This is a genomic window from Nocardia spongicola, assembly GCF_047200775.1.
Taxonomy (GTDB): Bacteria; Actinomycetota; Actinomycetes; order Mycobacteriales; family Mycobacteriaceae; genus Nocardia.
In genome coordinates this window covers 519,045-576,715 of the sequence record NZ_JBJZOO010000001.1, presented here as the reverse complement: position 1 = coordinate 576,715, position 57,671 = coordinate 519,045, and the positions used below count along the sequence as shown (strand labels likewise).

Here is a 57,671-nt window from a genome sequence, read left to right as displayed (position 1 = left end):
GCCTGTGCTTCTCCCGATAGTTGACCACCACGTGCATGCCCGGGCCGGCGAGCCGGATCGCGGTCTGCGCCCCGATCCCGCGGGAAGCCCCGGTCACCAGCACTACCTTCTTCGCCGTGTCGGCCGTATCGGGCATGACTGTCCCTTTCGTCGCAGACGCTTCTGATTCAGAAGCAACTATGGTACTTCGAAATGAGAAGCATAAACGGTGATCGAGCTGTGCCGACGGTGATCGAGTTGCTGGGACAGCGCTGGATGCTGCGGGTGCTCTGGGAACTCGAACCGGGGTCGCTGGGGTTTCTGGACCTGCGCCGCCGGATGGGTAACTGCTCGTCGAGTGTCCTGTCGGACCGGCTGCAGCAACTACAAGCCGCCGGGCTCGTCGAAAAACGCGGTCCGCGCGGCGCCTACGAACTCACTCCGGCAGGCATACATCTCAGTGAGGCCCTGCAACCGTTGTGGCACTTCTCGGCCCACACCTACCGTCGATAATTCAGGACAAGTGGCAGTCGTTTGCTGGATGGCGAAGCTGCGGTCCTCGGGAAGCTCCGGTCGGAGAACAGGGTGGAAGCCGATAGTCGGTAGTCGATCGCCGGGCGCTGTGCTCTAATCAACCCGTAATGAACATTTCTCAGCTCTGGTGGCCGTTGGTCTAGCGGCCGAAGACTGTCTTTGGGCCGCCTTACCCGCGGCCTGTGCTCGTTATTCGACGACAATTCAGCCCAGCCGTGCATGAGGTGGTCCTGGTGAAGAGGAAGGACCACGAATGGCGATTCATCAGGAGGAGCCGACACCGGCCGAGGGTTTCGGCCGGATACTGATCAGCTCCCGCTCGCTCGACGAATACCGGGCGATGTTCGAACTCACCGACGGTGATCTGCGTCGGCGTATCCTCGACTGTCCGAGCGGGGCAGCCGAATTCACCGCCGAGATATGCCGGCTCGGTGGTGACGCTATCGCTTGCGACAGCGCGTACTTCGATAACGGGATCGACAAGGTCGCCGCGACCGCAGTGGCCGAAGCCGAACGCGGCAATCGATATGTCCATGCCAACCGGCATCTCTACAGGTGGACCTTTTTCGCCGATCCCGACCAGCACCGGATTCAGCGACAACGCGCGGCGGAACGGTTCGTGGCACATACTCGGCAGAGTCGTGGTCGCTACGTTGCCGGGAGGCTGCCCGCACTTCCCTTTCCCGACAACGATTTCGATCTTGTTCTCAGTTCGCACCTACTGTTCAGCTATGCCGAGGAACTCGATTACGACTTCCATCTGCACGCGTTGCTCGAGTTGATGCGTGTCACGCGCGGTGAGCTGCGTGTGTTTCCACTTGTGTCGATCGGCACGACCGCGCGATATCCACACCTGAACGAACTGCTTGTCCAGTTGCGTCGCTATGGAATCGCTGGCCGGATCACCGAGGTCGACTATGAATTTCAGGTGGGCGGCAACGAGATGTTGGTCTGCCGCCGTCTGGAGGGCATGCCAACATACTGAGCCGTTAGACCGGTTCAGTGCGTTGGCGGCGTCGAGAACCAGAACTCGGGGACTGTCGCCATCGGCTCTCACTCCATCCCGCTGAACCGCGCACTCCTCTGTCGATATGCCAGGGTCGGCCAGCGCCGCGGCCGCACCCGACCCTTGCTGTGGTCTGGTCGGGCTGGGGCCGGGGTGCCGGATAAGTGGTTAGCCGTGGACTTTCCGGAACAAATAGACATCGGCGGGCAGTGTGTATCGGATACCGCGGCCGGTGTGGTTGAGTTGTTCGCGGGTGGGGTGCGGTGGCCGTGCGGGTTGCAGGTATCGGTCGAGATCGTCGGTGACGAGCCGGTATCGGCCGGATCGGTGATGGATCGCCGCGTCGAGTCGATATCGCGGGTCCAGGTGCGCGAGTCCGGCATCGGCGTGGCTGTTGTTGACCAGCAACCAGCCATCGGGGCGCAGGCACCGGGTGGCGTATTCGGAGGCGGGGCCGGTGTAGAGCGAGATCACGAGATCCCAAGCATCGCCAGGCAACTCAGCAAGATTCTGGGTGTAGTCGCCCGGTACGAATGTGATCAGGGGGTCGGCAGTGTATTGCCGGTGGTCTCGTGCCAGGGCGGTCGCCGCGTCGGGGTCGGCGAATGCCTTGCGGGCGCGTGCATCTGAATCCAGATAGGTGACATCGGACCATATGTAGGACGGTGCGAGGTCGAGGTAGCTACCGGGGTAGAGCACGCGCTGCGCGCCGGTCCGGTCGGCAACCGCCGCGTATAGGTCGGTGCGGTCGCCGATGCGCTCCATGTAGTCGATGAAGGCGGTGGTCGAGCGGTTCACGGGACTCCTGTCGAGGTCGGCAGCATGAGAGCGGGATGGGTGGAATTCGGAAGAACGTGGAAAAGCGGCTGGTTTGACGTCCTCCCGGCCCTGAAGGACCGGGCTTGCGCGCTACGTTCCTCGGTCAGCGGCCGTCGACGATCACGCCGCAGTGGGTGGTGGTGATGGCTGTACCTCCGGGAAATCGAGTTCACTACCAGTACTGATGTTGTTTTCCGTCGGTGTCGGCGAGGAAGACGACCGCATCGGTGCCGTCCAAGTCCGCCGGGTCGATCGGGATATGGCCGGGCACGATCGGTTCGCCCGCGCCGATCGATGGGGGAAGCGCGGCCCGCAGTGCTTGTGTCGGGAACAGGGCGCGGCGGGTGGTCGCCGCGGCCAACATGCCCTGGAAGGTGTTCGGATCACTGTCGGGGCCTGCGTCGGTCGCCAGGAACATATAGCGCGCACCGAGGGCTAGCCCGACGAGTGCGCCCGCGCTCCCCCAGCTCATTTCGTCGTCGCCTGCCCGCAGGCGGGACTGCGCACGCTGTAGGTGCACGTTGTGCGCGAATACCAGGCTCGGCCCGCGTCGCTGCTCTTGTGCGATGAGCGCGAGCAGGTTCTCGGCCATCATTTCGGCGCGCAGACCGAGCAGGGTCGCGAGGCGGTCGGGTGCGGGATCGGCCATGGCCGCGTGATAGCGCAGCAGACCCTCGGCAGTACGCGCGTGTGCGACGGCGTGGTCGTAACCGGTGGGATCGGAGGGACGCAGGTCGGGTGCCGCGCGGCGCAGTGTGCTGGTGAGGTCGTCGGCGATGCGGCGAAGGGCACGAGCACGGTCGGAGTCGCCGATGGATGCCGCCGGGTCGAACATGGCCGCCTGGTTCGTCCAGTCCGTGTCTTCGCCGAGCAGTGCGTCGAGGTCGTGGATCGATCCGGGCCGTATCGGCTCGGGCAGGTAGTCGATGACCGACGACAGTGCGCGGCGCGGGCTCGGTGCGGCGGAGTACTCCACCGGTGCGTCGAAGCCGTAGAAACGAACCCGGTCCTGTGGCGCGCGGTCGGCATTGTGCGTGCGGAGCCATTCGACGAGTTCGCGGTTGCCGGGCACAGCGCCGAACCCGTGGCTGAATCCGGTCGCGAGCACCGTATCGAGTTCCGCAGGCGCCCCGGCTATGTAGTCGTCGACGATGGCGGCGGCGAAGATATCGGTCTCCAGCGCGATCGACCGGTACCCACGCTCGATGAGGTGAACGAGGAGTTCGTTGCGCAGCAAAGGGAACGCCTCGATCCCGTGTGTCGGCTCACCGAGGGCGAGCAGGGCCGGTGGCTCGGTTCGTGTGGCGAGTAGTTCGTCGAGGGCACGGCCAAGGCTCGCCGGGTCGTCGAGTTGGCGGCCGATCCCGCGCAGTGCTGTGGCAGTGGACATGAACACTCCTTTTCAGCAGGTACAGCCCTCGACAGTATCGTTGAAGTTTCGAGTGAAACTTCTGCGATTTGTTCCTGTCGATAAGGGATGAAAGTCTCAAACGGAGGTGCGAGCTGCGGCCTATCGACCTCGCCCGAGAGCACGGGTTGTCCGCTCAGGCGGTCCGCAACTACGACGCCGCGGGAATCCTCCCGCCGAGCGAACGCAGCGCGACCGGTTACCGGTACTACACGCCTCTGCACGCGCAGGCCCTACGCACCTTTCTCGCGTTGCGCCGTGGCCACGGGCACCAGCGGGCAGCGGAGATCATGCGCGCGATCAACCGAGGCGATACCGACTCCGTCTATCGGCTCATCGACGCCGCGCACGTCGCACTGCTCGCCGAACGCGACACCCGCACCGAGGTCGCCGCCACTCTCGGTGCCTTGTCCGCTGCCGCACCCACCCAGGTCGGTGGTCGACCGTTGACTGTGGGCGAACTCGCGCGCCGGATCGGCGTGCATCCGGCAACGCTGCGCACCTGGGAGACCGAGGGCATCCTGCGCCCCCAACGTGACCGGGCAACGGGTTACCGCGAATACGGACCGGACTGCGTACGCGATGCCGAGATCGCACGACAACTGCGCCGAGGCGGATACCTGTTGCGTCAGGTCGCGCAGTTCCTCGAATCGCTGCGCGAGGCAGGCGGGACAGACGCGTTGAGCGCCTTCCTCAGCTCCTGGCAGGACCGGCTGGCCACGCGCAGTCGTGATCTGCTCGCAGGCGCGGCCCAGCTCGACGCCTACCTCACCCTGTTCGGTCACCCGTAACGGAGGTGGCCGGCGAGAACTACCGTCGGGATGCCGGACAGGTCGGACGCTTCGTGCCGCGGACCGGCCGCAGTTGACGACGCGAAAACTCGGATGCACAGATTTTCTGGATCGTGTTCACTGGGGACGTTTTTCCGAGCGGCGGTGCCGCGGAACTCCGGTGGAGGTATCGGCCATGCATGACGAAGCGATCGCCGCGAACAGGGCGAACTGGGATGAGCGGGCGGATGTGCATGTGCGGTCCCGGATGTATGACGCCACGGATTCCGCTGAACTTCGCTGTCGTGGCCCGGCGCGTGGACTGAATCGCTACGGCTGCCACACGCCGTCCCCGATCGGTGTCTTCGCTGATCAGCTCCTCGTGGGCTGGGTGATTCGGCGGATCGGCCGAACGCGGATGCCGGATTCCGGCCGCAGGTTCACCGAAGCCAGTGGCCGTACCGGGTGGGCTGGGTCGAGCTCGAGCCGGAACCGCTGCACCGTCATGGCCAAGATGAGCACCATCTCGGTCATCGACAGGTCTTTGCCCAGGCAGATGCGCGGGCCGCCGGAGAACGGGAAGAACGCGAACTTGTGTCGTTCGGCGACCTCCTGGTCGGCGAAGCGTTCCGGACGGAATTCCTCCGGGTCGTCCCACAGCCGCTTATCGCGGTGAATGTAGTACATACACAACGTGACTCTGGCACCAGCGGGCACATCGTATCCGCCGATCACGTCGTCGGCGATCGGGGTGCGTTCGACGATCCAGGCAGGCGGGTACAGTCGCATGGTTTCCTCGATCACCATGCGGCAGTAGCTCAAATGCGCCAGATCGGCGAAGCTCGGCACGCGCTCGCCGAGTACACCGCGCACCTTCTCGGCCAACCGCTCTTGGATCCGCGGATGCGTGGCCAGCAGATAGCATGCCCACGATAATGCGTTGGCCGGGGACTCGTGGCCTGCGACCAGGAGGGTTTTGATCTCGTTGAGCAGATCCTCTTCCCGCATACCCTGTCCGCCTTCGTCGCGGGCGCGTACCAGGGCGGTGAGCACATCGGCGGTGTCGCCGCCGCGGCGGCGTTCGTCGATGAGATGCCTTACCACGTCGTCGAGTTCGCCGACCTTGCGCGCGACCTGCCGTGCCTGTGGGGTCGGGAACGATTGCGGTAGTTTCACCGGCGCGTTCACTCGCTTCATGATGAACGCGAATGCCGCGCGCATCGCGTCGGTCACCTGCGTGGTGTCGGTGGACAGGTCGATGCTGAACAGGATGCGGCCGGTCACCGCGAGCAACAGCGTGACGTAGTCGTCGTAGATATCGCGGAACTCGCCTGCCGTCGCGTCCCAGCCGTCGAGCATGGCCGCAGTGCTTTCGGTGATGGAGTCGGCGAAACCCTTGACGTGGGAGTGCGAGAACGCCGGGTGGATGAGCTTACGCTGCTTACGCCAGTACTCCAGATTGTTCGTGGTCAACTGTCCTTCACCGAGCAGGATGCTGAACTCGTCGTAGATGGGGCTTTTGCGGTAGTTGGTGTAGTTGTCCTTGAGCACGTACTCGGTCATCGCCGGATCGGCGACGAGATAGACCAACATCGGACCCGCCTTGACCCGCACGACGTCGCCGTAACCGTCGAGCAGGGCGCCTACCGTCCCCAACGGGTCTTTCGCCAATTTCGGCAGTATTCGTCCGGTTTCCACCAGTCCTGGCCCGGGTGCTTCCATGATCCGGCCTTTCACTTCAACAGCTCGGCGTGTTTGCGCAGCTGATTCACGTAATCCTGTTTCTCGACCACCAGCGGGTACTGCTCCGCGTGATAGAGCCGCAACCCGGCATGCAGATCGGGTTGGCGGCCTCGGGTGGCGCGTTCGAAGCGGGCGACCCGCTGCGGATCGGCTGCCTTGGTGCGCAGGTATTCGGCGACCAAGTCGGCCTGTTTCTCGTAGACGTCCCAGTGTGAGCCGATCGGCCGCACCATCCCGACCACGAACAGGTCGCGGGTGTGCGGCGGAAAGATATTGAGATACAGGTCAGGTCGCAGACTGTTCTCTGCCCAGTTGAGATGGGCGCGGTCCACCACGGGATAGTTCGGCACGAACCCCGTGGCCAGCACTACGAGATCGACTTTCTCCTCGGTGCCGTCGGCGAAGGTGACTCGATCGTCGTCGACCGCGGCGATATCCGGTTTGGGCATGATGTCGCCGTGGGTGTAGTAGTGGTGCAGTTGATCGCCGAGCATCGGGATGACGATGCCCGCGTCGAAATCAGGGACCGGAAGTCCGAACGAACGCGAGCGGCTGCGCAGATGCCCGAACAATCGCTCGAAAGCCCGCCTGCGTAGCGGCCGCCACATCTGGCCCTGCAGCATGCTGTCGGTCGGGCGGCCGAACATGTACTTGGGCATGCAGTAGAACCCGCGCCTGCTGCTGTGCAGAGTCAGCGCCGCGTTGACCGCGCAGTCGGACAGAATGTCGGCCGCCGATTGCCCGGCGCCGACCACAAGCACCCGCTTACCGAGTACCTGCTCGGGATGGCGGTATTCGCTCGAATGCAGCACGGGGACGGTGCCGGCGCCAGGGATGTCCACCTGGCGCGGGGTGCGGTCGTGTCCGGTGGCGATGACGACTCCCGCATACGACCGCTGTGCACCGTCGCCCAGTGTCACCGTCCACCCGTCGGCCACGGGTTCGACGCGCCGCACCACGGTGTGTAAACGGATCCGCGGCCACAGATCGAAGGCATCGGCGTACGCGTGCAGATAGCGCAGTACGAGCTCGTGCCCGGGATAGTCGGGATAGTCGGCAGGCATGGGGAAACCGGAGAAGGCCTGGACCCCTTTGGATGCGATCACATGGGTGTTGTGGCTGACCGGCGAATCCGCCCGCCGCGCGTCCCAGATCCCGCCGATCCCGTCGCCCGCCTCGAGCACCTCGAAGTCGAGCCCGCGCGCGGCGAATCCCCGTGCGGTGGCCAATCCGGCTGCGCCTGCACCGATCACACAGTAGGTATTCATCGGGCACCCACCGTTTCGGTATCCGGCTTGTCGGCATGCGACGGCGGCGCCGGTTCGGTGCCCGCGCTCGCCCGCAGCGCCACCGCGAAACAGGCCACGTAGATGACCGTCTGCCCCAGCAGGGTGAAGTAGACGTTCTCGTTGTAGACCGCGATGACGAGCCAGACCGTGGTGAGCAACGCGACGCTGCGTACGCTGCCGCGCATCAGTCCGGCGTACACCGCGAGCATCCACACCGCGCCGACGGCGATATACACCCAGGGACCGAAGGGAGCGCGGAACGACGCCAACGTCAGCACCGCAAGCCAGATGGCCAGCTGTTCGGCGCGCACCCGCGGCCCCTGCGCACCCGCGCTCAGTCGCCGGTGGATCCGTATCGCGGTGACTGCCACCAGGATCAGCAGCAGCAGTGTGTAGATGGTGGTGATCAGTTGCGCGGGCCCGGTCGGATCGCCGATATCCCAGCCCATGATGTCCGCTTTGTACGGCAACCCGTACGGCGAATAGTTGACCAGCTGATTGGCCCGCTCCACGAGCACGAATTGGTGGAACTCCCCACTGGCCAGTCGCTGCCAGGTGCCGTCGGACAGGAAGGCCCGCCACGGTTCCCGGCCGAAGATCATCAGCGTCGCCAGCGCGTACACCCCGCAGAAGGCCGAGGTCCACACCGCGGGCCGCCAGCGTCGCTGCACCAGGAGATAGACCAGCAGGATCGCCGGTGACACCTTGGCGATGATCGCGAAGGCCAACACCGCGCCGCCTGAGATATCGCGCCGCAAGTGGAACAAGATCATCGCGCCCACCGCCCCGACATAGAGCACCAGAACGTGGATATTGCCGATCTGCAGGGTCGCCAGTGTCGGCAGGCTGATCCACACCACCGGGGTCAGCGCGGCGAGCACCCCGCCCTGTCTACCGCCGATCCAGCGGGCGATGGCGAACATCGCCACCAGCACGATCGCGACGTACAGCGAATACCACAGCGCGCGCAGGGTCTCGAAGTCGTGGCTGAACAGCAACAGCAATCGCGGCAGCAGCAGGAACGGTGGCGGGTAGAGATAGGGGTCGCGTTCTTGCGGAGCCACGCTGGGCAACACCGAGTCCGCATCCGGTGATTCGTAGCGGTGGCGGTCGTAGAGACTGGATGGTTCGTGCTCGGCGATCAGCGCACCGCTGATATAGCCGGACAGATGGGTCTTCTGCACCAAGAAGTCGTCATCGGAGGCCAGTGAGGCATCGACGTTGTCCGCGTCGAGTATGAACTGTGTCAACCGGGCCAGTAGCGCGACGACAAGGAGGACGACCACACTCCACAGCACCCGCACCACCAACGGCTTGCTGCGTATCACCTCCCGCCATTCCACCGGAACGGTCGGTACGAGAACAACGAAAAATACTACGGCACAAATAATTCCGAGCACCGAGGTGACCACACCCGGCAATCCGGTGAGTGCGAGGGCGATCATCACGACGGGAACGAGAATGCCGACGACGAATACCGCGTACATCGCGGCGTAATAGTCGAGCGAACCACGGAATCCGGTCCATGTCCTGGATATCATCTGCAACTTTCAGTTCTCGCGGCGCCCGGCTCGTGACGTCGCGGCCGATCTCATCTGGTCGCTGCCCCGGCGTGCTCGGTCAGCAGCGGAATAACCTGCGCCACCACGTCCTGCGGGGTGGGTGCGCTACGCAGGTCGGCGCCGATCCGTGCAGCGGCGGATCGGAACCGGGATTCGCGCAATAGCGTGTGCGCCGACGCGGCCAGTGCTTCGACGTCGGCTTGGTCGGCCGAGGTCTCGGCAGTCAGGCCCGCACCAGCCCGCACCAGCCCCCGGCCGTAATCGAACTGGTCGAACATCTGCGGCAACACCAGTTGCGGAAGGCCGAACCATCCCGCGGTGAGCCCGGTTGTCGAACCACCGTGGTGCACGAGCAGATCGCAGCCGGACAGGAACAGGTTCAATGGCACCTCTTCGACGACCCTGACCCCACCGGAAAGCTCACCGACCACAGTCCGGTCGTGCGCCGACAGCGCCACGATCACCTCCGCTTCCGGAGCTGCCGCGGCCAGCGCGGCCAGCACCGTCCGCAGTGGCCGCGAACCGGTCAGGCCGAGTGTGCTACCGCCCATACAGACCGCGATCCGGGTGCGGTCCTGATCGTTGCGGTGCCACTGTGGCAACATGCCGGTGCTGTTGAACGGGGCGTAGCCCATCCGGATACCGGGTGAAGCATCGGGCGCCTGCAACTGTGCTGGGCAGATATCGAGCACGGCGACCGGGTCGACCTGCCGCATGCCCGACTGTTCGGCCAGTGCGGCGGTGTGTTCCTGGAAGGGACCGCCGGTGGGATCGATGCCCCACCGATGTGTCAGGACCGGTAGATTCAGCTCCGCGCCGAGCGCGCGGCCGATGGTGGCCAGCGGGTCGGTGAGGATGACGTCCGCGCCCCAGTCCCTGGCTACCGCGGTGAACGCTGCCACGTACTGCTCTGCGTGGTTGTGCCAGTTCTGCGCGGCGACCTGCCACAGGCCCTGCCCACTGGGCTGATCGCGGTCGGCGAACAGCGGCAGCGGGAACATATCCGGGTTCACCTTGGTGCGCAGCTCGTCCATCGGCACGTGCAACGCGGTGAGCTCGACGGCGTTGAGACCCGAGCGCAGCGCTGTCGCCGTCACATCGCTTCGCGAGGCGACCAGCACATCATGGCCCGCCAGCCGCAGCGCCCAGCAGAACGGCACCATCGCCAGCAGGTGCCCGGACGAGGGCACGGGTACGACAAGGAACTTCATCCGATTCACTCCTTCGGCTTCATCCACTCCATCGGATTGGTATGCCGAGGCACCCAGGACGGAGCTGATTGTTCGACACTGCGCCGCTTTTCGATGACGACGATGTTGTGGTAAAAGTGCAGCGCTCCGATCCAGCCGTCGAAGGCGCCATCGGCGCGGCCGGAATCCTTCTCGAATTCCTGATGATGCAGCGCGTCGACCAGGGTCTTCAGATAGCCGATACTGGTCGCCGGATCATCGGTGCCGGTGCTGCTTCCGCCCCAGCCCGACCAGTAGGAGGTCTGGGTGTCCTCCACTACGTACAGCCCACCCGGCCGCAGATACGGCAACAGCGCCTGGAACGAGGTGAGCACATCGCTGCTGATGTGGCTGCCGTCGTCGACGATGATGTCGAACGGGCCGAGCGAACTACCGAGTTCGTGCAGGAACGAAGCATCGCCTTGGTCGCCCTGCAACGGTTGCAGCCGTGGCTCGGCGATACCGGACTTGTCGAAGTAGTCCAGTCCGTACACCATGCCGCGCCGGAAGTACTGTTTCCACATCCGCAGCGACGCACCGCCCGCCGTGGGCGCCTGGTATCCCCCGATCCCCAACTCCAGCACTCGTACCCGGCTGTCGCGCAACGCCGCGAAATGCTCGGCGTACTGCTGGGTGTACCAGTGCCCACCCCACTTGTCCGAACCGAACTGCAGCGACAGCGCGTTGAGGTCATAGGGATAGGGACGGCACGCGGTGATGATCCGGTCGGCAGCCACAGCGGCAGCGTCGCGAGCCAGCCGCCACGGATCATCCGGAGCGAAGCTACCCGGACCCGGCTCGTCCTTCAGCGCGATCGCACGGGTGCCGATAACAGCATCGGGTGGGCCGTAGACCGCGCGCAGCAACTCCACCAGGTCTTGGCGCACCACCAGCCAGGGGTCGGCCAGAGCTCCCGGACCGATCGCGGGGGCATCGGCACCGAGGGTCATCAGGTAGTCCAGTTGCTTGCCCTCATGGGTCAGCTCGAATACCGCGGTGACCGGTTGGCTCGGCGGGGCGTTGTGGTCCGCGCGCCACGCGATCTCTTTGAGCACCGCATCGGCGACGGTGTCGGTGCCGATCTCCCCGATGCGCGCGGCGGTCTCCTCATAGACACCGTCGGCGATCGAGATCAGATGAGCGGCAAGGAGATTCTCGTCGTTCAGCTTCACGTTATCCCTCCGTTCCGCCGGTGGGTACCGGCCTCGGTTCCACTGCTCTCTCGTGCATGGGCGGGGCCCTGCGTGGTGATGCTGTGCTGCCGCCTCCGGGCCTGACCGCTCATGCTGTGTTGTGTTCTGGCATGAGCGGGGCCCTGCGTGGTGATGCTGCGCTGCCGCCTCCGGGCTTGACCGCTCATGCCGGTACCAGGCGTACGTTCTCGGCGACGAGCATGGCCCTGACCATGCCGCGGAAGTCAACCGAAGGGCGCCATCCGGTCCGCCTTCGTAGCTTCGTCGCGTCACCTACCAGAGGTTGTCTGCTTCGGGTGAGCATCGAAGGGCATTCGCGAACATGGTTTCTCCAGTCCAATCCGGCCATGCTGAACGCGGTGGCGCAGAATTGCTCGACCGTGTGGTGTTCGCCGGTGGCGACGACGAAATCGTCCGGTTCGCCGAGAGCGAGAATGCGTGTCATCGCCTCGACGTAATCCGGGGCGTATCCCCAGTCGGCACCTGCGTCCAGCTTGCCGACCTGCAGGGTGTCGGTTTCGCCGCGCTGGATTCGCGCGACCCCGTGCGCGATCTTTCTAGTGACGAATTTCTCTTCACGTAAGGGGGATTCGTGGTTGAACAGGATTCCTGTTGCGGTGAACAGGCCACGGGCCCGGTAAGTACGGCAGGCCAGCAGGCCCGCCGCTTTGGTCAACGCGTAGATCGAGTCAGGACGCAGCCCGCTGTTCTCATCGCACACCCCGGCGCCGTCGGCGCCGAAGATATGTGAGGAAGCCGCATAGAACAGGCGGGTTCCGGTGTGGTGGCGCTCGACCGCTTCCGCGAAATGCTGCACCGGCATGGTGTTCACCCGATGTGAGGCACGAGCGAGCTTGTGCGCTTCGCCGTGATCATCCTGCGCGGAGTGTTGTACCGCGGCAAGCAGATACACCTGCGCGGGACGTTCGGTGGCGATCAGTTGGTCGACCGCAACGGCGTCGGTGATATCGATCGGACCGTCGCTGCCGATCCGCAACACCTGCTCGCCGCGCGTGGCGAGCAGATGTGACAGCAGTGTGCCGTCCTGTCCCGCCGCGCCCGTGACGACCACAGTCATCTCACATCACATCCAGTTCGGGTAGCGGGAACACCAACCGTCCACCCGCTGCGCGGAAGGCGTTCTCTCGGCGCAGCAACATCGTGCGGAAGTGCCAGGGCAGCACGAAGAACTGATCGGGGTTCAGTTCGCGGGCCTTGTCCTCGGACACGATCGGGATGGCGCTGCCCGGAGTGAACTTTCCGAATTTGTCGTCGTTGACTTCCGCGATGTAGGGCAATTCCTCCGGCCCTATCCCGCAGTGCTGCAACACCACATTGCCTTTGGTCGAGGCGCCGTAACCGAGAGTGCGTAGACCCGCTCCACGGGAACGGTCGAAGAATTCCCGAACCTGATCACGATGCTGTTCGACCCGTTCGGCGAAATCGGCGTAGGGCCGCGGGGTGTGCAGTCCGAGTGCGGCTTCCTCCTGACGCATCCGCTGCAGTGCCGCGGTGGCAGTGGCTGATGGCAGGCCCCGCTTACCCAGGGTCAGCGCGAAACTGCCACCGTTGATGGCATTGCGTTCCACCTCGAGCACCACGAATCCGCACCGTCGTGCCATCCATTCGATCTGGTCGAGGGTGTAGTACTCGAGGTGTTCGTGACAGATTGTGTCGTAGGAGGTGGTGGCGAGCATCGCGGGCAGGTAGCTCTGTTCGAGCACCCAGATGCCGTCCTCGGTGAGGTTGTCGTACACCGTGCGCATGAACTCCAGCGGGTTCGGCACGTCGTAGAACATGGCGATCGAGGTGATCACCTTGGCTCGCCGACCCGCCAGAACCGACTCGACCAGTGCGCTGGTGAAGTATCCGGTCACCAGCCGCACGTGTGGCGGATAGAACCGGCGGAACTTCTCCCCCAGCGGGTCGATACCGAGTAGCGTCGCGATCCCTTCCGGATAGGACCGCAGCAGGGTCGCGTCATTGCTGCCGATATCGATCACCACATCGTCCGGTGTCAAGGCCATCTGTTCGGTGATCCTGTCGACCCGGTGGGCCAGGTGATCGATCATCGATCGATTGAGACCGGAGCGGTAGCCATAGCCGGGGGAATACATCTCGTCGAAATCGGCGGTGTGGCGCAACTGCACCAGTCCGCACTCCTCCGGGCCGGTGGATACGCAGCGCACCAGTTCCAGGGGATAGCGTGGTACCGAGGTGGGGTCGGTAGCCGGGAACACCCCGGTCAACGCCATCGTTCCGAGATCGACAACCGTCTCGAGCCGAGTATTCGCACATACCCGGCAGCACTCCACCGCCACTGCTTGCGTCACGCGTTCTCCATATCGTGGGCGACCATCAGCTCGACAAGTTCGGTGAAGCTCGTGCGGGGCTCCCACCCGAGCTTGTGCTTCGCCTTCGTCGGGTCACCGGTGAGATGGTGCACCTCGGCGGGGCGGAAATAGGTCGGATCGACCTCGACGAGCACCCGCGCGGTGTCCGGGTCGATCCCTTTCTCTGCCAAACCGCTACCTTCCCAGAGCAATTCGACTCCAGTGGCGGCGAACGCTGCCTCGCACAACTCCCGCACACTGTGTGTCTCACCGGTCGCGATCACATAGTCATCGGGCTCGGGCTGCTGCAACATCAGCCACATGGCTTCGACGTATTCCTTGGCGTATCCCCAGTCTCTGCGGGCATCCAGATTGCCGATGTAGAGCTTGTCCTGTTTACCCTGCGCGATGCGCACGGCGGCGCGGGTTACTTTTCTGGTGACGAAAACTTCTCCACGCCTGGGTGATTCATGGTTGAACAGAGTGCCGTTGACCGTGTACATCCCGTAGGCCTCGCGATGGTTCACCGTGATCCAGTAGGCGTAGAGCTTGGCGACGGCATACGGCGAGCGCGGATGGAACGGGGTGTTCTCACTGAGTGCGATATCGCGCAGTCCGCCGTAGAGCTCCGAGGACGAGGCCTGGTAGAACTTGGTGGCGATACCGGTCTTACGGATCGCGTCCAGGATACGCAGCGTGCCGATCGCATTGGTCTCTGCGGTGAATTCCGGGATCTGGAAAGAGATGTGCACATGTGATTGCGCACCCAGATTGTAGATCTCCGAAGGGCGCACTTCCTCCAGAATTCGGTTGAGGCTGCTGGAGTCCATGAGATCTCCGTAATGCAAAAACAACCGGCGGCGTGAATGCGTATCGGAATACAGGTGATCGATACGGTCGGTATTGAAATTCGATGCACGCCTGACTATTCCGTGCACTTCATATCCCTGTTGTAGCAGGAATTCTGTCAGATAGGACCCGTCCTGACCTGTGATGCCCGTTATCAAGGCTTTTCTCATCAAATCTCCAACCCTGAGGCTAACGGGTTCCGAAAGTGTTGACAATGACTATCTTTCGGTAGCCGACGGTACTAAAATTCGATCGCATGAGTGCGGCCTCCGAAAAAACTCTGGTCATGATTCCGACATACGATGAGCGGCACAACGTCGGTCCGTTGCTTACCCAGATTCTGGAACAGGGAACCGATTTCGAGGTCCTGTTCGTCGACGACAACTCCCCTGACGGCACCGGTGAACTGCTGGAGGAACTGGCGGAAGCGCACTCGCCCCGAATTCACGTGCTGCACAGAGCCGGTCGTCGAGGTGTCGGCTCCGCGCATCAGGCCGGCATCCGTTGGGCGTATACGAACGGATATCGACATATCATCACGATGGACTCCGATTTCGCGCATCCACCGTCGTATATCCCGGCATTGCGTGCCGCTGCCGACGGTTTCGATATCGTGGTCGGATCGCGGTATCTGAAAGAAGACAGCCTGGCCGACTGGACTCCCTTCCGTAAGGTACTGACCAGGGTCGGACATTTTCTCACCGTGACACTGTTGCGGATGCCCTACGATGCCACCGGTGCGTTCCGATACTACCGGCTGGACTCCGTTCCTATCACTGCTTTCGACAGGGTTCGCTCGACCGGATACTCGTTTTTCTTCGAAAGTCTCTACATACTCAACGCCAACGGTTTCCGAATCGAGCAGGTGCCGATTCACGTGCTCAATCGCACAGCGGGGGCGTCGAAGATGCGCACTCGCGATGTCGCGACCAGTGTGCGTTTTCTGTTGATGCTGTGCGCGGAGAAGTACTTCCGGCCGAGCAGGCACCGGATCAGTTCGTCCACGCACCGCTGACCCTCTGCCCGGCCAGCCAGTCGATCACCGCTGCTGCCTCCGGCCAGTCCGTGCCGGTGGCGGTGACCGGGAATTGGTCGTCGACATAGTCTTTGGCGAAATCAGAATGCGAGCCCACCGCATCGCGGACCTCGGCCAGCGTCACGGTGGTTCGCGCGCCGACCTCGCGCAGACCGGTGTCGCCGAGGTGCTCTACGATCCAGTCCGCACACCACCGCACCGGTGCGAAGCTCTGCCGCGAGCTGCCACTGGCGAATACCGGACGATCGGCGGCCATATCCGCGAGCACACCTTTGCGGTAGTCGCCGCCGTACATCGGCCCCAACCGGACGATGAAAGTATCACTGCCGGAACATAATCGCTCCGCATCCCTGCGGTGGCGCCCATACACCGTATCCAGCTGTGTACGTGCGGAGATGCTGCTGATCTGCACGAATCGGCCCCAATGCCACTGTTCGCGCAACCGGAGCGTCGCGCCAACGGACTCCTCGTGGTCGGCATCCGGATTACGCTCGGCCCAAAACCGTTTCGATGGACAGGCGGCATTGATCACCACGTCGTAGCGGCCCGCGGCGCGGTGCCGGTGGTACTCGGTACGCACGACCGGCACCACATCCCACCGGGTATGTTTGCCGAGTGCATCGACCAGCGCTGCACCAACGTACCCCGCGGCACCGATAACGGCTACGCGCAATCCGGTCATACCGGTTTTCCTTCCAAGGTGTGTGGTAGAGGGGCGATCTGGACGATCGGTGGATCACATTCGTCCCAGGGTTTGGTCAGCATGGCGACGAAGGTCAGCGAGGTGATCGAGTACACGGTGTGCACCACGCCGATCGGCGTGCGGGTGCAGATGCCCTTGGACACGTGGATGAACTCCTCCGGGCAATCCGGATCCGCGTGGTCGTCCTTGGTCACCAGCACCCCGCTGCCTTCGACGAACAGCAGATATTCGACGAAATGCGGGTGGTAGTGCAGCCCACGCACTTTGCCGGGGTGCATGTAGATCAGATTGAACTCCAACAGGGGTTCCGGCGGAACCCAGGTGAATATGCCGCCACGGCCGTCGCGAACAGTATCGAGATTGCACGAGGGGGTGAGGACTTCGACTTTCATTGACTGCATCCCTTCATCAGGCTGGTATCACGTCGAGGCGGATAGCGGCGAGCTTGTCTGTGAGTGAGTCGAGCAGCGCCTCGCGGTGTTCGACGAGGAAGAAGTGACCACCGGGTAACAGTTCGGTGCCGCGCAGTCCGGGCAGGACATCACGCCACGCCTCCAGTTGGGTCGCCGCCACTTGACGGTCGTCCCGGCCACCGAACAGATAAGCCTGGCACGGCGGTGCGGTGCCCGGTGCGAACCGGTAGTCATCGAAGATCTCGAAATCGCTGCGCAGTGCGGGCAGAAACAGCGCCATCACTTCGGGGGTGTCACGCACCTCTGGGGGGATGCCACCGTAATGGCCGACCGCGTCGAGGAAATCCTGATCCGGCAACTCCGACAGCCGGAAGGGCCGAGGCAGATGCGGCGCCGCCGCGCTGCCGAGGAACAGCGCCATGGGTGCGGTCCCGGTGGGTAACCTGCGTGCGACCTCATAGGCGGTCAATGCGCCGAGGCTGTGGCCGAAGAACGCGAAAGGCAGCTCGGTCAGTGGCGCGACCTGCGCCAGCCCTGCTTCGACCAGATCGGTGAAGCGCCGGATCGGGGTCTGGTCGCGGTGCTGTTGCCGGGCAGGCAACTCCACGAGGCATAACTCGACCCAGCTGGGCAGCTGGTGGCGCCACGGGGCATAGGTCGCGGCTTTACCGCCTGCGAACGGCCAGCAGAACAACCGGAGGCGCGGTTCCCCTGCGGCCCGGCGCTGGAGGGTCAGCGCACCCGGCTCGGTGCCGGCCGGGATCGGGGGTGTTGTTTCGGCTGCGCTTCCGACAGATTCGGTCGGAACACGATGGACAGCAATATTTTTCGTGCTCTCTTCCGGAACGAGAGATTCGCGTGTCAGTGTGCGCAGGTCGCCTACCGTCGCGATTCGGGTCACCGGCGCGCCCAAGGTCGCGAAGAACTTCGACAGCGGCGCGGACGGACCGATCTCGTAGCGATGCGTACCGGAACGCAACAGCGCACGCATATTGGCGGTCCAGCGCACCGGAGCGGAGATCTGGCGCACCAAATGCTCAGCGAGCAGCTCGGGGCGATGGAACTCTCCGGTGTAGTTCGAGGTCACCGCGGCTGCCCGGTTGGCGTGTGCGCGGGACATGCAGGCGGCGAGCTGTTCGGCGAATTCGGTTTCGATGCAACGCATCCACCGGGAGTGGAACGGCGCGCTCACCCGCAGTGGGACGAAGCGCAGCTCGGGAAGACGTTCGGCGAGGATCGTCCTCGCGGCGGCGACGGCGCCACTGCCACCACTGATGACCAGCTGATCGGGCGAATTGTCGTTGGCCACTTCGGCGTCCGCCGCGGCAACCAGCTCGGCGGCCGTTGAGCTCGCGATATCCGGCAGGATGAGCGCGGCCATCGCGCCTCGGCCTTCGGGCACGGCGCGTTGCATGAGGGCGCCGCGGGTGCGCACCAGCCGCACCCCGTCGGCGAGGTCGAAGACGCCTGCCGCGACCAGCGCGGCGTACTCGCCGAGACTGTGCCCACCGAAAGCAGCGGGCCGCATACCGTATTCGGCCACCAGCACCCGGTAGACGGCGATCTCCATGGTGAGCACACACGGTTGGGTGTACTCGGTGCGGTGCAACCGTGGGTCGCGCTCGACGCAGATCCGCAGCAGATCCTCCCCTACCGCGTCACTCGCCTCGGCGAAGGTGTCTCGTGCGAGGCGGAACTCGGCGCAGAAGTCGGCGCCCATCCCGGTCCGCTGGGCGCCTTGCCCCGGGAAGACGAGGGTGCACTCGGGGCTCATCGCAGCACCCCCGTGGTCGGTTCGGCCGCCTGTGGAGCGGCGATATAGCCCACTTCGGCGCAGTGCGCCAGATAGACCCGGATCAGCTCTTCGGTCGTCGGACAGTCGATGCCTGCCGCGCCGAGTACCCGCCGGGTGTAGGTGCAGTCGGCGTAGGAGCTTTCCTCGTAGTGGATGGTGCCGAACAGTTCGATGCCGTACTTGAACATCTCCAAGGTCTGGCTGTCGTAGACCTCCTCGGTGCCGAGCCGGTAGATCTGCCGTTCGGTGGCCCTGTGGTGGAACTCTTCCAGCGGCACCAGCCGCACGTCGTAGCCTGCGCGCTGGACGTAGCGGACCACGTCGTAGTACCGCCGGATATCCGGATTGGTCAGGTGGTAGGTCTCCCGGTAAGTGGCCCGGTGCACGGCGATGTGCACAATCGCGGCGCTGACATAATCGACCGGCGTGATGTCCCAGTGCACCGGCGTCAACATCGTCTCGCCGGTCTCGATCATGGTCTTGAGAATGTCGTAGTACGCGCCTTTGACACTGACTTCGGAGAACGGGTACCGGCCGGTGCAGCTATCGCCCATGATGTTGCCCGGCCGCACGATATCCCAGAGCAATCCGCGGGAACCGGCTGCCCGGATCAGTTTCTCGGACTCGTATTTCGTCTGCTGATAGGGCAGATGGTCGTAACCCTGCCCCAATTCCAGATCGTGCTCGGTGAACGGCGGGTTGTTGAAGTTGAGCCGATCGCCCAGCGCACTGAAACTCGATATGTACACCAGGTACTTGCCCCGCGAGTGCAGCGCGAATTCCACTGCGCGCCGGGTTCCTTCGACATTGATCGGGGCCAGCGCGTCGTAGAAGGTGACCAGCGTGGTTCGGCCCGCGGCGTGGATGGTCAGGTCGACCTCGTCGGCGATCCGCCGCCAGCTCGTCTCGTCCAGGCCGAGTCGTGCACTGGAGACATCGCCGAGCACCGTCGTCACCCGGTCGGCGAACGCCTTGTCGAGGGCGCCGTCGGGGTCGTAGGTGCTCAGGAAGTGTTTGATCCTGCGTTCGGCCGTGGCGACCGTCTTACCGCGCACCAAACAGCTCACCCGCACATCGGTGTGCGCGAGCAGGTCGTGCAGCAGTTTTCCGCCCAGTACACCGGTCACACCGGTGATGAACACCGACCGTACCGGGATCGGGGCGTCCATGCGCACCGGCACGATATCGGGCTCGGTTCCTTCGACTGGGGTGACCGTCGTGGCGCGTGGACCGTTGGTGTGCGCAGTTCCGGTGATGATTCCCGAGGCCACCAGGTATTCCGCCAGCGCGGCGATGGTCGGATACTGTTCGGTCGATTCCGCCGGAATCTTGACGTCGTAGTGTTTCATCAGCCGGTTGAGCATGCGTACGGTGGCCACCGAGTCGAACCCGAAATCGGCGAACTCCGCGTCGAGCTCGAGTTCCTCGGGGTCGGTCTTGGTCAGATCCGCGAAGATATCGCGGATCTGCGCACTGATCCGATCGCGCAATACGGTGCCGTCGTCGGACAGTTCGTCCGGCACGGGTCCGCTGCCCGGGGTGTCTTCAGTGGACACAGCGGATACGGCAGGTTCGGTGGATACGGTGGCTTGGGTAACCGAGTCGGGTTCGACGGGGGCGGTACCGGTACGCGCGGGGTCCGGGAGGTTCTGTTCGGCTGCGCCATAGGTGGATCGCCCATTGTGTCGCCCACTATCGGCGGTGCCGGGATCGGGCGCGGTAGGTGCCGGTGCGCGCGATGGTGGGACCTGTGCCGACGGGTCGCCGGTGCGGCGGTAGTCCTCGGGCACGATCCAGTAGCGGCGCCGCGCGAATGGATAGCCGGGCAAACTCACGATCCGGCCGAAGGGCCGCTGATAGGTATGTTCCCAGTCCACGGTCCATCCGCTGGTCCACAGCTCGGCGAGGCGGGGAAGATTCCCGGAGTGTGACAGCGCACGCACCTGCGCGCGATCGGCTTCCGATTCGCCGGGCAGCTCGTCGAGTTCGCGGTGGGTGCGGGCCACACCGCGGAAAACCAGCAGGCCTTCGACCGGTCGCGAGGAGTGGGAAGTGGCCGCGCGGTCGAGCAATTCCACCAGTTCGGCTGTGGAGGTGGCCACCAGCGCGAGCCGATGCTCGAACGCGGTCCGCCCGACAGCGAGGGTCCAGGCCACATCCGGCAGCGGCAGCGGATGTTCGCGCAGCCGTTCGGCCATCCGTGCGGTCAGTTCCGTCAGTCGGTCGGCGTCGCGGGCGGACAACACAACGATCCTGGGTAGGTCGTCTTCGTGAGTCGGGACGGTCCGCTCCGCGTCGGCGAGGATCATATGGGCGTTCGAACCGCCCGCGCCGAATGAGCTGACGGCGGTGATCCTGGGCTTGCCGTTACCGAGACGCGGCCAGGCGGTAGGCCGGTCGATGATCCGGAACGGTGTTGTCGTGAAGTCGATGCCCGGGTTCGGCGGATCGCTGTGCAAAGTGGGAGCCATGGTGTCGTGCCGCAGTTGCAGCAGCGCCTTCACCACCCCGGCGGCACCCGCGGCCGCTTCCAGATGCCCGATTACGGATTTCGCCGAACCGATACCGCAATAGCCGCTTTCGCTGGTCGATCTGCGGTAGGCCCTGGTGAGTGCCGCGATTTCGATGGGATCGCCCAGTGCGGTTCCGGTGCCGTGCGCTTCGACATAGCCGATGTCCTCCGCCGCGACCCCCGCTTCGGTCAGCGTCCGACCGATCAGGTCGGCCTGGGCTGCGGGATTGGGCACGGTGAACCCATTGGTATGGCCGCCGTGGTTGAGCGCACTGCCACGGATCACGCCGTAGACGCGGTCACCGTCGGCGCGGGCGTGCCGCAACGGTTTGAGCACCAGGGTGACCACGCCTTCGCCGGGCACATAACCGTCACCACCCGCGCCGAACGATCGGCAGCGCCCGTCGGTGGAAGCCCATCGGCCATAGCCGAGCAGCAGATATTTCCCTGGATGGATCGACACGTTGACCCCGCCGGCGAGGGCGTAAGCCGCCTCGCCGCGGCGCAGGCTCGCGCAGGCCAGGTGCAGTGCGGTCAGCGATGCCGAGCACGCGGTGTCCACCGCCAGACTGGGTCCGTCGAAGCCGAAATGGTAGGAGACGCGATTCGCCACCGCGAAATAGCCGGAGATCGGGACACCGACGAAGGCCTGGTACTCGGCATAGCCCACCCCGGCGAACACCCCGGCGTCCGGCAGGCCGCGCGCGGCAGCACTGGCGCGTAACCGTTCCGGTGAATAGCCCGCGTCTTCCAAGGCCGTCCAGGATGTTTCGAGGAACAATCGCTGCTGGGGGTCCATCTCTTCGGCATCTTTGGGAGTGATGCCGAAGAACCGGGCATCGAATGCGTCGACGTCATCGAGGAATCCGCCCCAGCGCGCATACGTGGTGCCCGGTTCATCGGGATCCTCGGATAGGTATTCCCGGTGATCCCATCGCTGCGGTGGGACTTCGACGATGCAGTCGCGGCCCGCGACCAGATTGGCCCAGAACTGCTCGATATCGCCTGCCATCGGGAACCGGCCCGCCATGCCGATAACGGCGATATCGTCCTCGACATCACCGCTATCGCCTACCGCGAGCCGGTGCGGGGCAGGCGCCGGCTCGGGTTTGCTGTGGTCGGGGGGCTCGGGGTGTACCGTGGCTGTCTCGCCGCCGGAGAGCGCGGTGGCCGGGTTCGGGTCGGCGGTGAGCGCAGCCAGCCGCGCGGCGTGCTCATCGGCGAGATAGCCCGCGAGATCGCGGACGGTCCGGTATTCGAAGAACAGGGTGCTCGGCAGCGGGCCGAAGTCGGTCTCCAGCCGTTCGTTCATCTTGCTGATCAGCACCGAATCGATGCCGTAGTCCTGCAGTGGAATACGGGTACGGATGCGTTCCGGATCCAGACGACAGTACTCGGCCAGCAGTCGCCGCAGATAGGTTTCCGCGGTCTGCCATGGCGGTGCGCTCTCGACGGGTTCCGTTGGCGCGGTGGCTCGCTGGGGAGTATCGGTATTACGTAGTACGTTCACGGCGACGGTCGTGGCAGTCGCGGCAGTGTCTCGTCGCATGGTGGTCATCGGGGTGGCAGTGCCATTACCTGACCGGCCATTAGGGGGCAGCCCATTACGCGACAGGGTGGACTCGGTGGATGCCGTTGTGGTCGAAGGTTCTTCGTCCGCATCGGGTATCCAGCACCGCTGTCGGTCGAACTGATAGCCGGGCAGGTGGATACGGCGGGCGGGCGAATCCGTCCAGCCAGGGTATTCGACTGCCGCGCCCTCGACCCAGTGCTCGGCCGCCGCTATCGGATCATCCAGCACGGTCGGCCCGGACCCGGTTCGCGGTGGCTCGTCGAGCACTCCGGTGCGGACACCGGCGGGACGCTCGCCTGCGAGGAACGCGGCCAGCCCGGCCGTGATCGCCGCCACAGAGTCCGCGACGATCGCGAGCCGGTGTTCGAAGCCGCCGCGTCCTTTCGCCAGTGTCCGCGCGATATCCACAGGTGCCAGGTCCGGGTGTGTGATCAGATGTCCGCGCAGCGTTCGCGCCAACTCGAGCAGGCTCGTGGCGCTGCGCGCGGAGAGCACGATGAGCTGCTCTCGGCTGGGCACGGCCCGTTGGCTGGTTTCGATGATCGGTGCGGCATCGACCACCATATGCGCATTGGTGCCGCTGAAACCGAACGAGCTGATCGCGGCACGATGTGGGAAGCCACGCCATTCGCGTAATTCGGTATTGACGAAGAACGGCGATTCGGCCAGGCCGAGCAGCGGATTCACCGAGTCGACGTGCAGAGTGGGCGGCAGTTGCCCGGCGCGCATGGCCAACAGCACCTTGAACAAGCTCGCCATTCCCGCCGCATGCGAGGCGTGTCCGATATTCGATTTCACCGAGCCGACCGGAATAGTGCCGACCGTGCCGGTGTAGTTGCGGAAAGCGGTAGTGAGCGCCTCGATCTCGATCGGATCGCCCAGCCGGGTTCCCGTGCCGTGTGTTTCGATATAGCCGATAGTGGCCGGGTCGATCCCGGCATCGCGATACACCGCCAGTTCCAGTTCGGTCTGGGCACGCATACTCGGCGCGGTGATGCCGTTGGTGCGGCCATCGTGGTTCACCCCGATACCGCGGATCACGCCGTGGATCGGGTCACCGTCCCGTTCGGCGGCGGCCAGCGGCTTGAGCACCACCACCCCGGCGCCCTCGGCAATGACGAAACCGTCGGCAGCCGCATCGAAGCTCGCGCACCGCCCCCGCGGTGACAGCATCCCCATCGAGGAGGCGAGCAGATGGTATTCGGGTGTCACGAATACCGCGACGCCACCGGCGAGGGCGAGCTCGGACTCACCCGTGGCGAGGCTGCGGCAGGCCTGGTGCAGCGCGACCAATGCCGAGGAACACGCGGTGTCCAGGCCGAGGCATGGACCGGTGAGATCCAGATGGTAGGCAACCCGGGCGGGCAGAATAGCGGGGCTGTTGCCGGTGAACATGTGATGGGAGCCGATCGGCCCTCTGGTACGCAACAGGGTTGCGTAATCCGATCCCGGTGATCCGGCGAATACCCCGCATCGAGTGCGCCGCAAGGACGTCGGGTCGATAGCGGCGTCTTCCATGGCGAGCCAGCTGTGTTCGAGGAACAGCCGCTGTTGCGGGTCCATGTAATCGGCCTCGGCGGGCACCAAGTCGAAGAACAGCGGATCGAACAGTTCGACACCGTCGAGGAAGCCGCCCCACTTCGAATAGGTCCTACCCGGAGTCGCCGGTCCTTGGCGGAAGTAGTCGGCGAGTGGCCAACGGGTAGCCGGGATCTCGGTCACCGAATCGTGTCCGGTGGCGAGATTGCGCCAGAACTCGTCGAGATTCGCCGCGCCGGGAAAACACCCGGACATGCCGATGACGGCGATATCCATGCCCGCAGGCCGCGCACTGGGCCGCGTGGCCGATAGACTCGCGGTCCGCGCGCCGGGTGCGGGCGATCCGGGTGTGGTGGGCCGGTGGCCGTTATCGTTGCTCGAAGGGGTCTGCGCTGCTGCGGTCGCGGTAGCGCGATCGGCGGCGATGCGTTTGCTGAGCAGCCGCACCGAGGGATGGTCGAAGATCACTGTGGGTCGCAGTGCCAGACCGTAGCGCGTGTTGACGCGGTCGATGAGTTGCACCGCGAGAATCGAATCGACGCCGTATTCCGATAACGGCAATTCCGGGCGTACCTCGGTGTCCGCCACACCGAGTCCGGTGGCGACCAAGCCGATGAGCTCGGCCTCCACTGCCGAATCGGCTGCTGGATCAGCGGCTGCCCGCACTGGGATGCCGGTCGCGGTGGGTTGGTCCGGTTCGAGCACCGGTGCGGATTCTGGTGCTGATTCGGACTGCCTTGTGATCGCCTCGGCGTCGACCGCGGCCAGTAGCCGGAAGCTGGGTTCCGTGTCCGCGGACAAGCCGGGCCCCCAAGCCCGGACTCCGGAGAACCCCGCAGCACGCAGGGCGGTGCGCCATTGTGTTTCCGTGAGCAGCGGGGAGTTCGGCAGCCGTGAGGCGGGATCACGGTAGGCGTGCCAGCCTTCCAACAGGCCGAAGGTCAGCGCGAGCACCTCCAGGTCGGTGGTCGCCTCGACACATGCGAGGACACCGCCGGGCGCCAGCAACCGCCGCACGTTCCGCAGCGTGGTATCGATCGACCGCGTCGCGTGCAGCACATTGGCACATACCACCAGGTCGGCGGCTTGGGCGGGGAAGCCTTGCGCGACAGGATCGTTCTCGATGTCCAGTACGGCGAAACGCACATTCGGGTGCGTGCCGACGGTGCGCCGTCCGTGCGTGACGAAACTGTGCGCTACATCGGTGTAGTGGTAGTCGAATGCGATCCCGCGGTCGGTCAGCGCGGTGAGCACGGCATGGGTGGAGCCACCGGTGCCTGCGCCGATCTCCACGATCCGGACCGGTCCGGCGCTACCACGTTGCCGCGCGACAGCGCAGACCAGTTCGGCAAGCAGGCCGTTGCTGAAGTCGTAGGCGGCATTGCCCCGGTAGATCGCACCGACCAGATCGAGGGAGCCGCCGGGGAAGAGCACCTCGGTCGCGGACAGCTCGCCCCGCAACACCCGCGGATACGCCGCCAGGCAGGTATCCAGTAACGCCACATACGCCGCGGTCTCCGGGAAACGCGTGAGCAGATCGGCGCGCATCCCGCTGGTACCCGGTGGTGGGCCTGTGACCACGATGCGGCCATCCTTCGATTCGAGGAGACCGTGCCTGCGCAGAATGTCCAGGCAGCTGATGCGCAGTCGTTGGAATTCCGGTCGTACTCCAAGAACCGCGTCCACCGATTCGGCGGTCCACTCCCCCGGTACGAGGCCCATCCCGGCGAACGTGCCGAACAGCAGCATCGCCGCGTACCGGCCGAGTTCAACCTTGCCCGGCTCCACGATTCCCGCAGGCCGCACCGCTGCCTCGAACTGTGTCACGGCGTCGTCGAAGCGCGAGCGCGGCGGGGCGATGATCCAGTAGTCGGTGCGATCGAAGGGATAGCCGGGCAGCGGGATACGGCGGTGTGGCAGGCCGTGGTCACGCCAGTCGATCTCGGCACCCGTGACCCACTGGCGAGCCAGTTCCCGCTGGTTTCCCGCAGACTCGTCCGGTAGAGGCCGGTGCTGCGGCTCGGCGATACCGGTGAGCGCAGCACCAGGTTGTCCGGCCAGGAATCGGTCGAGCGCTTCGGCTACCGCGATCGGCGTCGCGGCCAGTACCGCCAGTCGGTGCCCGAGCGCTGGTCTGCCTACCCGTGCCGTGCGTACCGCATCGGTGAAATCGGCAGGATCGAGCGTACGCATATGCCGGGCCATGGCTTCGACATAACACCGCAACTGGACCGCTGTGCGGGCCGACAAAACGAACAGCTCCGGCCCGCCATGCCCGGCCGCAGGACGTGCCCGGTCATCGATGAATTCGGCGAGCACCACATGGGCGTTGGCGCCGCCGGCACCGAATGCGCTGATCCCGGCTCGCCGTGGCGCGGTGCGGGCGTCGACGCGCCGCCGTGGCCAATCCGCAGGCTCGCGTGGCAGCTGAAAGGGCACCGAGTCGAAGGTGATGGCCGGATTGATCTGTTCGGCGTGCAGGGTCGGCGCGATCTGTCCGTGCCGCATCTGCAGCAGCACCCGGGTCAGGCCCGCGATTCCCGCGGCAGCTTCCGTGTGGCCGATATTCGATTTGGTCGAGCCGAGTGCACGGAAGCGATCGCTTCCACCGGAACATCCGAATACAGCTGCCAAACCGGCGATTTCGATCGGATCGCCGAGTGCGGTGCCGGTGCCGTGTGCTTCCAGATAGTCGATCGCCGCGGGATCGAGTCCGGCCGCTTCCAGCGCCTCGGTGATCACTTCGGCTTGTGCGCCGGGACGGGGCACGCTGTATCCAGAGGTATGACCACCGTGGTTGACCGCGCTGCCGAGGATCAGACCGTGGATGGTGTCGCCGTCGGCGCGGGCGGCCGACAGTGGCTTCAGATACACCGCGCCGACACCTTCACCGGGAACGTAGCCGTCGGCGTTCGCGGCGAACGGTCTGCACCTGCCGCTGTCCGACAGCATGCCGAGGCTGCGCAGCAGCAAGAACTTGTCCTCGTGCAGCAGCAGATTCACCCCGCCGACAATGGCGGCATCGCATTCGCCGTTCAGTAGGCTGCGTCGCGCCAGATGCAGGGCGGTCAGCGAGGCCGAGCACGCGGTGTCCACGGTGAGACTCGGTCCGCGCAGGCCGAGAGTGTAGGAGGTGCGGTTGGCGATGGATGAGGGGATCGAAGCCACCGCGACCGGCTTTCCCGCCCGGGTAGCCGCGACCCCGAGCAGGCGGTAGTCGCTCCAGGTGGCGCCGACGAACACCCCGACACGTCGATCTCGCACAGTGGGGTCGGTGTGGTGATAGCCCGCATGCTCCAGCGCCGCGTACGCCTGCTGCAGGAACAACCGTTCCTGGGGATCCAGCAGCGGCGCTTGTACGGGTGGGATGCGGAAGAATTGCGGGTCGAAACCGCCGATCTCACGCAGGAATCCGCCGGTCATCGGTGGCGCACCTGATGTATCCGCGACCGCGGTGAGCCACCATCGTTCGGCCGGAACCGGGCCGACCGCATCGTGTCCGTCGCGGAGGTTACGCCAGAACTCGTCGATATCGTCGGCGCCGGGGTAGCGTCCGCTGATCCCGACAACAGCGATCGGCTCTCCGGTACCGGCTGGAGCGGATGACTCCGGCACCGTGACCGGTTCGGCGGCGGGAGCGGTATGCGGGGTGGCAGCCGGGCGCAACCGGGCGCGCACGGCCTCTGGATCGCCCCACACCACGGCGAGCTGTGCGCGGTCAAGTGCCGCGCACGACAGCAGCAGGTCGAGTCCGGTCTCGGTGGGCAGCAGCCCGATTCCAGCCCGGCGTAGTGCGGCGAGCTGCTGCGCGGGCACACTCATGCCTCCCTCGGCCCACAGCGGCCAGTTGACGCTGACCGTCCTGATACCGGTCGCATCACGTTGTTCGGCGAAAACGTCCAGATACCGGTTGGCTGCCGCGTAATCCGCCTGCCCAGGATTGCCGAGCACCGCCGACACCGAGGAGAACAACACGGTCAGGCGCGCCTCGGCGAACACACGGGTCAGGTGTTGCACGCCGGGTACCTTCGGCGCGAGCACCGAGGTCGCTTCGGCACGGCCGGTGCCGGTCAGCAGTCCGTCGCGCAGCTGTCCCGCACCGTGATAGAGCACATCGACCGGGCCGAAGGTGGCGTGCGTGATGGTGGCAACCCGTTCGGCATCCTCGGCGACCGACACATCGGCACGCACATGCATCGCTTCCGCACCGAGAGCGTTGAGTTCGGCGAGCAGTTCCGCACCTGCCGCATCGAGCGGACGGCGCGATACCAAGACCAGCCGAGCACCGTATCCGGTCGCGAGGCGCCGCGCCAGCTGCCTGCCGATACCGCCGAACCCGCCGGTCACCACGACCACCGCCCCGGTCCGCAGCACAACGTCGTAGGCAGCGGTCACACCGGGAGCAGTTGTGCCATCGGTACGCACCCGAGGCAGCCGGATCTCCCGTCGGCCATCGCGATAGCGGATCTCGGTGGCCGGATCGCGCTCGTCCACTCCCAGTTCTGCCGCCACGATATCCGCGCAGACCAGCTTCGGATCACACTGCAGGGCACGAAGAATCGGTTGTGGCTGCTCTAGCCGCAGGGTGCGCGCGAAACCACCGAGCAGTGCGCAGCTCAGCTCACCCGCTGGTGTCGCGGGTGTGATGGCGAGCACTCGGCGCGCAGGTGGTTCGGATGCTCCAGCCAGCGCGCACACCAGATCACGGAGCGGTAGGTATACCCGCTCGATCAGTTCCCGTGCGTCATCGGCACCGAACGATTCGGCCCACAGATACAGTACGGCGTCGAAGCGCAGCCGCCGGTCTGTCAGCTGCGCGAGCAGCAGCCCCAGGTGGTTCGGATCAGCTGGGTCGATGTGGAAATCGACCGTGCTGGAACTGAACTCGGTGCCCGGTCGCACTCGGACCACGGTCGCTTCCCCCTCATGGCGGTAGGGGTGCTCGGCGGTATCGAAGACGAGCAGACCGCTCGGCTCGCGGCGGGGATGGACGGTGCTGTCGGGTTCCCAGTCGAACCCGAAAGTGACCACACCGTCCTGCGCTGGCGCAGGGGTGGTCGTCGAGGGGCCGGTTGTGTCCGATGCTGCGGCATAGGCCGGTTCGGGCGGAGCGCATACCGGGGATGGCGTATCGAAACCCGTTGAGCTGCCTGTTTGTCGGTCTGCTTCGTGAGCCGGGACGGGATCGGGCGCAGCGGCGCAAGCGCTCTGGGGTCGATAGTTCTCACCTACCGTATCGGCGAGATGGCCTGCGAGGGCTTCGATGGTCTGGTATTCGAACAGCAGTGTGGGGTACAGCGGCTCGCCGACCCGTCCTTCCAGTTCGGCGGTCAGGCGTAACAGCCGCCCCGAGTCCAGGCCGAGCTCGTAGAACCCCACGCCGGTAGCGATACTCGCGGCGTCGACACCCAGTTCGGCAGCGACGAGGGCGGCCAAGTCGGCACTGATCAGTGCGCGCGGATCCGCCGTCGGTACGGGCACAGTGGAGTGCTCTGGTGCCGGAACCCGCGGTGCGCGCCGGTATGACGCCCGCATGTGGTCCGGTATCAGCAACCGGTGGATATCGGCACTGCCGCGCACCCGCTTGGACGTCAACCGGTAACGCGCCACAGGCGCTCCGGCCGGATCGTAGAGCACCACGTCTGCTTCGAGCAGGTCTCCGCTGTGACCGCCGCGTACCGACGCCCGCACGAAGACTTCCGCTGGAGTCGGCTGCCAGGTGTGTACGTCACCGAAGCGGATCGGGATGAACGCGCTGTCGTCATCCACCCCCAATCGGTGTGGGTCGACGAACGCCGCGATGGTCGAGGCGTCCAGGAACGTGGGATGCAGCAGGAAGCCTGGTAGGTGTGCGGTCGCTTCGGGACCCAGTCCCATCAGTGCGGTTACGAGATCGCCGTGGCGGGTGAAATGCCCTGTGGCGCGCATGAAGTCGCGGTGTTCGATACCGCGGCTGCCGCTCTGGGCGTACATATCGGTCAGCGGTCGCGCGTCCGGTGGCATCGACCGGTCGGGAACATCCTCCGGCTGTTGCGACTGGCCGACAGGATATGACTGCACTACAACACATTCCGCGATGGCATCGATCGGTCCGGATGGTGTGCCCGTCCGGTCGAGTCGCTGCATATCGATGCTGATCCGGCCGGTAGCACGCTCGACTCGGAACGCGATACGCACCGCGCCGTCGTCGTCGAGCGCGACCGGACGGTGGAAGAGCATTTCCCGGATGGTCAGGTCCGCGGGTCGGTAACCTGCCGCCATCGCCGCGCGCAGGATCATGTCGAGATACACCACGCCGGGCAAGATCCGTACGCCGTGGACGCGATGATCGCGGACGACCGGGTCCTCGGCGCGCACCGTGGTGGCGAAGCTGTCCAGCTCGATTCCGCTCATCACAGCGGCTCCACACGGAGGAACGACGGCGCGGGCGCGCTCGGTGTCATCGGGACCACGAACCGTGGCGCGGGCTCCGGCGGTGCGCTGGGAACCGTTTTCGGCAGCATGAAGCTCCTCTTGCGGAAGGCGGGCGGATCCAGGGGACGACGTATCGGTCGATGAGCATCGGGTGCCTGCTCGATGACGAGGTGGGCGTTGGTGCCACCGAAACCGAACGAGCTGACCCCGGCCGTACGGGGTCTGCCGTCGGCGGGCCGCCACGGGCGCAGCTCCCGATTGACATACAGCGGCGAACCGGTGAACGTGAAGCGCGGGTTGAGCGTGTCGCAGTGCAGTGACGGCGGTAGGGCCGCGTGCCGTACGGCGAGGATCGTCTTGACCGCGCCCGCGATGCCTGCCGCGGAAAGCAAATGGCCGATATTGGTTTTCACACTGCCGACCGCACAGGGCTCCCCGCCGCCGGACCGGTCACCGAGCACAGTGGCCAGACCCTTCAACTCGATGGGGTCGCCGATCATGGTGCCGGTGCCGTGCGCCTCGAGATAGGACAGCGCGTCCGGTGATATGCCCGCCGCGTCGAGCGCTGCGGTGACTACATCGATCTGTGCCCGCATATTGGGTGTGGTGATGCCCATGGTGTGCCCGTCGTTGCCGATGGCAGAGCCGCGCAGCACCGCGTAGATCCGGTCGCCGTCGGCGCGGGCATCGTCGAGCCGTTTGAGCAGCAGCAGCGCCGCACCCTCACCGGGGACGAAACCATCGGCATCTTCGGAGAACGTCGCGCATCGGCCGTGCGGGGAGAGCACACCCGCCGCTGCCAGCGTTACGAACGGCATTTCGTCGAGCAGTACCTCCACCCCACCTGCCAGCGCGGCGTCCACCTCGCCTGCCCGCAATGCCTGGCAGGCCAGATGCACCGACAGCAGCGATGACGAACATGCGCTGTCGAGTACGACATTGCCCGCATGCCAATCGAAGTAGTCGGAGATCCGTGCGGCGATGAAGTTCTGCCCGATGCCGATGATGGTGTGCCGATCGGCGACCGGGATCCGGTTGAAGTAATTGGCCGCCCGACTGCCCGCGTAGACGCCGATTCGTTTACCCGCCAGTTCCGCACGGCGGTACCCGGCGTCGGAGGTGGCCAGCACCGAGGTCTCCAGCAGCAGCCGCTGCAGGGGGTCCATCTGCCAGGCGAGTTCATCACTGACGCCGAAATAGTCCGGGTCGAACAGCTCGACGCCGTCGACGAACCCGCCCCATTTGCTATTGGTCAGTCCTGGACCACCGCCGGGGCGATAGAATCGAGCGGGGTCCCAACGGGCCGGGTCCACCGCACGGATACCGGATTCGCCCGCGGCGAGCATGCGCCAGAATGCCTCCGGGTCATCGCCCCCCGGCAGGCGGCAGCCGATACCGATGACGGCGATGGGTTCAGTGGTCGCGCTCCGGCGGGAATCCGCGGACCATGTGATGGTTCCGGCCGCCCGCCACCCTGGTTCGGTCGTGGTGGGCGGAGCGCTCGGCAGTGGGGTATCCGACGGCGGGGTATCCGGTGGTGGGGAATTCGGTGGCGGCGTCGCGGCGAAGCGCTCCGGGAACTGTTCGGTCAGCAGTCCGGCCAGCGCGTCCAGGGTGGGGAACTCCAGGACCAGCGCCGGGTCGAAGGGCTTACCGACCACTTGTTCGATCCGCCGCACAGCCGAAGCGATGAGCACCGAGTCCGCACCGTATTCTTCGAACCGTTTGTCCCCCTCGAACCGGTCCGGCGCGAGCTTGAGCTCATCGGAGAAGATCCGCAACAGTTCCCGATACGCGGGTTCGGTCCCGTGCGCAGGTGTGGGTTGTGCCGCAGGGACGGGTATGCCGGGTGCCGTGCGTGTGCTGTCCCCGCCAGGTCGGCGCACTCTCGGGGAAAGCGACAGTGCCGCACCGTGATAAGGCAGCACTACGGGTACATCCGGTACACCGAGCACCGCGTCGAGCAGGTCGAAACCCTCTGCGGCGGAGACAGTGGGCAGGCCGGTAGCCCGGTAAGCGGCCGTGCTCACCGCGCCGAATCCGGTATCGCGGAAGGACGGCCAGTTGATCGAGCGGAACCAGGTCCGGCCGAGAGCATGTTGGGCCTCGGCGAAGCGGTCCAGATAGGCATTGGCCATCGCGTAGTCCGACAGCCCCACCGCGAGACCGGGCAGGACCGCCGACACCGACGAGAACAATACGAAGAAATCCGGGTGATCGGCGGCGAGCGCCTCCGCCAGGACCGCGGTGCCGGTCAGCTTGGGCGCGAGCACAGCCGCGATAGCGGGACCGGTTTTGCGGACGAACGCCGGACTCTCGGTCGAGACGCTTCCCGCGCAGTGCACTACGCCGCCGATCGGCCCAAGTTCGCGGCGTACCTCATGGAAGAACGCGGTCAACGCCGCGGCATCGGTGAGACTGCCGTAATAGGTGCCTACCGTGACACCGCGCTCGCGCAGTGCGACCAACCGCCGCGCCTTCTCAGCCGCCGGACCGGAGCCTGCCGCCACTCGGTCCCATTCCGTTTCGGGTGCAAGAGGTTCCCTGCCGAGAATGGCCAAGCGGCGGGCACCACGATCGACCAGTGCCGCGGCGAACTCCGCGCCGAGACCACGGGTACCGCCGGTCACCACATAGGTGCGCGCGGGGTCGACGACCAGCCCGTCGCATGGCAGCACCTCAGTGAACTCCACGGTCTCGCGTATCTCGCCCCGATACCGCACCCGAGGCGCTCCATCGGCAGCGGCGCACTCCGCACCGAGGACGGCCAGTAGCCGAACCGGATCGGCGCACACTACGGTGCGCTCGGCGACCAGATGGACGCTATGTGCCCGCACATCCCGGATCTCCTCGGCGAGCGCGGCGACCAGACCTCCCAGCGGCGCCGTCTCCGGGCCGTCGGCGCCCTGGTGTCCGGCGGCCATGTGCACCAGCGTCAGCGCACCTGTCCGTGCCTCGATCACACCCTGGTACAGGCCCATCCGCCCGAGCTCATCGGAGGGGTGCGTGGCCGCGGTGGGAACCAGATCGCACAGATCGATCACACAGTCGCTGTCGGGGTAGCGTGCCAGCAGTGCTCGGCCGAGCCGGGCGCCCGCATCGAAATCGTTCCGATCCAGATCGCCCGCCCTGCGCGAGACCCGGATCAGCCGCCCCGGATCACCGCATACGGCGCCGAGCGCCTCGACCAGCTCCTGGGGGGTTCCCGCCGCGTAGACGACAAGGACGCGCCGGGAACGCAGGTCGCCACCGGACAGCGGGAGCTGCTGCCAGATCGGAACCAGCAGCTTCCGATCCGCCCGCGCCGCACCCGCTTGCCGACTGGATTCGGCCTGCCTGCTGGGGTCGAACTGCCGGGCAGGTGCGAATCGCCTGTCGGATTCGGGCTGCCGGACGGACTCCAGTTGCCAGGAGAGCTCGGACCGGGAGACCGGTGTGGACTCCGGCGCGGCAATATCTCCTGGGTCATCAGTGCCAGGGACATCCGGAATCCAGTACCGCTCCCTGGCGAAGGGGTAGGTCGGTGCCGGAATGCGGCGGCGACTGCCCGGATCGCGCATGGCGGCCCACTCGATACCTTCACCGGCGAGCCAGCGCGCGATCCTGGTGTCCTCGACGGCCGAGCCGGATCTGACACCGGGCGCGTCGTCCATCCAGGCGCGTACCGCGGCGCGTAACTGGCCGATGTCGCACGCGACGAACGCGGCACGTGCGGGACCGGCCTGCCTGCCGACCTGCATGGTATAGGCGAGATCCGCGAGGTTCGGCTGCGCACCGGCGAGGAAACGATCCAGTGCGGCAACATAGTCCGCGAGCCGTTCCGGATCCTGTGCCGAGATCGGTACCACCTGCCTACCGCCGATGTGGGACTCCGGTCGCCGGTCCACATACTCTTCGAGCACCACATTGGCATTGGCGCCACCCGCGCCGAATGAGCTGACCGTTGCCCGCCGCGGCAGGCCCGGAGCGCCGGACGGCCATGGCAGCGGTTCGGTGGGAATCCGGAACGGGGTGGCGGCGAAGTCGATGTTCGGATTCGGTGGCACCGCGTGCAACGACGGCACGATGGTGTGGTGGCGCAGCTGCAACAGCACCTTGGTCAGTGCCGCGATACCGGCTGCCGCTTCGAGATGGCCGATATTGGACTTCACCGAACCGATCGGTAGTTCGGTTACTCCGGTATCACCGAAAACTTTCGCCAGTCCGGCTATTTCGATGGGATCACCCAGAGCGGTTCCGGTGCCGTGTGCTTCGATATAGGACACCGATGCCGGATCGACACCACCGGTGCGTAATGCCGAGCGGATCACTGTCGCCTGGACTGCCGGGTTGGGTACGGTGAACCCGTTGACCCGGCCGCCGTGGTTCACCGCGCTGCCCTTGATGACGCCGTAGATGGTGTCACCGTCGGCTTCGGCGTCGGCCAACGGTCGCAGCACCATCGCTCCGACACCTTCGCCTGCCACATAACCGTCTCCGTCCGCGCCGAAGGAGCGGCAGCGGCCGTCGCTGGAAGCGAACTGGCCCTGACTGAGCGCCACGAACTTGTAGGGGTGCAAGGAGAGATTGACCCCACCGACCACGGCCAGTCGGCATTCACCCGTCCGCATGCTCTGACAGGCCAAGTGCAGGGCGGTGAGCGAGGACGAGCACGCCGTATCCACTGCGATGCTCGGTCCCTGGAAATCGAGTACATGTGAGACCCGGTTGGGAATGCTCCAGAACGTCGAGGCGGGGAGTGTGCCGCGGCCGAGCCGGGACTCCTCTGCACCGAACATCTGGTATGTGCCCCACATGACACCGACGAACACCCCGGCTTCCTCCGGGCGCAGGCCGCCGCGCGCGAGGTCGGCCCTGGTGTGCCCGGCGTCCTCCAGTGCCGCCCAGGCGGTTTGCAGGAACAGTCGTTCCTGCGGGTCCATCACCTCTGCCTCACGTGGAGAGATGGCGAAGAACAGCGGATCGAAACAGTCGACATCCTCGAGGAACCCGCCCCATGTGGTGTAGGAGGTGAACGGGTTGTTCCGATCCGGGACGAAAAAGCGCCGATGATCCCAGCGTTCCCGTGGGATTTCGGTGATGCAGTCGCGCCCCTCCAGGAGCACCCGCCAGTATGCGTCGAGTCCGTCCGCGCCCGGATACCTTCCGCTGACACCGACGATCGCGATATCCCCCACCGCGTCGGCGTTATGCCGGGAAGCAGAGCCGGTGCCCGCGTCGGGTGCGGTCGGTGACTCGGATTCGGTGGGTGAGTCCGGCGAGAGATATCCGGAAACCGCAGGATGCGGCCGATCCGGTGGGGACTGCGGAATATGCCCGTTGGGTGTGTGCCGATGCTCTGCGGTAGCGGAGCTGCCGGCTCTCGCGGCTTCGTCCGTCGGCGTGTTCGAGGCAGTGGCGGCCGGTTGGGCCTGTGTGGGAACGATATCGTTCGATCTGGATGGTGTGCTCATCGAAATCCGTTCGGGCACTAGATTTTCAGATGTATCGCCGGGTGTATCGGTACCGGGTTCCGCCGCTGGGCGAGCAGTCTCCAACCGCAGCAGCAGCTCTAAGAGCGCGCGTGGTGTCGGATGCTCGAATGCCAGCGTGGCGGGCAACCGGTGACCGCTGGAGCGCGATAACTCGTCGCGCACCTCGAGGGCCGCGACGGAGTCGAGCCCGAGTTCGTGCAGCGGGCGATCGAGATCGGCCGCAGGATCCAGTCCGAGACAGCGCCGCACGAGTGCTTCCAGCTCGGCGGTTACTCCGGGAGTAGCGGGTGCGGCCGAAGAGTTCTCGGTAGCCGACACCGCGCGTGGCGCGATGAGGTCGAGCAGCACATCCGGTACATCGACGCCGGAAGTCGGCACCGTGGGCAGTAGCAGCGGCATGACCGTGACCGCGCTCGCTCGCGGGGAATCGACAATGCGGGACAGCGTTTCGAGGGCTTCCTCAGGGCGCAGCAGACCATAGCCGCGCCGGGTCAGCCGCTCCGCCGCGCCGGTGCTCAGCCGCTCGACCATCCCGGTATCCGCCCACGGCCCCCAGGCGACCGACAGCGCGGGAAGCCCGGAAGCGTGCCGCAATGCGGCTATTCCGTCGAGGAAGGCGTTGGCAGCGCCGTAACCGGACTGACCGGGCAGGCCGACCACTCCAGCGGCGGAGGAGAACAGCAGGAAGAACCGCAAGGAACGAGAGGTGGTCAGCTCGTGCAGGTGCCAGGCGCCCGCGGTCTTCGGTGCGAGCACCTGCCCGATTCGTGCCGCTGTGTATTCGGTGATAGTCCCGTCGTCGAGCACACCGGCCAGGTGCGCCACCCCACCCAACGGTGGCAGTTCGGTATCGATCCAGTCGAGGACGGCTGCCACCGCATCGCGATCGCGGACATCCAGTGCCCGGATCCGGATCCGGGCACCACGTCCGCGTAACTCGGCGATGACCGCCTCCGCGCGGGCATCAGGCGCCGAACGTGCCGCGAGAACCAGTTCCCGCCATCCACGGTCGACGAACCAGCGGGCCAGCAGCAGACCGAGGGCGCCGAGGCCGCCGGTGATCAATACGGTCTGCCCGGCGGCTGCCGCTGTGCTGTCCTGCCTGGGTGGCGGCAGCGGAACCAGCCGTGGCACCCGCGGGTGTCCGCCGCGCAGCGCGAGCTGCCGTGGCCCGGCTTGCGCGATCACGGTCTCGACCACCGAGGGCGCCGTAGCCTGGTCATCCAGATCGATGATGCGGCAGCCGATATCGCGATGCTCCAGCTGTGCGCTGCGGGCGAACCCCCACAGTGCGGCCTGTTCCGGCGCCACTCGATCCGCCGGATCGACTTGTTGCCCGGCCCGCGTGAGCAGCCACACCGGGGGCTCTCCCGCGAGTGCGGCGGCCTGGACGAGATGTAGCGCCGCCACGACCAGGCTTTCCGCCCGCACGGGGGTGGAGGTGCTGTCGGCCGCGAGCGCGGATGCGGCGATCACCCCTCGTAAGGGGGTATGACCGGCGCCGACCGCACCGAGCATGGCGCGTACCGCCGCTGGTACACCGAGATCGACCTCGAATTCGTCCTCGGCGTGGATGGCGAACCCGTGCCCCGGCCGGGCGAGGACACAGTCCGCACCGCGCGTCCGCAGGTCATCGGCGAGCGCATCGGCGAAATCTCCCGCCGCTCCGATGATCAGCCAGCGGCCGGTCGCCGCACCGGGAGGTGCCGATTCCGCCGCGCACCAGTCGATTCGATAGGTATCCACGACCGGATGGTCGTTCGGCGGGTTCCCGGACGACCTTTGCACCCGATCCGGCGTCGGCGCGGGCATCACCCGGAGTCCTTCCGCGACCAGCACCGGACAGCCCTCCTCATCGAGCAGCCGGACATCGGCGACACAAAGCTGTGGCGTCTGCTCGGTGACACGCACATGGCCGAATCGAACGGTGCCCGCCGCAGTAGGGACGAGCACTCGATCCACCGCGAACGGCACCCAGGTGCGGGTCTCTACCCGCGGCGATATCACCGCGTACGTAGCGTGGAATGCCGCGTCGAGCAGCACGGGGTGCACCCATCCCCTGCCGGGATCGGTATCGGGATCCGACAGTGTCACCAACGCTTCCCCGGTACCGACCCGGGCGTGCTCGATACGACGGAACGCCGGACCGTAGCTCAGGCCGGTTGTATCGAGCAGGGCGTAGAACTCCTGGCCGTCGAGGTGGTCTCGGCAGCGGCGCAGAATATCGGCCCGGCTGTCACCGGCAGGAAGTCGGTGTGTTCCGGTGCGAACACGCGCCCGCGCATGAGTGCGCGATTGTGCGGCGGTCGCGGTGCGCACCTGCACCGCGAACCCATCGGCATCCGGTTCGAACAACACCCGCACCCGCTGCGGGCCGGTCAGAGTCAGGCCCCTGGTGATCACGAGGTCGTCGATCGCGGTAACCGCACCGGGATGGAGTTCACCCGCACCCGCGGCGATGGTGGCGACGAACCACGCGCCCGGCACGACGATATCGTGATCGATCCGATGATCGGCCAGGTAGTGCGGAGTGTCCGGACCGAGGGTCAGGTCGGTATGCGCCTGGGTAGCCGATCGGTCGACGTGGGCAGGGAGATCCGTTTCTGGCGCCGCGGTTTCGTCCGGGCCCGCCGCAGGAACCGTCACCGTGCCTGCCGGGGAATCGATCCAATACCGTTGCCGTTGGAACGGATACGTCGGAGCGAGCACTCGTCTGCGCTGATGCGCGCGGTGCACGTGCTCCCAGTCCACCGGCACCCCGGAGACATAGAGGTGGGCGAGCGCCGTCATCATCGTCTCGCGGTCACCGTGCCCGTGGCGCAGCGAGGCGATGAACCGTACCGAGTCGCCCAACACCCGGCCACCCAGGGTGGACAGCGTCGGTTGCGGACCGGCTTCGAGGAATGTGCCGATCCCGAGTTCGGCCAGTGCCCGCATACCCTTGGCGAACCGCACCGGCTGCCGTGCGTGCTCGACCCAGTACTGCGGGGTGAGCTCGCCGGGCCGCAGCGGAGCACCGGTGAGATTCGAGATGAGCGGGACCGCCGGATCGGTCATCGGTACCTGTGCTGCCGCAGCGGCGAATTCGTCGAGGATCGGGTCCATCGCCGCGGAATGGAACGCATGCGAGACAGCGAGTGCGGTAGCGCGGATGCCCTCCGTGGACAGCTCAGCGCGCAGCGATTCGAGTGCTGTCCTCGGGCCCGCGACAACCACCTGGTCCGGTCCGTTGTCCCCGGCGATCGAGACGGCGGGCGCATACGGCGATATCCGTGGTGTGATCCGCTCGGCGGAAGCGTTGACGGCGAGCATGCCGCCCCCGTCCGGCAGGCGCTGCATCAGTGTGCCGCGCACCGCGATGAGCCGAAGCGCGTCCGCCACCGCCATCGCATCCGCCGCGCAGGCGGCGACGAATTCCCCGACACTGTGCCCGAGCACACCGGCCGGGGTGATCCCCCACGATCGCCACAGCTCCCACAGCGCCCATTCCACGGCGAACAACGCGGGCTGGGTGAACACCGTACGACGCAGCAGGTGCACGTCATGATCGCCGTACAGTGCGTCGAGCAATCCGATGCCGTTCTCGATCGGCCCGAGCACCGTATCGCAGTGCCGTATCGCGTCCCGGAAGACCGGTTCGGTATCGAACAGTTCCCGCGCCATACCCGGGTACTGGGAGCCCTGACCGGTGAACAGCAGCGCCACCTTCGTACTCGCCGCCCGTTCGACCCGGCCGCGGATCAGGGCCGATGGCTGACCACGCAACTGATGCGCGGCCGTTGCGGTGGTGTCGGCGACCACTGCCAGCCGCTCTTCGAAATGGGTCCGCGCGGTGGCGGCGGTATAGGCCAGATCACCGAGATCGTTGTGTGCGGAATCATTCTCGGCTGCCCAGCGCCGCGCGAGGGCCGCGAGGGCGACATCGGTGCGCGCGGAGAGCACCAGAAGCTGCGTCGCGGGTGCGGCAGGGCGCGGTGCCCGCATCGGATCGCCCTGCGCGAGGATGACATGCGCATTGGTGCCGCTCATACCGAACGAACTGACCCCGATCGCAGGCGGGTGCCCGGTGTGCGGCCATTCCCGCGCCGTGCCCACCACCCGCACCGGTATCGCGTCCCAATCGATCAGCGGGTTCGGCGTATGGAAATGCAGGCTCGGTGGCATCCGGTGGTGCTGCAGCATCAGCACGGCTTTGATGACTCCCGCGACACCCGCCGCCCCTTCGGTATGCCCGATAGTGGATTTGACCGAACCGATGAGCAGCGGTTGAGTGCGACCGGCACCGTAGGCCTCGGCCAGCGCGTCTACCTCGATCGGGTCGCCGAGCGGGGTACCCGTGCCATGGGTTTCGACATAGTCCACCGTGTCCGGCCGGATATCCGCCCGTGCCAGTGCATCGGCGATGACCCGATACTGCGCTGGACCGTTGGGTGCGGTGAGACCATTGGACCGGCCGTCGTGGTTCACCGCCACCCCGCGAACCACCGCGAGCACCCGGTCGCCGTTACGCCGTGCCTCCGATAGCCGGGTCACCACCAGTACCCCGCAGCCATCTGCGCGGACGTATCCGTTGGCATCGGCATCGAATGCCCTGGATCGGCCATCGGGCGACAGTGCGGCGAGGCGGCAGAAACCGATGGTGGTCTCCGGAGCCAACTGCAGATTGACACCGCCGACCAGCGCCAGATCGCATCGGCCCGAACGTAATCCGTCCCACGCCGACTGCAGCGCAACCAGCGAGGAGGAACACGCTGTATCCACCGTCATCGCAGGCCCCTGCAACCCGAGGGCATAGGCCAGCCGACCGGCCGCGACGCTCGGCGCCGAACCGATCACCGAATAGGCTCCGATCGCAGAGGGGTGCGGTGCCTGGATGGGGGTGCCGGGATACTCGCTGAAGCACAGGCCGATGAAGACCCCGGTGTGGCTGCCTGCCAGGCTGCCCGGTGCGCGGCCGGAGCGTTCCAGCGCTTCCCAGCTCGTTTCCAACAACAGCCGCTGCTGCGGGTCCATCGCCCGCGCCTCCGCCGCACCGATCCCGAAGAACGCGGGATCGAATTCGTCGACATCCTCGAGGAAGCCGCCCCAGCGGGTGTACATCGTGCCGAGCGCCGCGGGGTCGGGATCGTAATAGGTGTCGAGATCCCAGCGCTGCGCGGGCACCTCGGTGATCGCGTCGCGGCCCTGCCACAGTAACTCCCAGAAATCCTCCGGCGTGCGCACACCGCCGGGGAAACGGCAACCCATACCGATGATGACGATCGGGTCATCGGCGGAGTCGGGCGTATCGGGATCGATGGCCGCGAGTCCGTGTGCCGGTATACGGACGCCCGCCTCGGTGGACGGATCATTTGTCCTGGTCACGCAGTCGGCTACAGCCTGAACGGCTGATGCCGGTGGAATCGATGTGACCGAGCTGGTGTCCTGAGGATCTGTGCCGAGTAGTGCAGGCGCGGCAACCTGGTCCGATACGCCAACCTGCTCCGATGCGATGACCTGGTTTTGCGCGGCGTCCCGGTCCGGCGCCGGACCGGCTTTACGTTGTAGGAACCGGGCGATATCGCGGACGGTCGGATAGTCGAAGACCAGACCAGCGGGCAGCGGCGCACCGATTTCGTCGGCTAGCGCGGCACGTAGCTCCATCCCGGTGAGCGAGTCGACGCCGGTATCGTGCAACGGCTGCTCGGGATCGAGTGCGCCGGACCGGTCGAGTACCCGCATCGCGACACGCTGTACAAGCGATTCCCAGTGCTCGGTATCGACATGCGCCGCCTTGGTTCCCGTTGTCGTGATGCTCGTCGGCTCGGGCGCCGCCACCGTTCCGGCCGGCTCCACCATGGTCGTGACCGCATCCGCCACATCGGTGACGGCGTGCGGCGGGCGGCTGCCGTACCACCGGCTCGGTACGAAATCGAAGACGCCGGGATTAGTGCTGTCCGAACGGATCAGCTGATCCAGTGCCGCGTCCGCATCGCGTGCGTACAGCGGCGGCAGACCGCGCCGGTCGAGATGGGCGATGAGCTCGGATCGGCCCGCGGCCATACCCACATCGGCGAACGGTCCCCACATAATGCTCAGCGCGGGCAATCCTTCGGCGCGCCGCCGCCAGGCCAGCGCATCCAGTGCCGCATTGGCCGCAGCGTAATTGGCTTGCCCGGGGGTGCCGAGCACCCCCGCCACCGAGGAGTAGGTGATGAACAGCTCCAGCGGCTGATCACGAGTGAGCTCGTCGAGGTGCTGTGCCGCCCGGTATTTGGGCCCGAGCACGGTCTCGAATCTCGCCCAGGTCTGTTCGGTCACCACGCCGTCGTCGAGCACACCAGCGCAGTGGATCACCCCACGCAACGGCGGGAACCCGGCCGCACCGATGCGCTGCAGCACCGCCACGACCGCCGCGCGATCACTCATATCGGCCTGATCGGTGATGACGCCGATACCGTTCGCGCGCAAGAACTCCAGCAACCGCGAACCCGACTCATCCGGCGCGCTCCTGCCGACCAGGACCAGATGCCCCGCGCCACGGGCCGCCAGCCAACGCGCGGCCACGGCACCGAGACCACCGAATCCTCCGGTGACCAGATAGGTTCCCGCAGTGAGCCGTTCGTCATATCCGGCGCTCGCCGGGGCGTACCGGCCGGTCAGGACCACACGACCAGGGTGATCGCGCTGCATCATCGCCAGGAAGGCTGTCGCGGCGTCGTCGATCCGGTAGGTGGAGTGCGGCAGGGGGTGCAGTGCCCGCTGGTCGAACAAGGCGAGCACGGCGCGCAGAATGGTGCCGAGCCGCTGCGGGTCGGTGGTGGCCGGATCGACTGCGCGGTAGTCGATATCATGGCTCCGGTCGGTACTTCTGGTCTGCACCGGGTCGATGACGTCGACGAAGCGCCCGCCGTGGCACAGTATTTCACTGCCGTGCGCGGCGAGATCCCCGGTGAGAGTCTGCACCACGATATCGAGACCTCGCCCCGCGGTCGCTGCCTGGACGCGCCCGGCCAATTCGTGTGTGCGCCAGGTATCGAGCTGGGTGACCGGCAACCCCATCTGCTCCGCCCAGCGCCGCAGCGCCGCGGTCACGAATACTTCGGCGCCCGCGTGCACGGCCAACTGGACCGCGGCCATACCGATCCCATCCACGGCCGCGTGCACCAGAACCCGTTCATCTGCGCGCAGGCCACCGATATCGAACAGCGCCTGCCACGCGACGGTGAACGCGCACGGTATCGTCGCCCCTTCGACGAAGGACAGCCGATCCGGCAACACAGCCACCGCACGGTGATCCACCGTCACCGTGCTGGCGAGAGTCCCCTCCGCCTGCGCGACGACACGATCACCGACCGCGAGGCCGTCGACCCCGGCACCGACAGCCGTGACCTGTCCGGCGCACTCCGAACCCAGTGCTGTCGCGGTATCGGGATGGATACCGGAGGCCACCCACACATCACGGGGATTCAAGCAAGCCGCGGCGATGGTGATCTCGACTTCCCCGGTCGCCGGAGCACGCCGAGTGCCGGACACCATCCGCAACAGGCCGAAGTCGCCGGAACGGTGTGCGACCAACCGGTAGTCCTCGACCGGCTCGGGCCCTTCGGCGAGGCGAGCGGTCAGCCACCGTCCTTCGCGGAGGGCGAACTCACCAGCGGCGTACCCGCCGAGTATGCCCTCGGCGATCATCGCGCCTTCGCTGACGGATCCGGCCGGAATGTCGAGCAATCGACAGCCGAACTCCGGATGTTCGGTTGCCAGGGTACGGCCGAAGCCCCACAACACAGCCGCGTCGGGGTCGGGCCGATCCGCGGCGGCGACCCGTTGCGCATCGATGGTCAGCAACCACAAGGCGGCAGGCGGGTGACCGGCGGCGTCGAGCACACGCACCAGCCGCAGCACCGCCTCGATCCGGATCCGCAGGGGCGCCGCGGTCCAAGCGAAGACGATGCCCCGTAACGGATTCGCGGCACGTACGGCGCGATCGAGCACCGATATCGGATCGGCGCCACGCATTTCCTCGGGGCGAACAACCATGATCTGCGCGGCGTACTCGGACAATCCCGCGGCGACGGCATCGCCGAGCGAGCCGTCACTGCAGACCAGCCAGCGCCCTGTCTCCTCGTGCTGTCGCGGTGCCTCACGTTCGGCGGGGACCCAGCGCAGGTGATGCAACAGGCGCGCGATCCCGGTCGATCGCTGCGGCGCAGCATCGGTTTTCGGCGTTGCCTCGGGGTGCATTGCGAGCAGGCATACACCGGTGAGCTGGGCGAGCAGGTATCCGGACGCATCGCGCAGGGTGGCGTCGCCGATGACGATCCTGGCGTCGCGCTCGGTCACTCGCACCAGGCATCTGACGGTCGTATTCCCGGCAGCGGGCTTGCCGAGCACGCGGGCCCGCGCTATCGCGGACGGTAAGAACAGGGTGTCCGCTGTGGTGGCGGCCAGCACGATGCTGTGCAGGCAGGCGTCGAGCAGGATCGGATCGAGCGCCGTCGGATCGCTGTCCGGCACTCGGAACACCGCCTCGGCCTCGATATCGCTGATTCGCCGGAATCCGGTGGCGCAGCGGTAGCCGGACCCCAGGTGCAGACCCAGCCGCGCCAGCTTCTCGTAGTAGACAGGCCACGCCCGCACCTCGTCGGCGGGTAGGACCGTGTGGTGTGTCGTTACGCGGTCACCGCTCGTACCGGAGTCCACATCCGAGGTCGCGGTAGTGAGTTTCGCCTGTGCGTAATCGGTCTGGTCATCGTCGGGACGGATGAACCGGACGTCGTAGCCGTCCTGGCACGGGGTGAGTGCCATTTGCAGCACTCCCTCGGCGGCGACCGTCAGCGGAGCGGGCAGTCGCAGTTGGGTGATCTCCCATATCCCGTTCAGCTGCGTGGCGAGGTCACCCAGTTGAGTGCACAGCCAGGCCGCCGGCACTGTCGGCACATCACGTAGCCGGTGTCCCCGGAACATCTCCGGTGCCAGTCGCAGCGTATGCACCACTGCGCCGCTCGTGCGTGGCATGAGCTCCACCCAGTGCCGTTTGCGCTGAAACGGGTAGGTCGGCAAGTCGAGATGCCGCCGAGGACGAGAGGAATACACCTGCGTCCAATCGATCTCGACGCCACGCACATACTGGTGGGCCAGCTCGGCCGCAGTACTGGATTCGGCCGGTTGCGCGACCGACCCGAGTGCGGTGATCCCCGAGGCGATACTGTCCAGTGCGGCACGTAATTGCGCCGCGGTATCGAATACGACCGCCACCCGTTCACCGAAATGCGTCCGTCCGAGCGCGGCCGCCGCACACAGCTCCGTCAGCACCATCTCGGGGTGCGCGGTAACCAGCTCCAGGTAGCGGGCAGCCAGTTCACGAAGCGCGTCAGCGGTCTTGGCCGACAGCACCAGCACGCGGGGGCCGGACTCGGCCGCTGACCCGAACTCGGATTCGGCTACCGGCGGCGCTTCCTCCAGCACCACGTGCGCGTTGGTCCCACTGATACCGAACGCGCTCACCCCAGCCCGGCGCGGCCGGTGCGCGCGCCGCCATGTCCGTTCCTCGGCGACCACCCTGACCGCGATATCGTCCCAGTCGATATGCGGGTTGCCCGAACGGAAATGCAGTGAAGCGGGGATGCGTTCGTGGCGCATCGACTCGATCACCTTGATGATGTTGGCGATGCCCGCCGCGGCCTGGGTGTGCCCGATATTCGATTTCACCGAGCCGATCCACAGCGGGTCGGTCTCGGTGCGGCTGTCGCCGAGCACGGCGGCGAGCGCGTTCACCTCGATCGGATCGCCGAGCGCGGTGCCGGTGCCGTGCGTCTCCACATAGTCGATATCCGCGGCTCCGATCGCCGCGTCCGCGAGGGCCGCGCGGATGACCCGTTCCTGCGCGGGACCGTTCGGCGCGCTCAACCCCTGACTGCGGCCATCGGAGTTGACCGCCGATCCCCGCACCAGCCCGAGTACCCGGTCGCCGTCGCGCCGGGCATCGGCCAGGCGTTTGAGCACGAGCATTCCGGCACCATCGCTCCAGACCACACCGTCGGCGCGGGCGTCGAAGCTCTTACACCGGCCGTCGGCGGCCAGCCCGCGCGCCCGCGCGAAGTAGATATCGAGCGAGGGGGTGAGTACCACGGTGGCGCCACCGGCCAGCGCGAGATCGCATTCCCCGGTGCGCAGGCTTCGCACCGCGGTATGCACGGTGACCAGTGACGACGAGCATGCTGTGTCGATAGTCAAGCTCGGACCGTTGGTGCCGAAGAAATACGAGAGCCTTCCGGAGGCGACACTGGACAGATTGCCGGTACCGAACCAGGCATCGGGCGCCAGATCGGCCCGCGCCATGCGCTCGGCGTAGTCATTGGACATCAATCCCACGAACACTCCGGTCCGGCTGCCCTCCAACAGACGGGCCGGATAGCCCGCGTGTTCCAAGGCTTCCCAGGCGGTCTCGAGCAACAGCCGCTGCTGCGGATCGAGCATGCGTGCTTCGCCGACCGAGATATCGAAGAATCCGGCGTCGAACTCCGTCACGTCCTCGACGAAGCCACCCCAGCGGGTATAGGTCTTCCCCGCGGCGTCCGGATCGGGATCGAAAACGGCATCGACGTCCCAGCGGTGCGCGGGCACCTCGGTGACCGCGTCGGTCTCCGAGGTGAGTACCCGCCACAGATCCGCCGGGCCGCGAACCCCACCGGGATAGCGACAACCCATGCCGATGATCGCGATCGCCTCATCGGTATCGGCACGGGCACAGTCCTTTTCCCGATTCATGAGCTGGGAAACGTTCGGTATGGTTGGGGTGATCGACGGTTCGAAGGAGAATCCGGGGGATGTGGCTTGTTCGACGATGTGCGTGGACGGCCGCTGCCCGGCCTGCTGTCGGGTGGTACGCGGTGTGACCGCATCGACGCGAACGGATTTCGCACCGAGCCGGGCGACCTCTTCGGACACCGCGGCCACAGTCGGATGATCGAACAGCAAAGTCGCCGGAAGCCGGATCCCCATCTCGGCGGAGAGCGCGTTACGAAGCTCGACGGCCATCATCGAATCCAGCCCGAGCTCCCGCAGCGGCGTACGGTCGGCCACAGTGGTACTGCGTCCGAGTACGGCCATGGCATGGGTGCGCACCACTTCGAGCAGTTCCGCAGGGTCGGGCGGGGTGATACCGTCCAATCCCGCGGGGCTGCTGTCCCGCTCCGCGAGAACGACAGCAGCTTCCTGATCCGCCGCATCGGCCACGGCAGCGGGGAATACTGTGAAGACCCCCTCCGCCGAGAGCAGCGAGCGCAGGATGCGGGCACCATCATCAGCTCGGAGTTCGGCGATGCCGTGCCGTGCCCAGGCCCGGCGGGCCGTCGCACCGAGCCCCTCGGCCATACCGGTACCTGCCCATGGACCCCAGGCGATGCTGAGGGCGGGCAGGCCCGCGGCGAGTCGCAGTCGCGCGAGGCCGTCCAGATACGCGTTCGCCGCGGCGTAGTTCCCCTGCCCCGCCGGACCGACCGTGGCGCTGACCGACGAGAACAGTACGAACAGCTCGAGCGGCTGTTCGAAGGTCAATTCGTGCAGGAGCCAGGCACCGAGGGCTTTCCCCGCGAATACTCGCTCGACGTGCCCAGGAGTCTGCTCGATCAACAACGCGTCGTCCAGAACCCCCGCACAGTGCACCACACCGGCCAGCGGAGGAAGATCGCTGCCGAAGCGGGCGAGCATGCGGGACAGGTCGTCGCGATCGGCGACATCCACCCGCACGGACTCGATACGGGCACCGAGGGCCGCGATCCGCGCCATCTCCCGCTCGACCCGCGAGTCCATGGCGCGCCGCCCGGCCAGAACGACGGTACCCGCGCCAGCCTCGGCCAGTATCCGCGCGGCCGTGGCCCCCAGCGCTCCGCGGCCACCCGTGACCAGATACGCCGCATCGGGATCCAGCCGCAGCACTCCCCCGCTCTCCCCCTCTTGCCGCATGCGCGGCACAGAGCGATGGCGCCCGCGCAACGCGAGTGCGAAATCCTCCGCATCGGAGTGAATCTCGTCTACCAGACGGTGGTCGTCGTATTGCGCGTCGACCGGAAGATCGATCAGGCGGCAACGCAATTCGGGCAGCTCGGTGCGCACTACCGCCCCCAGCCCCCACAGCGCCGCCGCGGCCGGGCGCACACGTTCCCCTGGCAGTGCCCCGACAGCCCCCACCGTCACCAGATACAGCGCACCCACGGTAGCCGACCTGGCCATCCGTTGAATCACCCCGAGCGCGAATTCCACTTCCGTACGCGCGGAATCCGCGCTGTCGTCCGCCGTGATATCGGCGAGATAAACCACCGCCCGATCATCGTCCCAGGCAGCAGCATCGGTGGCGCGCTCGACCGCTGCCGTGTCGATGCCTGCGGCGCGCAATGCGGTGGCGAGCCGGTCTGCCTGCGGCCCGACGCCGATCACCAGCACCGAATCCGGGCCACCTCCGCTTCGCACTGCGGCAGGCTCCCAGATCGGACGGTGGATCAGGCCGGATATCGCCCCGTGCTCGAGTGGTCGTTCAGCCGTCCCTGGTTCGGCGAACCGCATGTCTTCGATATCGCAGAGCACCGCGCCCGTACTGTCGAAAATGACGATATGGATCGCGCGGCCGACCTGCTCGGCAAGCACCCACGCCGCCGCAGGCGCATCCGTGCAGGCCACCCGCAATCGTCCGATACCGACCGGCAAGCGGAGCGCGGCACTTCTACCGGACACCAGTGCCAGACCGGTCTGCACCGCCGCGTCGAGCAGACACACCATCGCGGCATCAGGGTCGTCGGCCAGTTCCACAGGGCGTCGCAGTGTGGCGAGCACACTGTTCCCAGTAGCCCGCAACTGTGTGATCCAGCGAAATCGCGGGCCGAAGGTCAACCCGGAATCCGCGCAACGGCGATAGAAATCGGCCACCGCCCACTCCGTAGCCTGTGTGCGCTGCGCAGTGCCGAGTGCATCACCGGTACCCGGCCGGATCGCGGTGCCTGCCCGCACAGTCCCGGTCACCGCGGTGACACTGTTGTTGTCCACCAGGAACCGGATATCGATGCACCCGTCTGCCGTGGCGAGCGATGGATCACCCAATTCCGCCTGCGGTACCGGTCGCGCGGCGAGGAAATCGACCAGCTCGCTATCAGCGCCACCGGCCATTCGCAGCGCACGCAATGCCAGATAGGCGGCGGGCACTATCGCTAGGCCTTGGAATCGATGTTCGGCGAGATAGTCGGTGTTCGAGGACCGGGCAGCGAGCGGCGTGGTGATCCGTTCACGTTCGAAGGGGTAGGTTGGCAAACCGTTGCACCGCCGCGCCACGGACGGAACCACTGACTCCCAGTTGATATCGATACCGGCGCAGTACATCTCACCGATACCGTGTAGCAGCACTTCGTCGTCGCCTGCGGTTCGGCGCATGCTCGCCACCCATAGGGCATCCGGATCGGCCTGCTTGCCGAGCTCCAGCAACACCGGATGCGGTCCTACCTCGAGGTACACGTCAATCCCCGACTCGGCCACCGACCGTATACCTTCGGCGAAGCGCACCGTGCCGCGTGCGTGTGCTCGCCAGTACGCGGCATCCATCCTGGTGTCGATCCGTGCACCGGTGACATTCGATACCAGTGGTATCGCCGCAGGGCGCGGGGCAGGTACCAGCTCGGCGGCAATCGACTCGAATTCGTCCAACATCGGGTCCAACAGCGGCGAATGGAAAGCAGTTGTACCGGTGAGCAGCACGGTGCGAATCGACCGCTGGTCGGCATCCCGCAACATCCGGTGCACCGCGTCCGCCGTTCCGGAGACAACGAATTGCCCTGGTCCGTTGCTCGCCGCGACCGCAACGCCCCCAGCCGGTTCGGTCAACAGGGCTGCGAAATCCGCAGGCGCGGCGAAGATCACCGCCATCGCACCCTGCTGCCGCACCGCCCCCATCAGCCTGCCACGCTCGGCCGCCAAGCGGAGCCCGGCCGCGAGGTCGACAACCCCGGCGACCGTCGCCGCCGCCAGCTCACCGAGGCTGTGCCCGAGCACGATATCGGGTCGAACCCCGCATGCCGCCCACAGTTCGGTACACGCCCATTCGATCGCGAACAGCGCAGGCTGGGCGTACTCGGTACGGGTAAGCACATCGTCGTCCGCGTCGAACAGCACCGACCGCAAACGCATCCCGCCGGGAAGCGGGCCGAGCAACTCATCGCAGTGGTCGATCGCGGCACGAAATACCGGATATCTGCGGTCGAGCACCGCACCCATCCCCGCGTACTGCGCTCCCTGCCCGGTGAACAGCATCGCGATCCGCGGCATTCCGGAAGCAGGCCCGTTACTCCGCTCGAATGGCTCCGAAAGTGTCCGCACCGCCTCCTCGGTGGTACGTGCCACCACCGCACGCCGGTATGCGAAATGCGCACGCCCCAGCGCCGCGGTGGCAGCCACATCGACGAACGACTGCTCGGCGCTGTCCAAATGCTGGATGTAGCGCTGCGACAAGATATCCAGCGCCGTCGCGGTCCGTGCCGAGAGCGGCAGCAATGCGAGCTCGTGCGGGTCTGCGGATGGTGCGGGCGCGGGTGCCTGTTCCAGCACCACATGCGCATTGGTCCCGGCGAAACCGAAAGAACTCACCCCGGCCAGCCGCGGCCGATCGGTGCGCGGCCACACGACATCTCTAGCCGGTACCGCCAGCGCCGTACCGTCGAGCGCGATCTTGGGGTTCAGTGTAGTGAAATCGTGCTGATACAAGATCTTTTCGTGCTCCAGCTGCAGCACTGTCCTGATCAACCCGGCAATGCCCGCCGCAGCCTCCAGATGGCCGATCCTGGACTTGACCGAACCGAGTAGACATACCGACTCATCCGCGCGCGGCGCCCCGAGTACCTGGATCAGCGCCTCGATTTCGATCGGATCGCCCAACGGAGTGCCGGTGCCGTGTGTCTCGACGTAGCCGATCTGATCCGCAGTGCACCCGGCATCGGCCAGCGCATCACACAGCAACTCGCGCTGCGCCATCGGATTCGGTGCGGTAAGCCCCATGGAACGACCGTCGTGATTCACACTGGAACCCCGGATGAGCGCTCTGACCGCATCGCCGTCCGCAATCGCTCGCGAAAGTGGTTTCAGAACAACAATTCCCGCTCCCTCACCGCGAACGTATCCGTTCGCCCTCGCGTCGAACGGACGGCAGTGCCCATCCGGCGACAATGCGCCCATCCGCGCCAGTGCCTCCGACGTGAGTTCGGACTGCAGCAGATTCACCCCGCCCGCCAACGCGATATCGCACTCCCCCGCCCGCAGGCTACGGCACGCTTGGTGCACGGCAACCAGCGACGACGAGCATGCCGTGTCGATCGCTACCGCGGGACCGCGCAACCCGAGCAGGTAGGACACCCGTCCGGCGACAATGCTCGACATCGTTCCGGTAAGCGTGTGCGGATCAACTGATCTCACCCAATCCGGCGTGATCGCGCGCTGGTATTCCTGCCAGCTGACGCCGAAGAACACCCCGGTGCGCGCTCCCGCCGGACCCCCCGGTTGTAATGCGGCGTCTTCCATTGCTTCCCAGGCGATTTCGAGCATGATCCGCTGTTGCGGATCCATCGAGGCCGCCTCGCGTGGTGCGATACCGAGGAACTCGGTATCCATGGCATCGATCGGTCCGGTGAGCAGACCGGCCCGGCGCCGCGCTTGACGTGGTATGGAATCTGTTGCGGGTAAACGATTTTCCGGCACATCGACAATCGCGCTGCAATCCGAGCAGAGCAACTCCCAGTACTGTCGCGGACTCTCCACGCCACCGGGAAAGCGGCAGCCCATGCCGATGACGGCGATGGGCTCATGCGGTGGCCGTGTCTCCAGCTCTTGAATCCGGCGGAGTGCTCGTGTCAGTAAGGCTCGAAGGTTATGCGCATCATCTGCCATATGTGCCGCCGATCACAACTCGACAAGTTGTGAGTGAACATACGGCTGCTCAGATCGGTCGTCAATCGCAGTCTGTATGCGAAGAATTAGCTCGAGCTACCGGTGGGTATCGTGAACTTCCACTGAAAGTGGTTGCCAGTATGGAACATTCAATTTTCAACAACCATCTTGCGTTCGCCGTAGTGCCTGTTGCGCACAGCATCCTTCGGGCGACAGATGGGCAACGCACCCGCATCGACATCGGTCCCGCGTCATGCTTTTCGGCACTAATGATTGATCGAAGTCAGCTATGGTTGACTGGGCGACACCGTCTATGTGGCAGGCCGGACTCCCCGCGAGCAGGTCGGCGCGGTCGGCCGCAGCGCGAAAACCATCGAAGAGGCCGTGGAGCTGGTCACGGCGGCAGGTGGCACCGAGGAGAACTGACGCGACGACGTCGCCCAGCAACCGGACTTCGCCATCGCCGAGTCCCCAACCACCTCGCCCGCGCGGTCGCAGCACTCGCCGCCGCCCCTGGCCGCCCGCTGGAACGGGAAGTCCGCTTCCAGCGCGGAGCCGGCCAGAACCTACGGGGTGCGGGATGTGGACGGCAGCCAACCGGCCGCCGGGGCGTACTTCGAGGAGGTCGGATACGGCGGGAGGGCTTGCCCAGCGGAGGACTACCGCTGATTCTCCGTTATCCGGGGCCGCGCAGTGCGAGCCCGGTGCGGCCCCACCGGGCTCGCGGAGGGCAACCTGCCGCGACTGCTCGAGAAGGCGCAGGTCCAGGCGCGATTTGGTCCACGCGGAGTGATCCGATAATCTTGCTGGGCACACCGGTCCGGGTGGCGGAATGGCAGACGCGCTAGCTTGAGGTGCTAGTGCCCTTTATCGGGCGTGGGGGTTCAAGTCCCCCTCCGGACACCAGTGCTGAACCCTTAGTGGGTGGCACCAACGATTGCCGGCTGCTGTTGGTGCTGGTAGCGCACTTCTGAGGCCAAGGCCCGGTGTGGCTGAGCCTTATCGGCCGGATCTTCCGCAGCAAGCACTGCGCGGATGTCACCGAGGGAATCAATCAACTTTCGTCTCTCTTTCTCGGTGAGCCGGTTGATCTTGGGCAAACCCTTCAACTCGGCCTGAGCTGCCGCTTTGTCCGCCCGTGCGGCCGGACATCCCGGTGTGGTCACTCCGCCGGCCATGATTCAGGTGTGGTCGATGCCCGGTCTGCGTCCAGAGCTACCTGGACCTGGCTTTGGCGGAGGGCGATAGCTTCGCGTGCGGCGGTGGCCGCCCAGCTGAGCGGAGTCGTGGGTCCCTCATCGAGCCGACTGTGACCGCCGGGCTCACCACCGAGGCGCGTGTCGCGCGTGAAGAAATCTTCGGACCCGTCCTGGTGGTGCTGGCCCACGGCGGCGATGCGGACGCAGTCTCCATCGCCAACGACTCGCCCTGCGGTCTGTCGGGGACCGTCTTCGGTGCCGACCCCGGTCGTGTGAACTGAGTGGTGAGTCGAATGCGTACGGTAACGATCAACTGGAAATCGTCGGTCCTGCCGCCACCGTGTGTACGGACTCCCGTGGTGCCGTGCTGCGCGGCCAACTCGAACGCAGCCACCGCGGGGCATTGATCGCGACCTTCGGCGGCGGCACGAACGAGATCCAGTGCGACATCATAGGCATGGCCGCGTTGGGCCTGCCCCGAGTCAACCGCTGAACCGTCCGGCTTCGTAGAGGCATTCAGACATGGCGCTGGGTATCGACCCGGAAATTCTCAACGCGCTCGCGTTGCTCCGCGAGGACAGAGGTGACGCCGCGCTGCCTCCGGTCGGTGGCATCGCGGCCCGATGAGCCTCGCTGACCGTCCGCGGGCTTCCTCGCTGCACGGCAAGGTCAATTTCGATCACTGCGCAGTACGTGCGCGGGCACGGTGTGGTCCCACGGTTGGCGCGTCACCATGTCGGCGACCTCGACGTAGCCGCGCTCGAATTCGCCTGTGGCGGCGTCGACCAATCGGTACTGCTGGGTTTGTCGGTGAATGGGCTGGCCCTCTAGCAGCACCACCCGCACTTCGCCGGGTTCGAAGTGACAGCGCTGCTGCAACGCCTCGATCAACTGCTCGTTGTGCATGTGGCCGTCGCCGAAGTTCCAGCCGATCACGGTGCTGCAGATGCGCTCACCATCGGTGAGTACGTAGTCGTTCTCGTCGCACCCGGCCATGGCCCGGTGGGCGAGGGTGAACATCGCACGGCCGTGGGTGTTGAAGGCACGGAATGCATATCCCATGTAGAGGTACATCTGCGCGGTCTCAGGGCTGCCGTAGTAACGCTCCATCTGCGCCTGTGGCATGCTCGCGATCGAGACGACGTTCTTCTCGATCTTCGCCGAGGCCGACGGCTTGACGCACCACAGTCCGGTATCCCAGTTGCCCGCGTAGTACCGCATGCCCGGCAGGAAGGAAACCTTGCGCGGAAACAGGTTTCCCACCACCACGGTGCCCGCGACGACGGCGAACAACAGGATCGGCCATGGGCTCTGCAGGTCACCCAGACCGACGTCGGCGTGCCCGACGAACAACGCCAGTACGGCGAACATCATGAAGACGTTCCACTCCAGCGGCACACCCATCGGGATCGAGGACAGGATGCCGAAGTGGAAAACCAGCATGACGAACGCGGCGATGTACGTCAGCCACCCCCCGCCGGAGAAGAACAGCACCAGCGGCACCAGGCCCTCGATCGCCGTGCTGAAGTGCGCCAGCCACCGCGACAGTCGCCCGGGCCGCAGATCGTCCGGGAAGTGCTCGAAGAACCTGCGCTTGATCCATCGCGGCCGGATGACCGGGTTGTTGCTCATCATCGTCGAGATGACGAACGGGAAGTGCTTGTTGAGTTTCGACGTTGCCGCACCCAGCCAGATCACCAAGCAAACCAGTTCGGCGGCGATGATGATGTCCGGACCCGCGAACAGGAAGCACACCGCCAGCGAGGCGTACACCTCACCGCGCGCAGCCAGGAAGATGACCTTGTCGCGCAGACCGAGCACCGCCAGCACGCCGAGGATCGCCCAGATCTGCCACACCGGCAGCACACCCACCGTGGTGCCGAGTTCCGGGATCGGTCCGGTGCCGTTGGAGAACAGTGCCACCACGAGCAGCGCCAGTAACGCGGCGTACAGCAGCGCGTCGATCCATGTGCGGGTATTGCCCCTGGTGAGCGGTATCCGCGTCGGCCACGGTGGCAGCCGGATCGTGTTGGGCCGCAGCCAGTACAGAGCCGAGCCCATCGGCGGGAAGAACCGGTTGTTCAGTGGCCCGAAGCCGCAACCGAGCCCGACCACCTCGAACAGCATCGTGTAGAGCACGACCTTCTCGAACACGATCGGTTCGTGGTACCAGGAGGTGACGTTGGTGAAGCCGTCGATGCCGTCGGTGGTGAGTACCACCAGCCAGGCGCCCAGGATGTAGAGCAGGATCTTGACGACGTAGAACAGGTGCAGTACGACGGGCGTCCCGAAGCCGACTTCGGCCCAGTGCCGGGCCATCGGCACGATCTTTTCGGCCCGAGTGCCCTTGCTCCACTGCGCGAAGTCGATATCCGGCGAGTCGGGCCTTAGAAATCCCATGTCGGTGGCCTCAGCGGTCGGCGTCAGTGTAGCGGATTATACCGCGAATATTTCTGCCCTCCAGAATATTTCGATACCCGTCGTTGATCTTTTCGAATCGGTAGCGTCGGGTGATCGTGGCACCGGACTTCAGCTGCCGAGCAGTCGCTTGACGACCTTGCCGGTCGAGTTGCGCGGTAGGGCATCGACGAAGATCACGTCGCGGGGCACCTTGAACCGTGCCAGCCGGTGGTGCACATAGTCTTTGACGTCGACATCGGTAAGTGTTGCGCCGGGGCGCACCGCGACGTAGCTGCGCAACCGTTGGCCGTACTCGTCATCGGCGACACCGAGGACGGCGACTTCCAGGATCTGCGGGTGTGCGGCCAACGCCTCCTCAACTTCGGCGGGAAGACGTTCTCTGCGCCGGAGACGATCATGTCGTCGTCCCTGCCGTCGATGAAGAGCCTTCCTCCCGGTCGAAATGGCCGACGTCGCCGCTGGCCATCATCGAAACGAAGATCCGGCCCGTCGTGCCGGTCGGGGCTTCCCGGCCGCGGTCGTCGAACACCTTGACCGTCGCGCCCGGCACCGCCCGCCCGACGCAGCCGGGCTCGGCGGCCAGGTCGCTCGGTGTGGCGATGGTGGCGTAGGCGACCTCGGTAGAGTCGTACATACCGAAACGGGCTGACGGGATGGCATCGTGACCTCAGAACCGTTGTTCGCCACGGTAGTCAACCTGCCAGTGTTTGATGCCGTTGAGCCACCCGGACCGAAGCCGCTCGGGCGCGGACAGCGGCTGTAAGTCCGGCATGGTGTCGGCGATCGCGTTGAAGATCAGACCTATGGTCATCCGGGCCAGGTTGGCGCCGAGACAGTAGTGCGCCCCGGTGCCGCCGAATCCGACGTGGGGGTTGGGATCGCGCAGGATGTCGAACGTATACGGGTCATCGAAGACGTCGTCGTCGAAGTTCGCCGACCGATAGAAGAGCACGACCCGCTGTCCGCGTTTGATCCGCACGCCCGAAAGTTCCGTGTCTTCCAGCGCGGTGCGTTGGAAGGCGGTGATCGGCGTGGCCCAGCGGACGATTTCGTCCGCAGCAGTCTCAGGGCGGGATCGCTTGAACAGCTCCCATTGCTCTTCGAATTCGGTGAAGGCCATCATGCCTTGGGTGATGGAGTGCCGCGTCGTGTCATTTCCGGCCACAGCGAGCGTGAGAACGAAGAACGCGAACTCTGCGTCAGAGAGCTTCTCACCGTCGATGTCGGCTTCGATCAACTTGGTGACGATGTCGTCGCCGGGATTCTTGGCTCTGGTGTCAGCCAAGTCCATCGCATAGGTCAACACCTTCACCGAGGACTCCTGGCTGTCGACGTCGGAGTACTCGCTGTCGTCGCTGCCGGTCATCTCGTTGCACCAGCGGAACAGCTTCTCACGGTCAGCGAGCGGCACATCGAGCAGACCGGCGATTGCCTGTAGTGGAAGCTCACACGACACCTGTTCGACGAAGTCGCCCCGCCCTTGCGTCAGCGCATCCTGCGCGATGCGGTGGGCGCGTTCGTTGAGTTCCGCACGCAGTTGGTTGACGGCACGCGGGGTGAAGCCGCGCGAGATGATCTTGCGCAATCGGGTGTGATGCGGCGCGTCCATGTTCAGCAGCGACGCACGCGCGGCGTCGATGTTCTCTCTTTTCACGTCGTCGGGATAACGCGGCAGAGCGGTGTTCTCATGGGTGGAAAAGACATCACTGCGCAGCGAGACGTCCTTGACATCTTTGTGTTTGGTCACCACCCAGAAGCCACCGTCGTTGAAGCCGCCTGTGCCGACGGGCTGCTCGTTCCACCAGATGGGCGCCAGCCTGCGGAGCTGAGCCAATTCGTCGACGGGCAGACCCGCCGCATAGATGTCGGGATCAGTGAAATCGAATCCCTCGGGAAGCTGCAGACGATCCATGGTTGTCCCTGTGTCGACGGTGGATGAGATCGGTGTCAGTGGTCAGACCGCGGCGATGGACATGTA

25 protein-coding genes, 1 tRNA gene and 3 pseudogenes (2 of these 29 cut by a window edge) are annotated in these 57,671 nt (G+C 65.8%); 8 read left to right on the top strand and 21 right to left on the bottom strand.

Annotated features, from left to right (window positions below; translation table 11 throughout):
* Positions 1-136: the beginning of an SDR family oxidoreductase gene (locus ACL02S_RS02485; RefSeq protein WP_412800596.1), read on the bottom strand. 623 nt of this gene lie to the left of the window's left edge; the window shows 136 of its 759 coding nt (coding positions 1-136); the start codon lies at positions 134-136; its stop codon lies beyond the left edge, outside the window.
* A 56-nt stretch (positions 137-192) separates the two neighbouring features.
* Between ACL02S_RS02485 and ACL02S_RS02480 the strand changes: the two genes are divergently transcribed.
* Both ACL02S_RS02480 and ACL02S_RS02475 read left to right on the top strand, forming a co-directional pair.
* Positions 193-492, top strand: a complete 300-nt coding sequence (locus tag ACL02S_RS02480; RefSeq protein WP_412800595.1) for a winged helix-turn-helix transcriptional regulator — start codon at positions 193-195, stop codon at positions 490-492.
* Between the two features lie 274 nt (positions 493-766).
* Positions 767-1,498, top strand: a complete 732-nt coding sequence (locus ACL02S_RS02475; protein ID WP_412800594.1) for a class I SAM-dependent methyltransferase — start codon at positions 767-769, stop codon at positions 1,496-1,498.
* A gap of 189 nt (positions 1,499-1,687) precedes the next feature.
* Here ACL02S_RS02475 and ACL02S_RS02470 read toward each other — a convergent pair whose 3' ends face one another.
* Positions 1,688-2,317 (bottom strand): hypothetical protein, encoded by a 630-nt coding sequence (locus ACL02S_RS02470; protein ID WP_412800593.1) that lies wholly within the window; start codon positions 2,315-2,317, stop codon positions 1,688-1,690.
* Between the two features lie 193 nt (positions 2,318-2,510).
* Positions 2,511-3,728 (bottom strand): erythromycin esterase family protein, encoded by a 1,218-nt coding sequence (locus tag ACL02S_RS02465; protein WP_412800592.1) that lies wholly within the window; start codon positions 3,726-3,728, stop codon positions 2,511-2,513.
* Between the two features lie 113 nt (positions 3,729-3,841).
* Between ACL02S_RS02465 and ACL02S_RS02460 the strand changes: the two genes are divergently transcribed.
* Entirely contained in the window at positions 3,842-4,537 is a 696-nt protein-coding gene (locus ACL02S_RS02460) for a MerR family transcriptional regulator (RefSeq protein WP_412801080.1), read from the top strand.
* Positions 4,538-4,888: 351 nt separating this feature from the next.
* On the opposite strand, the gene ACL02S_RS02455 is transcribed toward ACL02S_RS02460, so the two are convergent.
* The 8 genes from ACL02S_RS02455 to gmd all read right to left on the bottom strand — a co-directional run bounded on the left by ACL02S_RS02455 (position 4,889) and on the right by gmd (position 14,884).
* Entirely contained in the window at positions 4,889-6,238 is a 1,350-nt protein-coding gene (locus ACL02S_RS02455) for a cytochrome P450 (protein ID WP_412800591.1), read from the bottom strand.
* A gap of 11 nt (positions 6,239-6,249) precedes the next feature.
* Positions 6,250-7,527 (bottom strand): flavin-containing monooxygenase, encoded by a 1,278-nt coding sequence (locus ACL02S_RS02450; RefSeq protein ID WP_412800590.1) that lies wholly within the window; start codon positions 7,525-7,527, stop codon positions 6,250-6,252.
* Positions 7,524-9,089 (bottom strand): glycosyltransferase family 87 protein, encoded by a 1,566-nt coding sequence (locus ACL02S_RS02445; protein WP_412800589.1) that lies wholly within the window; start codon positions 9,087-9,089, stop codon positions 7,524-7,526. Before ACL02S_RS02445 ends, ACL02S_RS02450 begins: the two co-directional genes overlap by 4 nt.
* 50 nt (positions 9,090-9,139) lie before the next feature.
* Positions 9,140-10,321 carry a nucleotide disphospho-sugar-binding domain-containing protein gene (locus tag ACL02S_RS02440; RefSeq protein ID WP_412800588.1) on the bottom strand — a complete coding sequence of 394 codons (1,182 nt, stop codon included), beginning with the start codon at positions 10,319-10,321 and terminating at the stop codon, positions 9,140-9,142.
* Between the two features lie 5 nt (positions 10,322-10,326).
* Positions 10,327-11,511 (bottom strand): class I SAM-dependent methyltransferase, encoded by a 1,185-nt coding sequence (locus ACL02S_RS02435; RefSeq protein ID WP_412800587.1) that lies wholly within the window; start codon positions 11,509-11,511, stop codon positions 10,327-10,329.
* Positions 11,512-11,695: 184 nt separating this feature from the next.
* Positions 11,696-12,610 (bottom strand): GDP-mannose 4,6-dehydratase, encoded by a 915-nt coding sequence (locus ACL02S_RS02430; protein ID WP_412800586.1) that lies wholly within the window; start codon positions 12,608-12,610, stop codon positions 11,696-11,698.
* A 1-nt stretch (position 12,611) separates the two neighbouring features.
* Positions 12,612-13,865, bottom strand: a complete 1,254-nt coding sequence (locus tag ACL02S_RS02425) for a class I SAM-dependent methyltransferase (RefSeq protein WP_412800585.1) — start codon at positions 13,863-13,865, stop codon at positions 12,612-12,614.
* Positions 13,862-14,884, bottom strand: a complete 1,023-nt coding sequence (gmd, locus tag ACL02S_RS02420) for a GDP-mannose 4,6-dehydratase (protein ID WP_412800584.1) — start codon at positions 14,882-14,884, stop codon at positions 13,862-13,864. Before gmd ends, ACL02S_RS02425 begins: the two co-directional genes overlap by 4 nt.
* A gap of 86 nt (positions 14,885-14,970) precedes the next feature.
* Here gmd and ACL02S_RS02415 point away from each other — a divergent pair, with 86 nt between their 5' ends.
* Entirely contained in the window at positions 14,971-15,729 is a 759-nt protein-coding gene (locus tag ACL02S_RS02415; protein WP_412800583.1) for a polyprenol monophosphomannose synthase, read from the top strand.
* Here the strand turns inward: ACL02S_RS02415 and ACL02S_RS02410 are convergent.
* Genes ACL02S_RS02410 through ACL02S_RS02390 form a run of 5 tightly spaced genes read right to left on the bottom strand, consistent with a single transcriptional unit; the run spans position 15,707 to position 52,073 of the window.
* Positions 15,707-16,432 carry an NAD-dependent epimerase/dehydratase family protein gene (locus ACL02S_RS02410; RefSeq protein WP_412800582.1) on the bottom strand — a complete coding sequence of 242 codons (726 nt, stop codon included), beginning with the start codon at positions 16,430-16,432 and terminating at the stop codon, positions 15,707-15,709. The two genes, ACL02S_RS02415 and ACL02S_RS02410, sit on opposite strands and share 23 nt — an antisense overlap.
* Positions 16,429-16,845 (bottom strand): cupin domain-containing protein, encoded by a 417-nt coding sequence (locus ACL02S_RS02405; protein ID WP_412800581.1) that lies wholly within the window; start codon positions 16,843-16,845, stop codon positions 16,429-16,431. Before ACL02S_RS02405 ends, ACL02S_RS02410 begins: the two co-directional genes overlap by 4 nt.
* A gap of 16 nt (positions 16,846-16,861) precedes the next feature.
* The gene (locus tag ACL02S_RS02400) at positions 16,862-18,640 is read right to left on the bottom strand and encodes a thioesterase domain-containing protein (RefSeq protein ID WP_412800580.1); all 1,779 of its coding nucleotides are present in this window, start codon (positions 18,638-18,640) and stop codon (positions 16,862-16,864) included.
* Positions 18,637-30,678 carry an SDR family NAD(P)-dependent oxidoreductase gene (locus ACL02S_RS02395; protein WP_412800579.1) on the bottom strand — a complete coding sequence of 4,014 codons (12,042 nt, stop codon included), beginning with the start codon at positions 30,676-30,678 and terminating at the stop codon, positions 18,637-18,639. Before ACL02S_RS02395 ends, ACL02S_RS02400 begins: the two co-directional genes overlap by 4 nt.
* Positions 30,678-52,073, bottom strand: coding sequence for an SDR family NAD(P)-dependent oxidoreductase (locus ACL02S_RS02390; protein WP_412800578.1), 21,396 nt, complete (start codon positions 52,071-52,073; stop codon positions 30,678-30,680). Before ACL02S_RS02390 ends, ACL02S_RS02395 begins: the two co-directional genes overlap by 1 nt.
* An 818-nt stretch (positions 52,074-52,891) precedes the next feature.
* On the opposite strand from ACL02S_RS02390, the gene ACL02S_RS02385 reads away from it, so the two are divergent.
* The 4 genes and pseudogenes from ACL02S_RS02385 to ACL02S_RS02370 all read left to right on the top strand — a co-directional run.
* Positions 52,892-52,979 (top strand) — tRNA-Leu (locus ACL02S_RS02385).
* Positions 52,980-53,204: 225 nt separating this feature from the next.
* Positions 53,205-53,279: pseudogene (locus ACL02S_RS02380) on the top strand (hypothetical protein); the annotation flags it as partial.
* 1 nt (position 53,280) lies between these two features.
* Positions 53,281-53,550, top strand: a pseudogene (locus ACL02S_RS02375) (aldehyde dehydrogenase family protein); the annotation flags it as partial.
* 35 nt (positions 53,551-53,585) lie between these two features.
* Positions 53,586-53,765 (top strand): annotated as a pseudogene (locus tag ACL02S_RS02370) (acyl-CoA dehydrogenase family protein); the annotation flags it as partial.
* Between the two features lie 176 nt (positions 53,766-53,941).
* Here the strand turns inward: ACL02S_RS02370 and ACL02S_RS02365 are convergent.
* The 5 genes from ACL02S_RS02365 to ACL02S_RS02345 all read right to left on the bottom strand — a co-directional run.
* Positions 53,942-55,672 (bottom strand): DUF3556 domain-containing protein, encoded by a 1,731-nt coding sequence (locus tag ACL02S_RS02365; protein WP_412800577.1) that lies wholly within the window; start codon positions 55,670-55,672, stop codon positions 53,942-53,944.
* 129 nt (positions 55,673-55,801) lie between these two features.
* On the bottom strand, positions 55,802-56,041 hold the full coding sequence (locus ACL02S_RS02360) for an AMP-binding enzyme (protein WP_412800576.1): 240 nt from the start codon (positions 56,039-56,041) through the stop codon (positions 55,802-55,804).
* Between the two features lie 46 nt (positions 56,042-56,087).
* Positions 56,088-56,327 (bottom strand): hypothetical protein, encoded by a 240-nt coding sequence (locus ACL02S_RS02355; protein ID WP_412800575.1) that lies wholly within the window; start codon positions 56,325-56,327, stop codon positions 56,088-56,090.
* A gap of 33 nt (positions 56,328-56,360) precedes the next feature.
* Positions 56,361-57,605 carry a cytochrome P450 gene (locus tag ACL02S_RS02350; protein ID WP_412800574.1) on the bottom strand — a complete coding sequence of 415 codons (1,245 nt, stop codon included), beginning with the start codon at positions 57,603-57,605 and terminating at the stop codon, positions 56,361-56,363.
* Between the two features lie 35 nt (positions 57,606-57,640).
* Positions 57,641-57,671, bottom strand: partial view of a TetR/AcrR family transcriptional regulator gene (locus tag ACL02S_RS02345; protein WP_412800573.1) — the final stretch only. It continues 644 nt past the right edge of the window; the window shows 31 of its 675 coding nt (coding positions 645-675); the start codon falls outside the window, past its right edge; its stop codon occupies positions 57,641-57,643.

Excerpts from the sequence above, each read along its gene's own strand:
- ACL02S_RS02480 (WP_412800595.1), top strand. The coding sequence starts at position 193 with ATGAGAAGCATAAACGGTGATCGAGCTGTGCCGACGGTGATCGAGTTG.
- ACL02S_RS02475 (WP_412800594.1), top strand. The coding sequence starts at position 767 with ATGGCGATTCATCAGGAGGAGCCGACACCGGCCGAGGGTTTCGGCCGG.
- ACL02S_RS02465 (WP_412800592.1), bottom strand. The coding sequence starts at position 3,728 with ATGTCCACTGCCACAGCACTGCGCGGGATCGGCCGCCAACTCGACGAC.
- ACL02S_RS02455 (WP_412800591.1), bottom strand. The coding sequence starts at position 6,238 with ATGGAAGCACCCGGGCCAGGACTGGTGGAAACCGGACGAATACTGCCG.
- ACL02S_RS02450 (WP_412800590.1), bottom strand. The coding sequence starts at position 7,527 with ATGAATACCTACTGTGTGATCGGTGCAGGCGCAGCCGGATTGGCCACC.
- ACL02S_RS02445 (WP_412800589.1), bottom strand. The coding sequence starts at position 9,089 with ATGATATCCAGGACATGGACCGGATTCCGTGGTTCGCTCGACTATTAC.
- ACL02S_RS02440 (WP_412800588.1), bottom strand. The coding sequence starts at position 10,321 with ATGAAGTTCCTTGTCGTACCCGTGCCCTCGTCCGGGCACCTGCTGGCG.
- ACL02S_RS02430 (WP_412800586.1), bottom strand. The coding sequence starts at position 12,610 with ATGACTGTGGTCGTCACGGGCGCGGCGGGACAGGACGGCACACTGCTG.
- gmd (WP_412800584.1), bottom strand. The coding sequence starts at position 14,884 with ATGAGAAAAGCCTTGATAACGGGCATCACAGGTCAGGACGGGTCCTAT.
- ACL02S_RS02415 (WP_412800583.1), top strand. The coding sequence starts at position 14,971 with ATGAGTGCGGCCTCCGAAAAAACTCTGGTCATGATTCCGACATACGAT.
- ACL02S_RS02410 (WP_412800582.1), bottom strand. The coding sequence starts at position 16,432 with ATGACCGGATTGCGCGTAGCCGTTATCGGTGCCGCGGGGTACGTTGGT.
- ACL02S_RS02405 (WP_412800581.1), bottom strand. The coding sequence starts at position 16,845 with ATGAAAGTCGAAGTCCTCACCCCCTCGTGCAATCTCGATACTGTTCGC.
- ACL02S_RS02400 (WP_412800580.1), bottom strand. The coding sequence starts at position 18,640 with ATGAGCCCCGAGTGCACCCTCGTCTTCCCGGGGCAAGGCGCCCAGCGG.
- ACL02S_RS02395 (WP_412800579.1), bottom strand. The coding sequence starts at position 30,678 with ATGAGCGGAATCGAGCTGGACAGCTTCGCCACCACGGTGCGCGCCGAG.
- ACL02S_RS02390 (WP_412800578.1), bottom strand. The coding sequence starts at position 52,073 with ATGGCAGATGATGCGCATAACCTTCGAGCCTTACTGACACGAGCACTC.
- ACL02S_RS02365 (WP_412800577.1), bottom strand. The coding sequence starts at position 55,672 with ATGGGATTTCTAAGGCCCGACTCGCCGGATATCGACTTCGCGCAGTGG.
- ACL02S_RS02355 (WP_412800575.1), bottom strand. The coding sequence starts at position 56,327 with ATGTACGACTCTACCGAGGTCGCCTACGCCACCATCGCCACACCGAGC.
- ACL02S_RS02350 (WP_412800574.1), bottom strand. The coding sequence starts at position 57,605 with ATGGATCGTCTGCAGCTTCCCGAGGGATTCGATTTCACTGATCCCGAC.